This is a genomic window from Streptomyces sp. NBC_00631, from assembly GCF_045206895.1.
In the GTDB taxonomy this organism is placed as follows: domain Bacteria; phylum Actinomycetota; class Actinomycetes; order Streptomycetales; family Streptomycetaceae; genus Streptomyces.
The window spans coordinates 6218846-6276516 of record NZ_CP107734.1 but is presented as its reverse complement, the minus strand read 5'-3'; the positions used below and the strand labels follow the sequence as shown (position 1 = coordinate 6276516).

Annotated in this window: 42 protein-coding genes, 1 tRNA gene and 2 pseudogenes (2 of these 45 running past the window's edge); 16 read left to right on the top strand and 29 right to left on the bottom strand. The window is 71.8% G+C overall.

The features are described 5' to 3' along the window. Positions 1–1121 carry the 5' portion of a DUF2786 domain-containing protein gene (locus OHB00_RS28790; protein WP_406438899.1) on the bottom strand. It extends 16 nt beyond the left edge of the window, so 1121 of the gene's 1137 nt are visible here — the first part of the coding sequence; it begins with the start codon at positions 1119–1121; the stop codon falls past the left edge of the window. Positions 1122–1254: 133 nt separating this feature from the next. Here OHB00_RS28790 and OHB00_RS28785 point away from each other — a divergent pair, with 133 nt between their 5' ends. After that, positions 1255–2037: a Clp protease N-terminal domain-containing protein gene (locus tag OHB00_RS28785; protein WP_406438897.1), complete on the top strand. Its 783-nt coding sequence runs from the start codon at positions 1255–1257 to the stop codon at positions 2035–2037. Between the two features lie 67 nt (positions 2038–2104). Further along, positions 2105–3793 carry a bifunctional 3'-5' exonuclease/DNA polymerase gene (locus tag OHB00_RS28780; protein ID WP_406438895.1) on the top strand — a complete coding sequence of 563 codons (1689 nt, stop codon included), beginning with the start codon at positions 2105–2107 and terminating at the stop codon, positions 3791–3793. Here the strand turns inward: OHB00_RS28780 and OHB00_RS28775 are convergent, their stop codons facing one another. From OHB00_RS28775 to OHB00_RS28765, 3 genes are all read right to left on the bottom strand, one after another. Further along, positions 3794–7330 carry a BTAD domain-containing putative transcriptional regulator gene (locus OHB00_RS28775; protein ID WP_406438893.1) on the bottom strand — a complete coding sequence of 1179 codons (3537 nt, stop codon included), beginning with the start codon at positions 7328–7330 and terminating at the stop codon, positions 3794–3796. Positions 7331–7755: 425 nt separating this feature from the next. Then, entirely contained in the window at positions 7756–8649 is an 894-nt protein-coding gene (locus OHB00_RS28770; protein WP_406438892.1) for a glycosyltransferase family 2 protein, read from the bottom strand. A 728-nt stretch (positions 8650–9377) separates the two neighbouring features. Further along, a complete protein-coding gene (locus OHB00_RS28765; protein WP_406438890.1) occupies positions 9378–11159 on the bottom strand; it encodes a glycoside hydrolase family 15 protein in 1782 nt (593 codons plus the stop codon). A 662-nt stretch (positions 11160–11821) separates the two neighbouring features. Between OHB00_RS28765 and OHB00_RS28760 the strand changes: the two genes are divergently transcribed. The 3 genes from OHB00_RS28760 (at position 11822) to OHB00_RS28750 (ending at position 13568) form a co-directional block, all read left to right on the top strand. Beyond that, entirely contained in the window at positions 11822–12052 is a 231-nt protein-coding gene (locus OHB00_RS28760) for a FitA-like ribbon-helix-helix domain-containing protein (RefSeq protein WP_406438889.1), read from the top strand. Beyond that, on the top strand, positions 12049–12471 hold the full coding sequence (locus OHB00_RS28755; protein ID WP_406438888.1) for a type II toxin-antitoxin system VapC family toxin: 423 nt from the start codon (positions 12049–12051) through the stop codon (positions 12469–12471). Before OHB00_RS28760 ends, OHB00_RS28755 begins: the two co-directional genes overlap by 4 nt. A gap of 203 nt (positions 12472–12674) precedes the next feature. Next, the gene (locus OHB00_RS28750; RefSeq protein ID WP_406438887.1) at positions 12675–13568 is read left to right on the top strand and encodes an alpha/beta hydrolase; all 894 of its coding nucleotides are present in this window, start codon (positions 12675–12677) and stop codon (positions 13566–13568) included. A 754-nt stretch (positions 13569–14322) separates the two neighbouring features. On the opposite strand, the gene OHB00_RS28745 is transcribed toward OHB00_RS28750, so the two are convergent. The 3 genes and pseudogenes from OHB00_RS28745 to OHB00_RS28735 form a co-directional block, all read right to left on the bottom strand. Next, entirely contained in the window at positions 14323–14985 is a 663-nt protein-coding gene (locus tag OHB00_RS28745) for a class I SAM-dependent methyltransferase (protein ID WP_406438885.1), read from the bottom strand. Positions 14986–15053: 68 nt separating this feature from the next. Continuing rightward, on the bottom strand, positions 15054–15302 hold the full coding sequence (locus OHB00_RS28740) for a hypothetical protein (RefSeq protein ID WP_406446380.1): 249 nt from the start codon (positions 15300–15302) through the stop codon (positions 15054–15056). A gap of 79 nt (positions 15303–15381) precedes the next feature. Next, a pseudogene (locus tag OHB00_RS28735) lies at positions 15382–15717 on the bottom strand (class I SAM-dependent methyltransferase); the annotation flags it as partial. Positions 15718–15894: 177 nt separating this feature from the next. On the opposite strand from OHB00_RS28735, the gene OHB00_RS28730 reads away from it, so the two are divergent. Both OHB00_RS28730 and OHB00_RS28725 read left to right on the top strand, forming a co-directional pair. Then, complete coding sequence (locus OHB00_RS28730; RefSeq protein WP_406438884.1) at positions 15895–16716, top strand: SDR family oxidoreductase; 822 nt, start codon at positions 15895–15897, stop codon at positions 16714–16716. 70 nt (positions 16717–16786) lie between these two features. Beyond that, on the top strand, positions 16787–17491 hold the full coding sequence (locus OHB00_RS28725; RefSeq protein ID WP_406438882.1) for an HAD family hydrolase: 705 nt from the start codon (positions 16787–16789) through the stop codon (positions 17489–17491). 401 nt (positions 17492–17892) lie between these two features. On the opposite strand, the gene OHB00_RS28720 is transcribed toward OHB00_RS28725, so the two are convergent. From OHB00_RS28720 to bldG, 11 genes are all read right to left on the bottom strand, one after another. Continuing rightward, positions 17893–17969: transfer RNA gene (locus OHB00_RS28720), tRNA-Thr, on the bottom strand. A gap of 106 nt (positions 17970–18075) precedes the next feature. Continuing rightward, entirely contained in the window at positions 18076–19692 is a 1617-nt protein-coding gene (locus OHB00_RS28715) for an alpha/beta hydrolase (RefSeq protein ID WP_406438881.1), read from the bottom strand. Positions 19693–19804: 112 nt separating this feature from the next. After that, the gene (locus tag OHB00_RS28710) at positions 19805–21010 is read right to left on the bottom strand and encodes a DNA polymerase III subunit delta' (protein ID WP_406438880.1); all 1206 of its coding nucleotides are present in this window, start codon (positions 21008–21010) and stop codon (positions 19805–19807) included. A gap of 271 nt (positions 21011–21281) precedes the next feature. Beyond that, entirely contained in the window at positions 21282–24551 is a 3270-nt protein-coding gene (gene tmk, locus OHB00_RS28705) for a dTMP kinase (RefSeq protein WP_406438878.1), read from the bottom strand. Between the two features lie 164 nt (positions 24552–24715). Continuing rightward, a complete protein-coding gene (topA, locus tag OHB00_RS28700) occupies positions 24716–27550 on the bottom strand; it encodes a type I DNA topoisomerase (RefSeq protein ID WP_406438877.1) in 2835 nt (944 codons plus the stop codon). A gap of 255 nt (positions 27551–27805) precedes the next feature. Further along, a complete protein-coding gene (locus tag OHB00_RS28695) occupies positions 27806–28003 on the bottom strand; it encodes a hypothetical protein (protein ID WP_406438876.1) in 198 nt (65 codons plus the stop codon). A 396-nt stretch (positions 28004–28399) separates the two neighbouring features. Next, positions 28400–29929, bottom strand: coding sequence for a methyltransferase (locus OHB00_RS28690; RefSeq protein ID WP_406438875.1), 1530 nt, complete (start codon positions 29927–29929; stop codon positions 28400–28402). Positions 29930–30063: 134 nt separating this feature from the next. Beyond that, positions 30064–30732 carry a small secreted protein gene (locus tag OHB00_RS28685; RefSeq protein WP_406438873.1) on the bottom strand — a complete coding sequence of 223 codons (669 nt, stop codon included), beginning with the start codon at positions 30730–30732 and terminating at the stop codon, positions 30064–30066. Positions 30733–31032: 300 nt separating this feature from the next. After that, positions 31033–33441 (bottom strand): sodium-translocating pyrophosphatase, encoded by a 2409-nt coding sequence (locus tag OHB00_RS28680; protein ID WP_406438872.1) that lies wholly within the window; start codon positions 33439–33441, stop codon positions 31033–31035. 333 nt (positions 33442–33774) lie between these two features. Then, entirely contained in the window at positions 33775–34209 is a 435-nt protein-coding gene (locus OHB00_RS28675) for an ATP-binding protein (protein WP_406438870.1), read from the bottom strand. A gap of 237 nt (positions 34210–34446) precedes the next feature. Beyond that, positions 34447–34788 carry an anti-sigma factor antagonist BldG gene (gene bldG / locus OHB00_RS28670; RefSeq protein ID WP_010986038.1) on the bottom strand — a complete coding sequence of 114 codons (342 nt, stop codon included), beginning with the start codon at positions 34786–34788 and terminating at the stop codon, positions 34447–34449. Between the two features lie 79 nt (positions 34789–34867). Here bldG and OHB00_RS28665 point away from each other — a divergent pair, with 79 nt between their 5' ends. Further along, positions 34868–37318 carry a DEAD/DEAH box helicase gene (locus OHB00_RS28665; RefSeq protein ID WP_406438868.1) on the top strand — a complete coding sequence of 817 codons (2451 nt, stop codon included), beginning with the start codon at positions 34868–34870 and terminating at the stop codon, positions 37316–37318. Positions 37319–37393: 75 nt separating this feature from the next. Here the strand turns inward: OHB00_RS28665 and OHB00_RS28660 are convergent, their stop codons facing one another. From OHB00_RS28660 to ssd, 7 genes are all read right to left on the bottom strand, one after another. Then, the gene (locus tag OHB00_RS28660) at positions 37394–37684 is read right to left on the bottom strand and encodes an Rv3654c family TadE-like protein (protein WP_406446018.1); all 291 of its coding nucleotides are present in this window, start codon (positions 37682–37684) and stop codon (positions 37394–37396) included. A 152-nt stretch (positions 37685–37836) separates the two neighbouring features. Next, the gene (locus OHB00_RS28655) at positions 37837–38166 is read right to left on the bottom strand and encodes a TadE family type IV pilus minor pilin (RefSeq protein WP_406438866.1); all 330 of its coding nucleotides are present in this window, start codon (positions 38164–38166) and stop codon (positions 37837–37839) included. Between the two features lie 28 nt (positions 38167–38194). Further along, positions 38195–38374 (bottom strand): DUF4244 domain-containing protein, encoded by a 180-nt coding sequence (locus OHB00_RS28650; RefSeq protein ID WP_406438865.1) that lies wholly within the window; start codon positions 38372–38374, stop codon positions 38195–38197. A gap of 94 nt (positions 38375–38468) precedes the next feature. Continuing rightward, a complete protein-coding gene (locus tag OHB00_RS28645) occupies positions 38469–39257 on the bottom strand; it encodes a type II secretion system F family protein (RefSeq protein ID WP_406438863.1) in 789 nt (262 codons plus the stop codon). After that, on the bottom strand, positions 39254–40123 hold the full coding sequence (locus tag OHB00_RS28640; RefSeq protein ID WP_406438861.1) for a type II secretion system F family protein: 870 nt from the start codon (positions 40121–40123) through the stop codon (positions 39254–39256). The genes OHB00_RS28645 and OHB00_RS28640 overlap by 4 nt, the downstream gene beginning before the upstream one ends. 134 nt (positions 40124–40257) lie before the next feature. Then, the gene (locus OHB00_RS28635; protein WP_406438859.1) at positions 40258–41439 is read right to left on the bottom strand and encodes a TadA family conjugal transfer-associated ATPase; all 1182 of its coding nucleotides are present in this window, start codon (positions 41437–41439) and stop codon (positions 40258–40260) included. Then, positions 41436–42536: a septum site-determining protein Ssd gene (gene ssd / locus OHB00_RS28630; RefSeq protein WP_406438857.1), complete on the bottom strand. Its 1101-nt coding sequence runs from the start codon at positions 42534–42536 to the stop codon at positions 41436–41438. The genes OHB00_RS28635 and ssd overlap by 4 nt, the downstream gene beginning before the upstream one ends. Positions 42537–43117: 581 nt before the next feature. Between ssd and OHB00_RS28625 the strand changes: the two genes are divergently transcribed. Next, on the top strand, positions 43118–43942 hold the full coding sequence (locus OHB00_RS28625) for an HAD family hydrolase (protein WP_406438855.1): 825 nt from the start codon (positions 43118–43120) through the stop codon (positions 43940–43942). 391 nt (positions 43943–44333) lie between these two features. Here the strand turns inward: OHB00_RS28625 and OHB00_RS28620 are convergent, their stop codons facing one another. Continuing rightward, entirely contained in the window at positions 44334–45158 is an 825-nt protein-coding gene (locus tag OHB00_RS28620; protein WP_406438854.1) for an oxidoreductase, read from the bottom strand. A 100-nt stretch (positions 45159–45258) separates the two neighbouring features. Between OHB00_RS28620 and OHB00_RS28615 the strand changes: the two genes are divergently transcribed. Next, positions 45259–46239 carry an ATP-binding protein gene (locus tag OHB00_RS28615; RefSeq protein ID WP_406438852.1) on the top strand — a complete coding sequence of 327 codons (981 nt, stop codon included), beginning with the start codon at positions 45259–45261 and terminating at the stop codon, positions 46237–46239. A gap of 24 nt (positions 46240–46263) precedes the next feature. On the opposite strand, the gene OHB00_RS28610 is transcribed toward OHB00_RS28615, so the two are convergent. Then, the gene (locus OHB00_RS28610; RefSeq protein WP_406438851.1) at positions 46264–47526 is read right to left on the bottom strand and encodes a hypothetical protein; all 1263 of its coding nucleotides are present in this window, start codon (positions 47524–47526) and stop codon (positions 46264–46266) included. 281 nt (positions 47527–47807) lie between these two features. Between OHB00_RS28610 and OHB00_RS28605 the strand changes: the two genes are divergently transcribed. The 6 genes and pseudogenes from OHB00_RS28605 to OHB00_RS28580 all read left to right on the top strand — a co-directional run bounded on the left by OHB00_RS28605 (position 47808) and on the right by OHB00_RS28580 (position 55887). Then, positions 47808–50237: a SulP family inorganic anion transporter gene (locus OHB00_RS28605; protein ID WP_406438849.1), complete on the top strand. Its 2430-nt coding sequence runs from the start codon at positions 47808–47810 to the stop codon at positions 50235–50237. 238 nt (positions 50238–50475) lie between these two features. Beyond that, the gene (acs, locus tag OHB00_RS28600) at positions 50476–52434 is read left to right on the top strand and encodes an acetate--CoA ligase (protein WP_406438847.1); all 1959 of its coding nucleotides are present in this window, start codon (positions 50476–50478) and stop codon (positions 52432–52434) included. A gap of 212 nt (positions 52435–52646) precedes the next feature. Next, positions 52647–54097 (top strand): annotated as a pseudogene (nhaA, locus tag OHB00_RS28595) (Na+/H+ antiporter NhaA). A gap of 80 nt (positions 54098–54177) precedes the next feature. Beyond that, entirely contained in the window at positions 54178–54663 is a 486-nt protein-coding gene (locus OHB00_RS28590) for a phage holin family protein (RefSeq protein WP_406438845.1), read from the top strand. After that, the gene (locus OHB00_RS28585) at positions 54660–55580 is read left to right on the top strand and encodes an alpha/beta fold hydrolase (RefSeq protein ID WP_406438844.1); all 921 of its coding nucleotides are present in this window, start codon (positions 54660–54662) and stop codon (positions 55578–55580) included. The genes OHB00_RS28590 and OHB00_RS28585 overlap by 4 nt, the downstream gene beginning before the upstream one ends. A gap of 127 nt (positions 55581–55707) precedes the next feature. After that, entirely contained in the window at positions 55708–55887 is a 180-nt protein-coding gene (locus tag OHB00_RS28580; RefSeq protein WP_406438843.1) for a hypothetical protein, read from the top strand. Between the two features lie 24 nt (positions 55888–55911). Here OHB00_RS28580 and OHB00_RS28575 read toward each other — a convergent pair whose 3' ends face one another. Next, a complete protein-coding gene (locus OHB00_RS28575; protein WP_406438841.1) occupies positions 55912–57111 on the bottom strand; it encodes a MarP family serine protease in 1200 nt (399 codons plus the stop codon). A gap of 13 nt (positions 57112–57124) precedes the next feature. Next, positions 57125–57671, bottom strand: partial view of an NUDIX hydrolase gene (locus tag OHB00_RS28570; protein WP_406438839.1) — the 3' portion only. 167 nt of this gene lie beyond the right edge of the window; only the last 547 of its 714 coding nucleotides appear in the window; the start codon falls outside the window, past its right edge; the stop codon is at positions 57125–57127.

Sequence of the window (57671 nt, the reverse complement as noted above, 5' to 3'; positions counted from 1 at the left end):
TGGGCGTGGACCTGGGCCCGGTCTGCCGCTCTTGTGCCCTCTGTCCAGCCCGCTTCGTCGGTGGTTCCGCGCAGGCGGGTCGTGGTGGTGGCGGGGAACATCTGGTTCAGCCGGTCGGTCACGGCTATCTCCCGCGTGGCCAGGACCGGGAGCAGGGCCTGAGGTGCCTCGGTCTCGGCCACCGCCGACTGCGCGGCTGCTCTGAGGCGGTCGCCGACCCGGTGGGCGTAGGCCGCCAGGAAGGACTGGCGGAAGGTCTTCGTGCGCTTGCGGCCGCCCGCCCGCTGCGCCGCCTCCGCCTTCGTCATCGCGTGTGTGGCCTGCACCAGCAGCGAGGTGTGGAGCAGCTCGACCGCCTCCAGGTCCGCCTCGAAACCGACGACCGTGGAGAAGGCCAGCGGCTCGTTCCACACCGCGCGGCAGTGGTTGGCCGTGGCGACCGCGTCCAGCAGCACCGCCTTGGCCTGCTCGTACGGCGGCTCGACCCCGATCCGGCAGGCACCGGGGGTGTCCGGCGCGGGCGCCCCGGCGGCGAGCAGCGCCTCGTCGACGCTGTGCCGGGCCATCAGTTCCTGCGCCTTGGCGCTGAGCGCCTCCGCCTCCTCCGGGTAACCCGTCGCCTCGGCCTTGGCGAGCAGCGCGCGGATCCGGGTGAGCATGCGGGACGCGGGCCGGTGCGCGGCGGCGCCGGGGCCGGGTTCGTCGAGGGGCTCCAGGGCGGGCAGCCGCAGCAGCAGCCGGTACAGCTCCAGGACGGCGGTGGCGTGCGAGAAACGGTCGCCCACGCGCGCGTCGCCGTCCCCCTCGGGCAGCGCGTCGAGCTGCGCCTGCCAGCGGGGGCCGCGCGGCCGGTCGTCCGGCACCTGCGCGCGGATCAGCCCGGCGGCCAGCCGGACGTGCGCGCCGTCCAGTTCGCGCCGCACCAGTCGTACGACGTCGGCGGGCTGCCAGCCGCGCCGCCAGGCGGCCGCGACGAACTCCCGGCCACGCTGTGCGAGTTCCACGTCCGCGCCGGAGTCGGCCGCGAGGAGGGACGCGCCCGTGTCGAGGCCGGAGTCGGTGTCGCCGTACAGGGCGCTCTGGAAGGCTCGGTGGACGGTGCTGGGTCGGCTGCTGGTCACGTGTCGATCGTGCCACGCGGCGCCGACAACGGGCTGCGGCCGTCCACACCCTGTGGACAACTGTCCGAGACGGCGAGGGTTCGAGTGTCAACCGAGGGTTGACAGCGAAGGGGCGTCAACCTAGGGTTGACACATGGCTACCAACCCGAACATCACGGCATCCGTACGCCTCGACGACCTCATCGCCTCGATCAAGAAGGTGCACCCCGAACCCCTCGACCAGCTCCAGGACGCGGTGATCGCCGCCGACCACCTGGGCGACGTGGCCGACCACCTGATCGGCCACTTCGTCGACCAGGCCCGGCGCTCGGGCGCGTCCTGGACCGAGATCGGCAAGAGCATGGGGGTGACCCGGCAGGCGGCGCAGAAACGCTTCGTGCCGAAGGAGTCCGCCGCCCTCGATCCCGGCCAGGGCTTCGACCGCTACACCCCGCGCGCGAGGAACGTGGTGATGGCGGCCCACAACGAAGCGCTCGCGGCCCGCAACCCCGAGGGCCGCCCCGAGCACCTGGTCCTCGGCCTGCTGGCCGAGCCGGACGGCATCGCGGCCAAGGCGATCCTCGCGCAGGGCGTCCCGCTGGACACCGTGCGCCAGGCGGCCACGGCCGCGCTCCCGCCGGCCGCCGACGACGTCCCCGACCTCGTCCCCTACGGCCCGGAGGCCAAGAAGGCCCTCGAACTCACCTTCCGGGAGGCCCTGCGCCTCGGCCACAACTACATCGGCACCGAACACCTGCTGCTGGCCCTCCTGGAGCACGAGAACGGCGACGGCGTCCTCAGCGGGCTGGGCATCACCAAGCCGGCGACCGAGGAGTACATGATCAAGGTGCTGTCGCTGCTGCTGGAACAGAAGAACGCGGCGGCCGAGGCAGCGGGCGCGGCGGAGGCGGCGAGCGACTCGGAGGAGGGCGACTGAAGAACCCGGTGGCGGGCTGAACTCCCAGGTCAGGGCGATTGTCAGTGGCGGGTGCCAGACTCGCGGCATGACCGACCGGTGGGCTCTCGCTCCGGCCGAGGACGGTGGCGTGGACGTCGCCCCCCTCGGCCCGGACGGGCTGCTCGCCGGGCCGGTGCGGCGGGAGCCCGATCTCGCCGGGGCGGTCAGGGGCCGCCCGGAGGTGACACGCTGGGTGTGGCGGTCGACCACCGAGGTCTACCCGCGCCTGCTCGCCACGGGGGTGCGAGTGGAGCGGTGCTACGACATCGAGGACGCCGAGACACTTCTGCTGGGCCACGAGGGGCGGTCCGGCGAGCCGCGTTCGGCCGCCGCCGCCCTGGCCCGCCTCCGCGGCGGCCCCGTACCGCCCGACCCGCCGCAGCGCGCGGCCGAGCCGGGCGCGCAGTCCCCGCTGTTCGAGCCGGAGGGCACCGGCCGCCTGACGCTCGACGAGCTGCTCGCCGTCTACGCCGAGCAGCAGCGCCGGCACGACCGGGCCGAGCACCCGGACCGGATGCGGCTGCTGACCGCCGCCGAGTCGGCGGGGATGCTGATCGCCGCCGAGATGAACCGCGCGGGCGTGCCCTGGAGCGCCGACGTCCACCGCGAGGTGCTGCGCGAACTGCTCGGCGAGCGGTACGCCGGCGGCGGCGAGCCGCGCCGCCTGGCCGAGCTGGCCGACGAGGTCTCGGCCGCGTTCGGCAGGCGGGTGCGGCCGGATCTGCCGGCCGACGTGATCAAGGCCTTCGCCCAGGCCGGGATCAAGGTGAAGTCCACCCGCCGCTGGGAGCTCTCGTCCGTGGACCACCCGGCGGTGAAACCGCTCCTGGAGTACAAGAAGCTGTACCGGATCTGGGTGGCGCACGGCTGGACCTGGCTCCAGGACTGGGTGCGCGACGGCCGGTTCCGGCCCGAGTTCCACGCGGGCGGCACGGTCACCGGGCGCTGGGTGACCAACGGCGGGGGCGCGCTGCAGATCCCCAAGGTGATCCGGCGGGCCGCGGTCGCCGACCCCGGCTGGCGGCTGGTCGTGGCCGATGCCGACCAGATGGAACCGCGCGTGCTGGCGGCGATCTCCCGCGACCCCGGGCTGATGGAGGTCGCCGGGCGGGAGAGCGACCTCTACCAGTCCGTCTCCGACCGTGCCTTCTCCGGCGACCGCCAGCAGGCCAAGATCGCCGTCCTCGGCGCGGTCTACGGCCAGACCTCGGGAGACGGCCTGAAGAACCTGGCCGCGCTCCGCCGCCGGTTCCCCAAGGCGGTGGCCTACGTCGACGAGGCGGCGCGGGCGGGCGAGGAGGGCCGGCTGGTGCGCACCTGGCTGGGCCGCACCTGCCCGCCGGCGACCGGCGCCGGCGAGGGCACGGAGGAGGCGGGGATGCCCCAGGAGGAGCCGGAGGAGCAGACGGCCGAGGGCTGGGTGCCGGGTTATGCCTCCACCAACTCCCGTGCCAGAGGCCGCTTCGCGCGCAACTTCGTGGTGCAGGGCAGCGCCGCCGACTGGGCCCTGCTGATGCTCGCGGCGCTCCGCCGCACCTGCGCCGACCTGGCGGCCGAGCTGGTCTTCTTCCAGCACGACGAGGTGATCGTGCACTGCCCGAAGGAGGAGACCGAGGTGGTCGTGACGGCGATACGGGACGCGGCGGACCTGGCCGGGCGGCTGACGTTCGGGCAGACACCGGTGCGTTTCCCGTTCACGACGGCGGTGGTGGAGTGCTATGCCGACGCGAAGTGATCAGCCACCGGATCCCAGCAGGCCGCGCAGCTCCGCGAGGACGTCCGGCTCGTCCGTGCCGTCCAGGGCCGCGAGAGCCTCGCGCAGGACGCCGTACGCCTCGCCGGTACGCCCCTGCTCACGCAGGAGCAGACCGAGTTGGTGGCGGGCCAGACCGCCGCTGTAGCGGTCGGCACGGGCGTCGGCGCGGCGCAGGAGTTCGGCGCACTCGCGGTGGGCGCGGTCGGTGCGGCCGAGGGCGCGCAGTGCGCGGACCAGGCCGAGGCGGGTCTGGGACTCGCCGTGCCAGTCGCCGTGGCCGCCGAGGATGCGCAGGCTCTCCTCGAAGTGCGCGGCGGCGGCCGTCGGTTCGCCCAGACTGAGATGGGCGTACCCGATGTTGCAGTGCGCCGAGTGCTGGACGATGACGGCGCCGATCGCGTCCCCGATCGCCAGTGAGCGCCGGTGCTGCTCGATGGCGGCGCGCGGGTCGGTGTGCTCGTAGAGGTTGCCGAGATGGCTGTGGGTGACGGCCTCGCCGTAGGGGTCGTTCAGCTGCCGGGAGTAGTCCAGGCTCTGCCGCAGCGCCTCGCCCGACTCGTCGTACCGGCCGAGCCCCTCCAGCAGCAAGCCCCGGTTGTTCAGGCCGCGCCGGATCCGGGACACCGCGCCCAGCCGCCGCCAGAGGGCCAGCGCGCCGTCGGTCAGGGCGAGGGCCTCCCGCTGACGGCCGGTGAGGAAGCGCAGCCCGGCGAGGTCGCCCAGGGCGTAGGCCTCGGCGGGCTCGTCACCGAGGCGGCGGGCGGCGGCCAGGGCGGCGGTGCCGAGCACCTCCATCTCGGCGACCCGGCCGCTGCGCAGGACGTAGGGGTAGAGGAGCCGGACGAGTGTGGAGAGGTAGGCACTGATCCGGGTGTCGGCGGTGTCGGCGTACCGCTCCACCAGGGCGACGATGTTCTCCAGCTCCATGTCGCCCCAGGCGAAGGCGTGTTCGGCGCACTCGAAGCGGGGCAGGGCATCTGCGTACGGCTGGTGTTCGAGGGGCTGGGCGGTGGTGGGCCGGCGGCGGTCGCCCTGGTCGAGGCCGGGTTCGAGGATCGCGACGAGGGCGCGTTCGGCGACGGCGGCGAACCAGCGCAGGGCGGTGAGCGCGGCCTCCGTGCGATCGGGGCGGTCGGGGCCGCCGGCCGCCCCGGCCAGCTCGCGGGCGAAGTCGCGCACCAGGTCGTGCGGGGTGTAGCGGCCGTAGGCGGTCTCCTCCAGGAGGGCCACGTCGACCAGCCGGTCCAGGGCGGCCTCGGCACGGCGCTCGTCGGTGCCGGAGAGCCGGGCGATCAGGGGGGCGCCGTAGGTGGGCAGGTCGAGCGCGCCGATGTGGCGCAGGGCGCGGGCGGCGTCGCGGTCCGTGGCGCGGTCGGCGGCGGCGAGGGCGTCATGGGCGACGGCGAGGGAGCGCCGGACACTCAGGTCGTCGTATTCGAGATGCCGCAACCTGCCCTGGGCAGCGGCCAGTTGACCGGCCAGCACGTCGGGGGTGAGCGCGCGGCGGGCGGCGAGGCGGGCGGCCACGACGCGCAGCGCGAGCGGGAGCCGGCCGGTGAGGCCGACGAGCGGGTGGGAGTCGTCGATCTCCGCACGCCCGCTGACCGCGCGCAGCAGGGCCGCACTGTCCTCGCCGGTGAGCGGGCCGAGTGGGAAGCGGCGGGCGCCGTCGAGCGCGGTGAGCGGGGAACGGCTGGTGACGATCACCGCGCAGCCGGGGCCGCCGGGGAGCAACGGCCGCACCTGGGCGGCGTTCGCGGCGTCGTCGAGCAGCAGCAGGGTGCGGGTCGGCGCCAGCAGGGAGCGCAGCAGCGCGGCGGCGGCGTCCGGGTGTTCGGGGATGTGCCGGGGGTCGGCGCCGAGGTCTCTCAGCAGCGCGGCGAGGGCCTGGCCGGGGGTGAGCGGGGGCACGCCCGGGGTGGCGCCGTGCAGGTTGACGTAGAGCTGACCGTCGGGGAAACGATCCCGCACCTGATGCGCCACGTGCAGCGCGAGGGCGCTCTTGCCGATGCCGGCCATACCGGTGATCACGGCGACGGGCGCGGGCGTGGGCGCAGCCGCGAGGGCGGGGGCCGGGGCCGGGGCCGGGGCCGGGGCCGGGGCCGGGGCCGGGGCCGGGGCCGGGGCCGGGGCCGGGGCCGGGGCCGGGGCCGGGGCCGGGGCCGGGGCCGGGGCCGGGGCCGGGGCCGGGGCCGGGGCCTCGGCTTCGGCGGGAGTGTTCCCACCCGCACCACTCGTGACGGTTTCGTCGTCGGGTGCGGGTGGCCCCTGTGGGGCGAGATCGCCGTCGGCGGCTGCGGAGGCGGGCGGTGGCGGGGTGAGGGTGTGGGTCAGTTGTTCTCGGGTGGTGGTGCGGCCGGTGAAGTGGGCGGGGGGCGGGGGGAGTTGCGCGGGCCGGGGGAACGGGAAATCGTCGCGCGTAGAACCAGGGGCGACTGGTCCGGCCACGGGCTGGTCGGGCTCCGCTCGTTCGTCGGCGCCTTCGGCTTCCGGCTGACGGCCCGTCGACGCACCCCTCAGGGCCGGGGGGAACTGCGCGACCGGCCACAACGCGCCCGCACCCGCACCACCCTCGTCACCCACCCCGTCACCGGCGACGGCCGCGCCCGGCATGCCCTCGTCCGACGCACCCTGGTGCCGAATGCCCCCGCCGGACGCACCCTCGTACCGCACGCCCCCGTCCGACGCGCCCTCGTGCCGCACAACCCCGCCGGACGCGCCCTCGTGCCGTGTCCCCTCCCCCACCATGCCGCCGCTTCCCCGCAGTACCTCCAGATGGGTACGGCGTACCGCTGGGCCCGGTTCGATGCCGAGTTCGTCTCGGAGGCGGTTGCGCAGGTCGCGGTGGACGGCGAGGGCCTCGGCCTGGCGGCCGGTGTGGTGGAGGGCGAGCATGAGCTGACGGTGATAGGCCTCGCGGAACGGGTGCTCCGCGACGAGTGCCGCCAATTCCGGTACGAGACCGCTCAGTCGGGGTCCGCCGAGGGCGAGCTCCGCGTCGTAGCGCCACTCCAGCACGAGCAGCCGGGCCTCCTCCAGGCGCTGCACGAAGGCGAAGCCGCCCAGTTCGGCGGGGAGGCCGCCGAGCGGGCTGCCCCGCCAGAGCGCGAGGGCGTCGGCGCAGGCGCGCAGCACCGGCGCCCACTCCCGCCGCCCGTGCGCCGCGCGTGCCTGGGCCACCAGGGCGTCGAACACGTCGACGTCCAGTTCACCGTCGTCGACACGCAGCAGGTACCCGGGCGGTACGGCCCGCAGCCGCTCCGGGTCGTCCAGGAGCCGGCGCAGCCGGGCGACGTGGTTGTGCAGCGAGGCGCGCGCCGACACCGGGGGCGCCCCGCCCCACAGCGCCTCCCTGAGCGACTCGACGGAGACGACCCGCCCGGCCTCAAGCAGTAGCGCGGCGAGCAGCGTGCGCACCTTGGGGCTGCCGATGGAGCGTACGTCGGCCGCGTCGTAGAGGACCGGCGGTCCCAGCAGTCCGAACCGCAGCTCGTACCGCCGCATCACTCCGCCCATCGCCTTCCCGCACGGCGGACGTGCCCGCCGGTCCTGGATCCTGGCGGAATTCCATCCCGTAGGGGACGAGTTCCGGCCACCTTCTCTGTGCCGGTCGGAGCAGGAAACGCTGGGTTTCCGGCCCACTCCCGGAGTCGTACGACAGCTTCGCGCCAACCGGTTGGCGACCGCCGGGAGAACCACTGGCCACATGTTAGCGATTCGTTGGCGAGCCCTGATGTGATCTTCGCATCGGACCGGGTTCGACGGCGCACGCGTAGATCGCGTAACTCGGGGGAGTGTCGCCGCAGGCCCGGCTCCGGGGACGCGAGAGGGTTCCGGTCGGCGGAGGTGAACGACCGGGGCCCTCGTCCCGTCTCCGGAACGGATTCCCCCATCCCCCGCTTCCCCCTTTGCCGGATTGCCGGATTGCCGGGTTTTCGTGGTCAGATGACTGGTGGGCGGCCCAGTCGCGTGAGCTGCCAGACCGTGCGCCAGCGCATGGGCCGGCGCTCCCCGGCCGGTTCGCGCAGCCCCTCGGCGAAGCCCGCGAACCAGGCCCGCAGCCCGCCCGTCGAACGGGTGCGCAAAAGCGTGATCAGTATCCAGACGCCCAGGTGGACCGGGATCAGCGGCAGGGGCAGCCGACGGCGGGTCAGCCAGACGCGGTTGCGGGCGGTGACCCGGTAGTAGACGGCGTGCCGGGCGGGTGAGGTCCGGGGATGCTGGAGGAGCAGCTCGGGCGCGTAGAGGATCTTCCAGCCGGTGTCGGCGGCCCGCCAGGCGAGGTCGGTCTCCTCGTGCGCGAAGAAGAACTCGGCGGGCCAGTCACCGGTTTCGGCGAGCATGTCCATGCGCAGGGCGTGCCCGCCACCGAGGAACCCGGTGACGTAACCGCCGCGCATCGGGTCGGCGTTGCCGACGCGGGGCACGTGTCGTCGCTGTGTCACGCCGTCCTCGTCCGCGATCCGGAAGCCGACGATGCCGAGCCGGGAGTCGGCGGCGAACAGATCCCGGACCTGCCGGAACACCTCGACGTCGACGAGCAGGCCGTCGTCGTCCAGTTCGACGACGACGTCCACGTCACCGAACGCGCGCAGGGCGGCGAGGGCGACGTTGCGGCCGCCGGGGCAGCCGAGGTTGTCCTCGACGTCGACGGTGGTGACCTCGCCGGGCAGGTCGAGGCGGCGGGCGAACTCGGGCAGCCGGCAGCCGTTGCCGACGATCACGATGCGGCCGGGAGCCAGGTCCTGCTTGGCAACGGACCTGAGCAGGGCGTCGACTTCGTCGGGCCGGTTCCCCATGGTCACCACGGCAACTCCCAGCCTCGGCTCCGCCATGCCCTTCACCTCATCCGGCCGACGACGGTGCCGGCGCCCTGACCGCGCGACACTCACCGTTAACCACGATGTTGCCCCAGGTGCGGTGGTAGTCCTGACTTCGGTTTTGTTTGCGGCCCTTTTACGGTGATTTTTATTGGGCAGGACGAACCTCTGCCCCGGCCGCGCGTTGCGACACCCTGCCTGCCGGGCCGACGCCCGGCATCAGGTCCGGCTCGCGGCTTCTGGAACGGAACCAGGCGAGGAGCGCACCACCGCCTCCTCGACGGCGCCCCGCCTGGCCGGACTGCCCGAAGTGGCGTCGGTGCGCAGGGAGTCGAGGGCAGGGGCGATGGTGCGGCCCTGCTCGAAGTGTTCGATGACGCGCGGGTTGATGTACGAGGCGCGGCAGACGGCCGGGGTCTTGCCGAGGTGGTAGGCCCCTCCCGAACTGCCCGCAGCGAGGCCCGCTTTCGGGCGGTCACGGCCTTTTCGGCCGCCGGGGCCGAGACGGCGAGGGCGACGGCCGCGAGGACGGTGGCATGCCAGGTGCAAAAGTCCTTCTCGGTCTGTGTCCGGCGGGGGCGGGTCGCCGGTTCTCAGGTGCGTGGTCCGCCCCGGCCGAAGGCTCCACGGTCCCGGCTCGCGCGGCACAGCAGCCGTGCGCCCGGGTGGTCGCGCGGGAGTGACTCCAGGGCGGGGAGCCGGCCGGCCAGGCCCTTCGGGGCGAGCCGGCCTTCGGCCCCCCTTCACAGCGGGAGCGTCGAGGCGTCGTTGAGACGGACCGCGCACTCCAGCAGCAGGGCGTGGACGAACGCCTGGGGAAGGTTGCCGCGCAGCTGGCGCTGACGCACGTCGTACTCCTCCGCGAACAGCCCGGTCGGTCCGCACGCGGCCCGGGACCGTTCGAACCAGCGCAGCGCGCTGGCCCGGTCGCCGAGGTGGTCGGTGGCCAGCGCCATGGTGAACCCGCAGAGCAGGAACGCCCCCTCCGCTTCCCCCAGGGGAGCGTCCGAGGGGACGAAGCGGTAGAGGTAGCCGTCCTCGGCCAGCTGCTCCTCGATGAACCGCCGAGTGAGCGCGTTGCTGGGATCGTCGGCGGGCAGGCAACCGCGGGCCAGCGGGGTGAGCAGGGCGGCTTCCGGGCCGTCGTCGTCCGGGGCCCTGCGCCACCGCCCGTCGGGGCGCAGACAGCGGCGCCGGGTCTCGGCGAGGATCACCTCGGCGGTCGCCGCACAGCGTCGCGCCGTCGGGCCGCCCGGCAGCGCCGCGGCCAGGCGCCGCAGCCCGCACACGACGCTCAGCCGTGACTGGGTCCACCAGCGGTCGTCCAGCTCCCACAGCCCGGCGTCCGGGCGTGTCCAGTTCCGCTCCACGGCGTCGAGCGCGACGGCGGCCGCTCGCTCCGCCTCGGGTGTCAGCACGCCGTGGTGAGCGGCCGCGGCGAACAGCTGGAGCGCTTCCCCGAACACGTCGAGCTGGAACTGCCTGCCGGCCTTGTTCCCGATGCGGTCGCTGCCGCCGGGATAGCCGGTGAGCGGCAGTCGGCGCTCCTGCGGCACCGGGCCGCCGTCGACGGTGTACGCCGGGTGCAGACCCTCGCCGTCGGCGAGCATCCGTTCCGCGGTGAACCGTACGGCGGTGTCGAGCAGTTCGTGCGGGCCGTGGGCGGCGACGGCGAGGCCCGCGTAGCACTGGTCGCGCAACCACGCGAACCGGTAGTCGTAACTGCGTCCGCTGTTGGCGCGTTCCGGCAGCGACGTGGTGGCGGCGGCGACCATGCCTCCGGCGGAGCTGGTCAGGCCGCGCAGGACCGCGTAGGCGTGCCGGGCGTCACGCGGTGCCGCGAGCCCGGAGCAGTCGGGGACGGCTTGCCGCCATGCCTCCTCCGTCCGGGCCCACAGCCGGTGCGGGTCCGGCGCGGGCCCCCCGTCGCCGGACGACAGCTCCAGGACGACGTCGTGCTGCTCGCCCTCGCGCAGCCGGAACCGGCCGCTCAGACCGGGCCCCGGATCCCAGGCGGCCGTCGGGGCACCGGTCAGCCGCATGTGCAGGTCGCCGGCCTTCGCGGTCCACAGCTCCCCCTCCAGCCGGGGGTTCGACACGCGGTCGGCACCGAATCCGGGACGCGGGTCGAGCGTGAGCGCGAAGCGTGCCTCGCCGCGCTCCACGCGCATGCGGCGCAGCAGCACGAGCCGATCGGTGGACGCGGGCATCGCCAGGGCGTCGCGGCACTCGATCACGGCGTCGGCGGTCAGCCAGCGGCTCACATGGATGAGGGTGCCGTCCTCGTAGTAGCCGCCCCACACGTGCCAAGGGTCTTCGGGCTGGATCCCGAAGTGGCCACCGCCGCCGATGAGCGCGGAGAACACCGCGTCACTGTGCCACCGGGGCGCGCACAGCCAGACGACGCGCCCCTCCGGATCCACCAGGGCTCCCCGTTCCCCGTCGGCGAGGACCGCGTAGCCGCGCAGCACCCACGGCGGACAGCCACCGTCAGCCGTCTTTGCCTGCTTGCCTGTTCTCTCCATGGCACCCAGAGTTTCCCGATGCCGCGCGTCCTCACAGCCTGGTTTCCCAGGCTGGTGAGCGGCGGCGACAGTGTCCTGATCGTGGCGTCGGCCCGGCGCCCCTGGGCCGGCGCCTGAGGACGGCAGGCGGGGCCGGGGCCGGGCAGGGTCGGTGTCGTTGACGGCTTGTGCGGCAGGAGCAGGCCGATGAGCCGGCTGCCGCCGGGGGGCTCTCGTCCAGCTGGGGGTCAGCCGGTCCTTGGCGGCCGTGGTTGACCCGGTCATGTTGCGTGGTGCCTCGTCATGCTGTCCGGTGACGTTTTTCCTGATCAGAGGACGTACGGCAGGTTGACCTGCGCCGCCCCGTGCTGCACGGTCCGAAGGCGTCTGTCCACGTGCTGTCCACCGAACGGTGCAGCCGGAAGTGGGTCGGTGGCTGGCATTGCGAGGCTGCAACATAGCCCCTGACTAGGCCAGGCGATGCATGAGAGCGCTTGGCCGACCCCGACCAAACCACCTTCGTCGCTGTCGGCCTGATGACGACTAGCGCCTATGGGGGGCCGCCTACGTAGCGGCCGGCGCTCTCGGCCGTGTCGCACGCCGCACGGTGGGGGCGGCACCAGTGTGCAGCACGACCAGCAGCGGCCCATGCATATTGCCTGCGCCGCTGCTAAAGTGAAGGCATGACCGCGATCACGATCCGGGATGTCCCGGAGGACACAGTCAACGCCCTGAAGGTACGCGCCGCACAGGCGGGCAAGTCGCTCCAGGCGTACGCCCTCGACGTTCTCTCTCGGGAAGCCGCCAAGCCCACCCTCGCCGAGATGGCCACCCGCCTGGAGCGCGAAACCCGCACCGAGCTCAGCACGAACGACATCCTCGACGCCATCGAGGACGGGCGGAACCGACGTTGATCGTCGTTGACTGCTCCAGCCTCGTCCACTTCCTCCTCGATCACGGCAAGACCGGCAGCGCGATCCGTGAGCGGGTGGGCCGCGCCGAGAGCCTCGCGGCGCCAGGACTGCTGGACTACGAGATCACCTCGGCCGTCTTCGGGCTGGCCCGCGGCCGTCGAGGGGACGAACCGAAGATCACGGGAAAGGAAGCACAGAAGGCGATCACCGACTACCAGGCTCTCGCCCTCGACCTGCACCCCACGCTGGTCCTGTGGCAGCGCGTACGCGAACTGTCGAACAACCTCTCCGTCTACGACGCGCACTACGTGGCCCTCGCCGAAAGCCTTGGTGTCCCGCTGATCACCAGTGACGCCAGAATCGAGCGCAGCGGCACTGCGCGCTGCAGGATCGAGACCTTCGAGGCGTCCAGGACCTGACCGTCGACACCAACGCGCAGGGTTCCACAATCCGTGAACGGCCTGTGGCTGCTCGAGGCGCTCGCCGAGCGGCACAGGCGAGGCGCTACATCTGGAGCGTCCATCCACTCGCAGCCTCCTCACGGTTCCCCCTTGTGTGATCAGCGACGATCCTCCATCATCAGGAATCCTGATACTTTAAATTTGCAGCAATGGGACGGGTCATGTCGTTCAAGCCCAGAATCAAGGCCAGAGGTGTCCAGCTGTTGCTCGGCGGAGTGATGAGCCGCGTGCACAAGGATCTGCGCTTCACCGACATCCCAAGGCGCACGGAATCCATCCAGGTGGAGACCGGCGCCGGACCGGTGACCTGTACCGTCTACCGCCCGCCGGCCGCCACCCCAGCCCCTGCCCCCGTGTACGTCAACTTCCACGGCGGCGGGTTCGTGATCGCCCGCCCCCAGCAGGACGACCACATCTGTCGCTACATAGCCGCCACGGCCGGCTGCGTCGTGATCAACGTGGACTACGCCGTCGCCCCGCAGCGGCCGTACCCCGTACCCGTCACCCAGGCGTACGACGTCACCGCCTGGGTGGCCGAGAACGGTACCGCCAACAACTGGGACGGCTCGCGACTCGCCGTGGGCGGACACAGCGCCGGGGCCAACCTGACCGCCGCGGTCTGCCGCACCGCTCGGGACCGCGGCACCTCCACGCCCCGCCTCCAGATCATCGACTCGGCACCGCTCGACCAGCTCGCCGACCCGGCCACCAAGCGGTCACCCATCGCCAAACCCCTGCTCACCCCTCAGCTCATGCGGGTCTTCACCGCCGCCTACGTCCCTGATCCCGCCGACCTTGCCCATCCGCTGGTGTCGCCCGGACTGGCCGACGACCTCGCCGGACTGCCGCCCGCCCTGGTCATCACCGCGGAGAACGACCGCCTGCGCGACGAGGGCGACGCCTACGCCAAAGCCTTGGAGGCCGCTGGCGTTCCGGTCATCCACCATTGCTTCGAGGGTGTCGACCATTACTTCACCCACACCGGCCCGGTACCGGCCGGGAAGGAAGCCATCGATCTGATGGCCACCACCCTGCGCACGGCACTCTCCGCCTGACCGCTGGCAGAGGCCGACAGCCCTTGTGACAACACGCTGCCCATGTGACACCTGCCGTGCTTCGACTCAGCCGTACGCGGCTTGCGACTGGGGCCGGTCTCGCGGCCGGGGTCACACGAACGTACCTGCCAAGCCGGGTTCAGCGCCTTCGACAAGTACCGGTTCGAGGGCGACCCGGTACCGGTACTGCTGGACGAGATCGCCCGGCGGATGGTCCCGCTGTTGCCCTCAGGCACCGAGGTGCTGTCCGGCCTGGAGATGGGCGGGATCCCGGTGGTGACCGCGCTCGGCCGACACACGGGTCGCCCTGCGCGTCCGTGCGCAAGCAGGCCAAGCCGTATGGCACTTGTCGTCTCGCCGAGGGGCGCCGAGGTCGCGGGCCGACGGGTGCTGGTGGTTGGGGATGCGGTCACCAGTGGTGGACAGATCGTCCTGTCCACTGCGGACTTGCGGGGCATGGGGGCTCCAGGAGGCCCTGTGCGTGATTGACCGTGAGCAAGGCGGCGCCGGTGCCCTCGCGGCCGAGGGCATCGCGCTGTTGTCGCTGCTGACGGCCGGGGATCTGCGGGCCGCCACCGCTTGATCGACGGCGGGGTTGGAGGTCGCTCGGTCGCGTGTGTCTCGGCGATGGCGCCGCGGGTGGAGGACTCGTCGGCGATGCTCTTCTCCGGTGAATGCGGCGATGGGCGCCGGCTGACGATGTTGGCGAGGGCAACTGCGGCTGGTGAGATGGATCAGCTCGCCTCGGCCGGGGTCAGAGGGATTGTGCCGCCGCGCTCTGGCGCAGCACGTCGTAGCCGACGAACTCGAACATGCGGGTGCCGACGCGCAGGGGCCCAGGCGCGTCGGCGAACCGGTGCACGCCAACGCCGAAGCCTGCGTCCGGTTCGGACAACCACTGCAGTTCAAACCCCTGCCCGTCGAACCATTCGCAGATCAGCGGCACTCGGTCGGGCTCAGCACGGTGCCGAGTCCAGATGACGGTGCCGCCGGTCTTGCACAGTTGCGCGCAGGCCTTGATGGTGCGCTCGATGTCGGCGTCGGAGATGTTCCCGAAAACTCCGCAGACCAGCACGAGATCTGCGGGCGCCAGGTCCTGGTACTGGTCGATGAGTGACGCGTCGCCCGGCACCACCTCGACATGATCCAGGCGGGCCCCGCGAGCCGTCGCCGAGGCCGCGACGGTGTTGCGGCGGTCCAGTTCGACAAGCCTCGCTCGCACATCGTGGCGCCTGGGGTGATCGGCAAGGACGTGGAGGAGGTCCCTGCCGTCTCCGGCGCACAAGCTGATCGCCTTCAGCGGTCCGGCCGGGGCATCGTTCAGGGCAAGGCGGATTTGCTCCTGAACGGTCCGCAGCCGCCGTGCCATCCAGGAGTCGGCCAGGGCGTACTTGTCGTGCCAGGCATTCCAATCCATCGCCGCACCCTACGGTCGCCCACCTGCCACAGACGATTCAATCTCAGCTTGATCTTTGTGGTCTGGCCTCACCTGTCCTGTTTCCGTGCCGTCAGTTGGAAGAGTCGAGCCGTGTGCATGTAGGGCGGACGTGCTGTGGTGGCGAGTTCCAGTTGCTCAAGGTCGGCGTAGAACACCGGGTCGTGTTTTCGCGCGTCGTCGGTGATGTAGTCGCAGAAGCTGCGGACGCCGTAGTGGTGCACGTCCTGGCAGCCAAGGCTTCGTAGGACGGGGATGATCTCCTCGGCCGTGTGAAGGGTCAGCGCCGAATCGAACATCTGGGTCCGGGCCTGGTGAGAACAGCCCGCCGTACTTCAGTGGGGCGAGGGCCGTGGCAAGGGTGCCCGGCACATCGTCCACGTACGGGAGGAGGTTGTGGCACAGCACCACGTCGAACTCCCCATCGGCGAGATCGGCAGGCAGAGCCGTCACGTCGGCCTGCACGCAGGTGATCAACCGCGTCAGGCCGGCCGTCGAAGCCCGCTCAGTCGCGGCGGCGAGCATGGCGGGGGCGTAGTCGACGATGGTGACGTGGTGCCCGCGGGCTGCGAGGCGCACGGCGTCACCGCCGGCGAGGTCGAGTATGCGCAACGGCCCGCCGTCGCCGTCGAGATGACGGGCCAGGTTTGCCTCGGCGATCGCGTAGCGCAGACGGCCCCAGGGGGCGTCCTGCCACTCCTGCCAGGCGGTCATCGCGGTGTCGAACTTCTCTGCAGCTTCAGGCATCCGGTGACAACAGCTCGAACAACGTCCCGAACCGTGTCACTCACCTGGGAGTCAGAAGCTGTGGCTGAAGCACCCCGGTGGCAAGTTCCCCGAGACCCGGGCGACCTGCCTGGGAGGTACTGGGCTGCCCTATCGTGGGGCGCCATGAGGGTCTTGATCATCGGCGGCAGCGGGTTTCTGGGAACGGAGCTTGTGCGCCAGGCGGCTGGCGCAGGCTGGGAGACGGCGGCGACGTACTGTTCCCGCCCGGGCAGCATGCCCGGAGCCTCGTGGTACCAGCTCGACCTTCGCGCCCCCGGGCAGATCGATGAGGTACTGGCAGCGGCAGCTCCCACTGCCGTCATCAATGCGACGAGCGGAGGGAGCGACTGGACGGTCACCGCCGACGGCTCGTTCCGCGTGGCGGCAGCCGTGACGAAGCTCGGTTGCCGCCTGGTCCACGTCTCCAGCGACGCCGTGTTCTCGGGTTCCCGGATCCACTACGACGAGACCTGCCTGCCGGATCCCCTCACCCCTTACGGTGCGGCAAAAGCCACCGCCGAGACCGCTGTGCGGCTGCTCGCGCCGACCGCTGCGGTCGCACGCACCTCGTTGCTCATCGGACAGGGCGGAGTACACGAGCGCATGGTCCACGCCCTGGTTGCCGGCACCCGCGATGGCGTCCTGTTCACCGACGACATCCGCTGCCCGGTGCACGTCGAAGACCTCGCCTCCGCTTTGCGGGAACTCGCCCTGTCCGACCAGGCCGGGATGTTCCACCTTGCCGGAGCGGACGCCCTCAGCCGACACGAACTCGGCGTTCTCATCGCCCGACGCGATGGACTCGACGCAACCCGGCTGCCTGCCGGACGCCGAGCCGACACCCCCATGCCCGGGGCCCTGGACGTCCGCCTCGACAGCAGCGCCACCCAGGGACGCCTGCGCACACGGCTGCGTGGAGCGCGAGAGTTCCTCCAAGCCCGGTAAGGGAGCGGCAGACCTCGCCTACGATGCATGGATCTTGGACGTTGGGATGGTGTCCGGTGCGAGGTAGGGGATGAGTTCCCAGCTGACGGCGTATCACGCCGGGCCACGGTCGGCGTCAGTGCAGCGGTTGGTGTTCTTCGACCTGGACAACACCCTGGTGGACCGGCAGGCGGCGTTCGCGGCGTGGGTGACGGAGTTCGCAGAGGAGCGCGGGCTCGGACACGAGGCCGTGCCCTGGCTGAAGGCCGCTGACGGGCAAGGCCACGGACCTCGTGATCAGTTCTTCCGTGCGGTCCGGGAACACTTCGGGCTGGCAGAGCCCGCCGAGGAGTTGTGGGCAGGGTTCCGGGCCCGGATGCCGGAACTGGTTCGGTGCGACCCGGAGGTGCTGGAGGGCCTGTCGCAGCTCCGGGCGTCGGGCTGGCGGGTGGGCATCGTCAGCAACGGGATGGCCGACAATCAGCTGGCGAAGATCGAGCGGTCGGGTGTGGGCGAGAGAGTGGACGCCTGCTGCGTCTCCGGTGAGGTGGGCATCCGCAAGCCCGATGTCCGGATCTTCGAGCTGGCCGCCGAACGGTGCGGGACGAATCTGGCTGCCGGCGGATGGATGATCGGCGACAGTCCCGAGCACGACGTCGCGGGTGGACGGGCGGCTGGGCTGCGGACGATGTGGATCGGCAGGCAACAGGCTTGGCCGACCGGCGAGCCGCATGCCGACCGGACGGTTCCGGATGCCCTGGCCGCGATCAGTCTTCTGCTGGACGCGTCCAGGTAGACCTGCCAACCACGATCGCGGCTGCAACAGACGACGCTCCGAACAATCCAGCCCGCGCTGATGTCGACGTCTGTCACAAAGCTACAACCAGGACGACGCCCGTCCTCCTCCCCGGCCGCGGAAGCTCCCGGCGCAGTCCGAAAGTCAGTGATGCTCTCCTGACGGAGCATCAAGCACGCTCGTCCACCGACCGTCCACCGGAACCACCGCCACGGAGACCCTTCCGAGGGAGCAGTACACTAAAACCGCAGGTCAACGCCTTATGATTGGCCACTGGCGACATCTCGTGGAACCGCAACCTACGCATTGCGACGCGTAGACCACGAGTGTCCGATTAGCCGGATTCCAAGGTCAATGAAACAAAGAAACCCCAGGTCAGAGGCCTGACCTGGGGTTCACCATGGAGCCGCTTTCGGGATTCGAACCCGAGACCTACGCATTACGAGTGCGTTGCTCTGGCCATCTGAGCTAAAGCGGCGCGTCGCCCGCACTATGGTGCGATCAGCGACGTCGGTAAGTCTACACAGTTTCCGGGGTGCTCCGTACACGCCCCGGAGCGGGGGGCGCCGGGGCCCGTAGCAGGGCTATGAGCAGCGCTTTCCCGCTGTCGGAGGGGTGCCGTTGAGGAGGTAGGTGTCGATCGCGGAGTCGATGCAGGCGCTGCCCCGGCCGTAGGCGGTGTGGCCGTCGCCGACGTAGGTGAGGAGGCGGCCCGAGGAGAGCTGGCGGGCCAGGGACTGGGCCCACGGGTAGGGGGTCGCCGGGTCGCGGGTGGTGCCGACCACGACGATGGGGGCGGCGCCCTTCGCCTCGATCCGATGCGGCTCCCCCGTGGCCCGCACCGGCCAGTACGCGCAGTTCAGCGACGCCCACGCCAGGTTCGGGCCGAACACCGGGGATGCCTTCTCGAACTCGGGCAGAGCTTTCTCGACCTGCTCGGGGCCGGTGAAGGCCGGCGGCAGGTCCAGGCAGTTCACCGCGGCGTTGGCGGACATCAGGTTCGAGTAGCGGCCGTCGGCGTCCCGCTCGTAGTAGCTGTCGGAGAGCGCGAGCAGACCCGCGCCGTCGTTGTCCTTCATCGCCGTGTGCAGGGCGTCGCGCAGTTGCTCCCACTCCGTCTGGTCGTACATCGCCGCGATCACGCCGGTCGTCGCGAGGGACTCGGTCAGCTTGCGGCCGTCCGGGTCGCCGGTCGGGATGGGGTGCGCGTCCAGCTTCTGGAAGAACGCCCTGAGGTCGTCCGCGATCTGCGCCGGCGTGCTGCCCTTGGCACCGAGCGGGCAGTCGGCGCGCTTCGCGCAGTCCCTGGCGAAGGACTGGAACGCCGTCTCGAACCCCGCCGTCTGCTCCAGGTTCAGCCGGCGCGCGGACAGTGACGGGTCCATCGCGCCGTCCAGGACCATCCGGCCGACACGTTCCGGGAACAGGCCCGCATAGGTCGCGCCGAGGAAGGTGCCGTACGACGCCCCCAGGTAGTTCAGCTTCGGGTCGCCGAGCACCGCCCGCAGGATGTCCATGTCCCGGGCCGAGTCGACGGTGGAGACATGGCGCAGCAGCTGTGCCGAATGCGTCCCGCAGGCTTCCGCGAAGGTCTTGTACTCCCCGACCAGCCGGTCCGCCTCCTTCTGGTCGTCGGGGGTCATGTCGGTCTCGGTGAACGCGTCCATCTGCCGCCCGTTCAGGCACTGGACGGGCTCACTGCGGGCGACTCCGCGCGGGTCCACGGCGACCATGTCGTAGCGCGCCCGCACCTCGGCCGGGTAGCCGATGCCCGCGTACTGCTGGAGGTAGTCCACCGCCGAGCCGCCCGGCCCGCCCGGGTTGACCAGCAGCGAACCGAGCGGCTTCGTCTTGCCGGTCGCCTGCTTCCGGGCGACCGCCAGCCGGACGTCGCCCGCGCCGGGCCTGGCGTAGTCCAGCGGGGCCCTCATCGTCGCGCACTGGAATCCGGGGACGCCGCACTCGCGCCAGGTGAGCTTCTGGTCGTAGTACGGCGCCAGCGCGGACGGTGTCGAACGGGGCAGCGCGGCCAGCTCGGCGGTGCCGGCCGACGTGGACGCCGATGTCGACGTCGACGCGCTTCCCACGGAGGAACAGGCGGAGGCGAGCAGGGCGGTGGCCGAGAGCAGGGCGGCCGCCATGGCCCGGGTGCGGGCCATGGGTCGAATTGTGGTCCGGCGGGGGATTCGCCTGATGTGCATCAATCGAGCGTAACGCCGAGAAATGATCTCCGCGCCGTGCGTGCGGACTGTGGCTCGTACGGGTGACGCCGGTCAACGCCGTGCATCCGCCCGCGGCCCTGGAGTGGCGCCGTCAGCCCGCTCTGAGCGCCATCGTCATCGCCTCCACCGCCAGCAGCGGCGCCACATTGCGGTCGAGAGCCTCCCGGCAGGCGGCGATCGCCTCGATCCGGCGCAGCGTGGCCTCGGGCGATCCGGCGCGGGCCAGCCGCTCCAGGGCGTCCTCGGCGTCCTCGTTGGCGATCGCGACTCTGGACCCCAGCTGGAGGGCGAGGACGTCGCGGTAGAAGCCGGTGAGGTCGGTGAGGGCCACATCGAGGCTGTCCCGCTGGGTCCTGGTGCGGCGGCGCTTCTGCATGTCCTCCAGGTCCTTCATCACGCCCGCGGTGCCGCGCGGCAGCCGCCCGCCCTGGGCCGCGCCGAGCGCCGTCTTCAGCTCCTCGGTCTCCTTGCCGTCCATCTCCTCGGCGAGCTGCTTGGCGTCCTCCGCCGCGGCGTCCACCAGCTCCTGGGCCGCCTTCAGGCACGACCCGATCTCGTCCAGCCGCAGTGGCAGCTTCAGCACGGCCGCGCGGCGCTCGCGGGCGGCCGGGTCGGTGGCCAGCCGGCGGGCCCGGTCGACGTGGCCCTGGGTGGCGCGGGCGGCGGCCGCGGCCACCTGGGGCTCGATGCCGTCACGCCGGACGAGCATGTCGGCGACCGCCTCCACCGAGGGCGTGCGCAGGTTCAGGTGGCGGCAGCGGGAGCGGATCGTGGGCAGCACGTCCTCCACGGAGGGGGCGCAGAGAAGCCAGACCGTGCGGGGGGCGGGCTCCTCGACGGCCTTGAGGACGGCGTTGGCCGACTTCTCGTTCAGCCGCTCGGCGTCCTCGACCAGGATGATCTGCCAACGGCCGGTCGCCGGGGCCGTGTACGACTTGCGGACCGTGTCGCGCATGTCCTTGACCAGGATCTCGGCGCCGACGGCGGCGACCGTGGTGACATCGGCGTGGGTGCCGACCAGGGCGGTGTGGCAGCCGTCGCAGAAACCGCAGCCGGGGACGCCGCCCAGCGCGCGGTCGGGGCTCACGCACTGGAGAGCGGCGGCGAAGGCCCGCGCCACCTGGTTGCGGCCGGCGCCGGGCGGGCCGGTGAACAGCCAGGCATGGGTCATCTTCGACGACTCCGGCAGCGGCTGCCCGGTGGCGGCGGCGGTGACGAGGGCGTCGGCGTCCCGGGCGGCGGCGGTGAGCACCTCACTCACCCGCTCCTGCCCGACGAGGTCGTCCCACACGGTCATGGGTCACGCCGCCCTTTCGTCATACGTACCGGTCCGGACACCGCCGGTCTGATGGTCCGTCCACCACCGGCTCCGGACTCGACCGGCTCCGGATTCCAACGCTTCGGATTCCAGCGGCTCCGAACTCCACCGGCTCAGTGGCCCGGAGCCCACTCGCTCCGCGGCCCGGAGCCCGCCGGTTCGTGGGCCGGACTCCATTGTGCGGGTGCCCACTGACAACGGGGGCGGCACCGGCCGGTACCCAGGCCCGCGCCGCCCCCGTACAGGGCTCTCAGCCGCGTCGACCGCGACCCCGGCGGCCCCGCTCGTCGTCGTGCTCCGGCTCCTCGTACGAACCCAGCAGTTCGTCCGCCAGCGACGGCAGGTCGTCCAGCGGGGTCTCCTCGGCCCAGTCGGGCCGGGGGCGCCGGCGCGGAGCCTGGCCGTCGGCGTCGACCTGCGGCAGCTCGCGGGTGCGGTCATCGGAGCCGTCGGGGTTCCCGCCGGCCCGCTCGTCCCGGAAGAACCCGGGCGGCATCCGCTCCGCCGGGGTGTCGGCGGGAGCGCCGGCATCGTCGCGCACGTGAGGCAGTACGGCGGTCTCGTCGGCCGCCCCCGCAGGCTGCACCGGCGGCAGCACGGCCGTCTCATCGGCCGCCCCCACGGCAGGCAGCACCGCCGTCTCGTCCGCCGCGCCCGGCGTCACCGGCGGCAGCACCGCCGTCTCGTCGGCCGCCCCCGCGGGCTGCACCGGCGGCTGCGGCAGCTGGGCCGTCACCTCGGAGTCGGACTCCCGGGCCGCGGGCCGCTGCTCGTCCCGCACCGGGCGCAGCACCTTCGTCTCGTCGTCCCGGGCCTGTGGCCGCACCACCGGCGTCGGCATGGTCGTCGCCTCCGGTGTGACACCCGGAGCCGTCGGCTTCGGTGCGGCGGACTGCTGGGCGGCTGCGTCGGCCGCCGCCGCCGCCTCCGCCGCGGCACGCCGCGCCTGCTCGGCCTTGACCAGGGCCTCCTCGGCCTTGCGCTGCTTCTCCAGGCGCCGTTCCTCGGCCTCGGCGCGCAGCCGGGCCTCTTCCTCGGCCTGCTGGCGGCGCCGATCCTCCTCGGCCTTGCGGCGGGCCTCGGCCTCCGCGCGGGCCTTCTCCTCGGCGAGCAGCCGGGCCTGCTCCTCCTCGGCCCGCTTACGCGCCTCCTCGGCCCGCAGCCGGGCCTCCTCCGCCTGCCGTTCGGCCTCGCGGCGCTGCGCCTCCTCCAGCTCGCGGCGCTTGCGCTCCTCCTCCTCGGCGCGCAGCTTGGCGAGCTGTTCCTGGCGCTCGCGCTCCAGGCGCTCCTCCTCGGCCTTGCGGGCGGCCTCTTCCTCGGCCTTGCGGCGGGCCTCTTCCTCGGCCTTCTTGCGCGCCTCCTCGGCGGCCTTGATCTCGGCCTCGGACAGCGGCAGAACGGTGTCGAGCCGGGCCCGGATGACGGTGGTGACCGACTCGGGCTCCTGGCCGGCGTCGACCACCAGGTAACGGCCGGGGTCGGAGGCGGCCAGCGTCAGGAAACCGGCCCGTACGCGCGCGTGGAACTCGGCGGGCTCGGACTCCAGCCGGTCGGGCGCCTCGGTGAACCGCTCGCGGGCGGTCTCCGGCTCCACGTCCAGCAGGACGGTCAGATGCGGGACGAGCCCGGCGGTCGCCCAGCGGTTGATGCGGGCGACCTCGGTCGGGGACAGGTCGCGGCCCGCGCCCTGGTAGGCGACGGAGGAGTCGATGTACCGGTCGGAGATGACGACCGCGCCCCGCTCCAGGGCGGGCCGGACCACGGTGTCGACGTGCTCCGCGCGGTCGGCGGCGTACAGCAGCGCCTCCGCGCGGTGCGACAGACCGGCGGACGAGACGTCGAGCAGGATGGAGCGCAGCCGCTTGCCGACCGGGGTGGCGCCCGGCTCGCGGGTGAGGACGACCTCGTGGCCCTTGGCGCGGATCCACTCGGCGAGGGCCTCGGCCTGGGTGGACTTCCCGGCGCCGTCGCCGCCCTCCAGGGCGATGAAGAAGCCGTTGGCCGTGGGTGCCTGCGCCGGGTCGTCGCCGCCGAGCAGCGCGTCCCGCAGGTCGTGACGGAGCGGTACGCCCGCGCGGTCGTCGACCTTGGCGAGCACCAGTGCGGCCACCGGCAGCAGCAGCGCGCCGACCAGCATCAGGGTGAACGCGGCGCCGCCGTGCGCGAACACGAACTTGCCGTTCTCCAGCCGGTGCGGTCCGATCAGCGCGGCGACCAGGGGGGCGATCAGCGCGCCGAGCGCTATGGCGACCCGGACCACCGCGTGCAGGTGCTCGGTCGTCCGCGCCCGGCGGAAGTCCTCGGTCTCCTGGTCGAGCAGGGTGTGGCCGGTGTTGGCGGCCACACCCGCGCCGATGCCGGCCAGCGCGACGATCAGCAGCACGGTGGTGACATCCGGGACCAGGCCCGCGGCCAGCAGCGCGATGCCGGTGAAGGCGATCGCCAGCGACAGCAGCCGGCGGCGCGAGAGGGTCGGCAGCAGCGAGGGAGCCGTACGGATGCCGACGGCGACCCCGCCGGTCAGGGCGAGCACCAGCAGGCCGTACAGCACCGGGCCGCCGCCCAGGTCCCTGGCGTGCAGCACGGAGACGGCGACGGCGGCGGAGATCGCCCCGGCGACGGCGGCACAGGCCAGCACCAGGAGCGGGATGGCGCCGGTGCGGCCCGTGTCGGCGCCCGCGGCGGTCTTGGGGCGGCGCAGGCCCTCCAGCGGCGACCGCGCGCGGGGGGTGCGGGTGCCGGGCACCTCCAGGTAGACCAGCACCGAGAGGGAGGCGGCGAACAGGCCCGCCGCCACGTACGACCCGAGGGCCGCCTGGTGCTGGGCGAACCAGGCGATGCCGGTGCCCAGCAGGTTGTTGATCAGAGACGCGACGACCAGGGCGGCGGCCGCGAGCGGGATCGCCACGAACGTCGTCCGCAGCGACAGACGGCGCAGGGCGTCCAGGTGGTCGGGCAGCGGTCGTACCGTCGCGCCCTCCGGGGGCGGGGCGGGCAGCAGCGCGGGGGCCGCGCCCTCCCGGCAGACGGTCCACAGGCGCTCGGCGGCTCCGGTGGCGAAGGCCGTCACCAGGAGGAGCGTCAGGGCGTTCGCCGGCGTCCAGTCGATCCACAGGGGCGCGATGATCAGCAGGACGGTCCGCAGGCCGTCGGCGCCGACCATGGTCCAGCGGCGGTCGAGCGGACCGTCCTGCGCGGTCAGCGCGGTGAGCGGGCCCAGCAGGACGGCGCCGAAGAGCAGAGTGGCGAGAATGCGCACCCCGAAGACGATCGTCACCGCGAGCGCCGCGCCGCGGTAACCGCCGCCGAACGAGCCCTGGGCGACGGCCGCCTGGAGCGTGAGCACGACAAGCACCAGCAGTGCCAGGCTGTCGCCGATCCCGCTCACGAGCTGGGCGCTCCACAACCGCCTCAGCTCTGGTCGGCGCAGCAGCGAGCGGACGGCGCGCTCGCGGGAATCCGCTACCAGCGCGTCGTCCGGATCTGTCTGGGGGGCCGTTGGCTGCTCGGCTCGCGTCATGCTTTCAGCCTATCGGCAGCCACCGACACCCTGACGCGACCGTCCACAGGTACACACGCCCCGACACCAAGTTGATGCCGGGGCGTGCACAATGCGAAGCCGATGTGAGGACCTGAGGGCGTCTCGGCCCTCCGTGGTCGGCACTCCGCGTCCGTCCTGTGCGGTCAGTCCTCCGCGGTCGCCGTCCGGGAGGCCGTCGCCTTCTTGGCCGCCGTCTTCGCCGTGGTCGTCGTCTTCTTCGCGGCGGTCTTCTTGGCCGCCGCCTTCTTCGCCGGCGCGGCCTTCTTGGCGGCCGCCGTCTTCTTCGCGGGCGCCTTCTTCGCCGTCTTCTTGGCAGGCGCCTTGGCCCGCTTCTCGGCGAGCAGCTCGTAGCCGCGCTCCGGGGTGATGGTCTCGACGCTGTCGCCGGAGCGCAGGGTCGCGTTGGTCTCCCCGTCGGTGACGTACGGCCCGAAGCGGCCGTCCTTGACCACGACCGGCTTCTCGCTGACCGGGTCGGTGCCCAGCTCCTTCAGCGGCGGCTTGGCGGCGGCCCGGCCGCGCTGCTTGGGCTGGGAGTAGATCTGCAGCGCCTCTTCGAGGGTGATCGTGAAGAGCTGGTCCTCGGAGGTGAGCGAGCGCGAGTCCGTGCCCTTCTTCAGGTACGGCCCGTAGCGCCCGTTCTGCGCGGTGATCTCCTGGCCCTCGGCGTCGGTGCCGACGACTCGCGGCAGCGACATCAGCTTCAGCGCGTCCGCAAGCGTGACCGTGTCCAGGGACATGGTCTTGAAGAGCGAGGCCGTGCGCGGCTTGACCGCGTTCTTGCCGGTCTTCGGGGTGCCCTCGGGGAGCACCTCGGTGACGTAGGGGCCGTAGCGGCCGTCACGGGCGATGATCTGGTGGCCCGTCTCCGGGTCGGCGCCCAGCTCGAAGTCGCCGCTCGGCTTGGCGAGCAGTTCCTCCGCGAGCTCGACGGAGAGCTCGTCGGGGGCCAGGTCCTCCGGGACGTCCGCCCGCTGGTGGCCCTCGGAGTCCTTCTCGCCGCGCTCGACGTACGGGCCGTAGCGGCCGACCCGCAGCACGATGCCGTTGCCCACCGGGAACGACGACACCTCGCGCGCGTCGATCGCGCCCAGGTCGGTCACCAGTTCCTTGAGGCCGCCGAGGTGGTCCCCGTCGCCGTTGCCGGCGTCGGCCGCGCCACCGGGGGCCGTGCCCTCGCCGCCCTCGCCGAAGTAGAAGCGCTTCAGCCACGGCACCGCCTGGGCCTGACCGGCGGCGATGCGGTCGAGGTCGTCCTCCATCCTGGCGGTGAAGTCGTAGTCGACCAGCCGGCCGAAGTGCTTCTCCAGGAGGTTGACCACGGCGAAGCTCAGGAAGGAGGGCACCAGGGCCGTCCCCTTCTTGAACACGTATCCCCGGTCGAGGATCGTGCCGATGATCGACGCGTACGTCGACGGGCGGCCGATCTCGCGCTCTTCCAGCTCCTTGACCAGCGAGGCCTCGGTGTAGCGGGCCGGGGGCTTGGTGGCGTGCCCGTCGACCGTGATCTCCTCGGCGCTGAGCGCGTCGCCCTCGCCGACCTGGGGCAGCCGGCGCTCGCGGTCGTCCAGCTCGGCGTTCGGGTCGTCGGCGCCCTCGACATAGGCCTTGAGGAAGCCGTGGAAGGTGATCGTCTTGCCGGAGGCGCTGAACTCGACGTCCCGGCCGTCGGCGGCGGTGCCACCGATCTTGACGGTCACGCTGTTGCCGGTGGCGTCCTTCATCTGGGAGGCGACGGTCCGCTTCCAGATCAGCTCGTAGAGCTTGAACTGGTCGCCGGTCAGGCCGGTCTCGGCGGGCGTGCGGAAACGATCACCCGAGGGGCGGATCGCCTCGTGCGCCTCCTGCGCGTTCTTGACCTTCGCGGCGTACGTCCGCGGGGCCGAGGGCAGGTAGTCGGCGCCGTACAGCTGGGTGACCTGGGCGCGGGCGGCCGCGATCGCGGTGTCGCTCAGCGTCGTGGAGTCCGTACGCATGTACGTGATGTAGCCGTTCTCGTACAGCTTCTGGGCCACCTGCATGGTGGCCTTCGCGCCGAAGCCGAGCTTGCGCGAGGCCTCCTGCTGGAGGGTCGTCGTACGGAACGGGGCGTACGGCGAGCGGCGGTACGGCTTGGACTCGACCGAGCGGACCGAGAACCGGGTGTTCTCCAGGGCGGCGGCGAGGGCGCGGGCGTTCGCCTCGTCGAGGTGCAGGGTGTTCGCGGTCTTGAGCCGGCCGAGCGAGTCGAAGTCACGGCCCTGGGCGACGCGCCTGCCGTCGACGGCCTGCAGGCGGGCCACCAGCGACGACGGGTCCGACGGATCGCCCGCGCGGCCGGTCGCGAAGGTGCCCGTCAGGTCCCAGTACTCCGCGGAACGGAACGCGATGCGCTCGCGTTCCCGCTCCACCACGAGGCGGGTCGCCACGGACTGGACACGGCCGGCCGACAGGCGCGGCATGACCTTCTTCCACAGGACCGGCGAGACCTCGTAGCCGTAGAGGCGGTCGAGGATGCGGCGGGTCTCCTGGGCGTCGACGAGCTTCTGGTTGAGCTGGCGCGGGTTGGCCACGGCGGCCTGGATCGCGGACTTGGTGATCTCGTGGAAGACCATCCGCTTGACCGGGACCTTGGGCTTGAGCACCTCCTGGAGGTGCCAGGCGATCGCCTCGCCCTCGCGGTCCTCATCGGTGGCGAGGTAGAGCTCGTCGGAGTCCTTCAGCAGCTCCTTGAGCTTCTTGACCTGGGCCCGCTTGTCGGCGTTGACCACATAGATCGGCTCGAAGTCGTGCTCGACGTCCACGCCGAGGCGGCGGACCTCGCCGGTGTACTTCTCGGGCACCTCCGCGGCGCCGTTGGGGAGGTCACGGATGTGCCCGACGCTCGCTTCGACGACGTATCCGGGGCCCAGATAGCCCTTGATCGTCTTCGCCTTGGCAGGCGACTCGACGATGACGAGTCGGCGGCCGCCCTGTGCGGTCTCGCTGGTCGGGGACAACTTCGCTCTTCTCTCCGGTCGACGCTGGGGCCTCCCCAGGCCTTGCTCCCGGGGTCGTGGCACGGGCAGTGGCGCCCGCTCACTTGGTGACGCTGCGGAGTGTGACGGTACATCCCGCCCCCGTGTCAAACGGGAAAAGCTCACAACGGCCACTCGAACGGTAACCCGACTACCGCCATTCCTGCCGCCCGGAGTCCCCGGTAGCCCTTCCGGCCCTGCCCGGAGCGTGATGCTCCGATTACCGGCGGAGCACCTTCAGAGGCGGGTCAGGCAGTACGCCCCAAGGCCCAGCGAGATCACCGCGGCGAGGCTCGCGAGGGTCGCGGATGCGATCTGACTCACACCCTGGGCGACCGGTTCGCCACGCCGGAGCCGGGTGCCGGTCCACACCAGCAGCGCGCCTCCGAACAGGGCGAACGCCACCCCCGCGAAGATCGCCGGTCCGCTCTCCATGGCCCGCGCACCCCTTCCCTGCCGCCCGCGACTGCCCAGCGCCCGGAGACTGGCACGTACGGGCGGCGGGTGGGCGGACGACGGGCGAAATCGAGGTGAACGAGCGGCCGCGAGCATCTCGAACATCCGGTCGACGGACTAGCGACACAGCGGCCGCGGGCCGGTGGCAAGCAGCGAGGGGCCGGTGCGGACGGGCGACGGACCACGGGGGCGAACGTTCCAGCCAGATTTTCCGGCCTCTTTTCTCCCGGCGTGTCCCGGAGATTCCTCCGGCCGCTCACGCGGCGCGTCCCGGCGGGTCCTCCCCCGGCGTGCCGGCCCTTCCGGCGAAGCCGACCAGCTTTCCCACCGGTACTCCCGCGGTCGCCCGGGCCGCCGGGCGCGCCTGCCGGACCGTCAGACCGCGGGTTCCAGGAACCCCTGCTCCACCAGCAGCCGGATCTGCGCCGGTGTGCGGTCGCGCAGCAAGACGGGGTCCTCGCCCATCAGTTGCGCGATGGCGTCGAGAATCCGCCCCGCGCTCAGCGTGCCGTCGCACACCCCTGCGAACCCGGCGCCCACCGTGTCCACCTTGGTGGCGCGACGCATCCCGCGGTGCTGGCGCAGCACCACGTGCTCCGGGTCCTCGGCGCCGGGCAGTCCGACCTGCTCCTGGACCACCTCGACGGCGAGCCTGAAGCGGCCTTCGAGGAGATCCGCGTCGTCATGGTCACGGAGGTAGTCGAGACGGTCGAAGTGCGCGCGGATCGCCTCACCGAGCGGCTGTTCGATCGGATGCGGCCACTCCTCCACGGTGACCGAGGGCACGGCGGCGCCCGTCCTCCGCAGCGTGATCCAGCCGAATCCCACCCCCTTCACCTTGCGCGCCTCGAACTCGTCGAGCCACGCGTCGTACCGCGCCTGGTACTCCGCCGGGTCCCCGCGGTGGTCGCCGGAGTCCCGGAGCCACAGCTCGGCGTACTGGTTGACGTCCTGCACCTCGCGCTGCACGATCCACGCGTCGCAGCCGCGCGGCACCCACGACCTGACCCTGTCCTGCCAGTCCTCCCCCGCGACGTGCTGCCAGTTGGCGAGGAACTGCGCGAACCCGCCCTCGGTCAGCCGCTCCCCGGCCTGTTGAACGAGCGAGCGGCACAGATCGTCCCCGCTCATCCCGCCGTCCCGGTACGTCAGCCGGGCGCCCGGCGAGATCACGAACGGCGGGTTGGACACGATCAGGTCGAACGTCTCACCGTCCTTGACCGGCTCGAACAGCGAGCCCTCGCGCAGTTCGGCCGCCGGCGCGCCGGAGAGTGCCAGCGTGAGCGCCGTGATGTGCAGCGCGCGGGGGTTGAGGTCGGTCGCGGTCACACGCGTGGCGTGCTGGGCGGCGTGCAGTGCCTGGATCCCGGAACCGGTGCCGAGGTCGAGGGCGGCGGTGACGGGCGTACGGACGGTGATTCCGGCGAGGGTCGTGGACGCGCCGCCGACCCCGAGGACGACTCCCTCGTGCCGCTGGCCGATGCCACCGGCGCCGCCGACGGCACACCCGAGGTCGGACACGATGAACCAGTCCTCGCCGTCCGGCCCGCCGTACGGCCGTACGTCCACGGTGGCCGCGACCTCGTCGCCGCCCACGCGGGTCAGCCAGCCGCTGTCCAGGAGGTCGTCGACGGGCAGGAAGTCGGCCACGCGCGCGTGCGGCACGGGCTGCTGGAGCAGGAACAGCCGGACGAGCGTCTCCAGGGGCGTGTCCCCGCGGGTGGCCCGGAGCGCCGGCACCGTCTCGCTGCGGGCCAGCGCCGCGTACGCGGGGGCGCCGAGCAGGTCGAGCAGGCCGTCGGCGGTGAAGGAGGCGCCCAACAGGGCGGTGCGCAGCCGGGCGGCGACGTCGGGGCGGTCGGAGGCGGGCAGGGTGGTGAGGCCGGAGTCAGTCACGCCCTCCATTGTGGCCCGCGCTCCCGCCCGCCCGCGGGCTCAGCACACAGCCGCGGACCGCCGAACTCCGCTCAGCCCACGGCCTCGGCCTCTGCCACCGGGACTCAGCACACCGCCCCGGCCCGCGGCACTCGGCCCCCGCCTCAGCCCGCGGTCGACGACGTCGCGGACGACGACGCTGACGAAGTCGGCGTCGACGCCGGAGAAGACTCTGCGGTCGACGTGGTCGCGGAGACCTTCTTGCAGCTGGCCTGTTCGGCGATCGCGTCCTTGACCTCGCCCTGCTCCAGGGCGTTCAGCGCCGCGGTGCCGCTCTTGCTCTGGGTCTCCAGCTGCGTCGTCTGGGAGGCGATGTCCTGCAGACCGGAGGCGAACTTCGCCTGGTCCTTGGTGTCGAGCGCGTCGACCTTCTTCTTCAGGTCGGCGTAGGACGCGGAGAGGCTGTTGAGGGTCGTGACGACGTTCTGCTGGCGCTTGGCGCCCTCGTCGACCCCGGGGGGCGCGCCGGCGCCACTGATGGCGGAGGCGAGCGCCTTGTAGGCGTCGGACATGTCCTGGAAGGCCTTGGAGTCGGTCCTCTGGATGTTCACGGGCGAGCTCGTGGTGTCCGAGACCGCCGTGGAGATCGCCTCGTTCGCCGCCTTGATCTTCGCGTCCTGTGCCGGCACCGCGTCACACACGGTCTTGGCCCAGGCGATCAACTTCGGGTCGGTGCCCTTGTTGCTGCTGCACCCGGACAGCGCCACTACCAGTACCGCACCGCCGGACAGTGCGGCCGCGAGCTTCTTGTTCACCGGATCGGTCCCTTCCATGGCTCTCGGCCCCCGGAATCTACACGGCGGACGGACAGCACCCCCATGGAGAGCACCCACTAAGTATGCTTTTAGGTGAATTTGCACCAGAGAGAGAAGGCTCACGACGAGACGACGCGCACACCCCGCCCCGGGACCCCTCCGGCACCCGAAGCGCGGCGAGCGCCGTGTCGTGCGAAGGGGGGCGCCCGCAGCATGCGAGAGCACGCGAAACGGGCGGACGGCGTGTCAGCACACGCCATCCGCCCGCTCGTTGACCGGTTCCCCCGGTGAGGGCCCCGGTGGGCGCCGTAAGACCGCCTACGAAACCACCGCGGGATCCGCCGGCTTGGCCACCCGTTCGGCACTGCCCTCGTCGTCGCCGACGGCGATTCCGCGCCGCTTGGAGACGTACACCGCGCCGACGATCACGACCAGCGCGAGGACCGCGATCAGGATCCGGATGCCGATGCTCTTGTCATGGCCGTAGGAGAACTTGATCACCGCGGGGGCGATGAGCAGGGAGACCAGGTTCATGACCTTGAGCAGCGGGTTGATCGCGGGGCCCGCGGTGTCCTTGAAGGGGTCGCCGACCGTGTCGCCGATGACCGTGGCGGCGTGGGCCTCGCTGCCCTTGCCGCCGTGGTGGCCGTCCTCGACGAGTTTCTTGGCGTTGTCCCAGGCACCACCGGAGTTGGCCAGGAAGACGGCCATCAGGGTGCCCGCGCCGATCGCGCCCGCGAGGTAGGAGCCGAGGGCACCGACCCCGAGCGTGAACCCGATGAAGATGGGCGCCATCACGGCGAGCAGTCCCGGCGTGGCCAGCTCCCGCAGGGCGTCCTTGGTGCAGATGTCGACGACCTTGCCGTACTCGGGCGTCTCCGTGTAGTCCATGATCCCGGGGTGCTCGCGGAACTGCCGCCGCACCTCGAAGACCACCGCGCCCGCCGACCGCGACACTGCGTTGATGGCCAGTCCGGAGAAGAGGAAGACGACCGCCGCGCCGGCGATGAGGCCGACGAGGTTGTTGGGCTGCGAGATGTCCATGGACAGGGTCAACGGCGAGCCCGGGCCGGACAGTTTCGCCCCCACGTCCTGCACGTTCGTGGTGATCGCGTCCCGGTACGACCCGAAGAGCGCCGACGCCGCGAGGACGGCGGTGGCGATGGCGATGCCCTTGGTGATGGCCTTGGTCGTGTTGCCGACGGCGTCCAGGTTGGTGAGCACCTGAGCGCCCGCGCCCTCGACGTCGCCGGACATCTCGGCGATGCCCTGGGCGTTGTCGGAGACCGGCCCGAAGGTGTCCATGGCGACGATGACGCCGACCGTGGTGAGCAGGCCGGTGCCGGCCAGCGCCACCGCGAACAGCGCGAGCATGATCGACGTGCCGCCGAGCAGGAACGCCCCGTAGACACTCAGGCCGATCAGCAGGGCGGTGTAGACGGCCGATTCGAGGCCGACCGAGATACCGGCGAGGACGACGGTGGCCGGGCCGGTGAGCGAGGTCTTGCCGATGTCCATGACCGGACGCCGGTTGGTCTCGGTGAAGTAGCCGGTCAGCTGCTGGATGACCGCCGCGAGCAGGATGCCGATCGCCACCGCGACGAGCGCGAGGATCCGCGGGTCGCCGTCCTTGGCCCGGATGGCCGCGTCGGTGATGCCGTCGAGGTCGGAGTACTTCCCCGGCAGATAGACGAAGACCGCGATCGCGACCAGCACCAGCGAGATCACCGCGGAGATGAAGAACCCGCGGTTGATGGCGCTCATGCCGCTGCGGTCGCTGCGGCGCGGGGCGACCGCGAAGATGCCGATCATCGCGGTGAGCACACCGATGGCCGGTACCAGGAGCGGGAAGGCCAGTCCGGAGTCGCCGAAGGCCGCCTTGCCGAGGATCAGCGCGGCCACCAGGGTCACGGCGTACGACTCGAAGAGGTCGGCCGCCATGCCCGCGCAGTCGCCGACGTTGTCGCCCACGTTGTCGGCGATGGTCGCGGCATTGCGCGGGTCGTCCTCCGGAATGCCCTGTTCGACCTTGCCGACCAGGTCGGCGCCGACGTCGGCGGCCTTGGTGAAGATGCCGCCGCCGACACGCATGAACATGGCGATCAGTGCGGCGCCGAGGCCGAAGCCTTCGAGCACCTTCGGTGCGTCGGCCGCGTAGACCAGCACCACACAGGAGGCGCCGAGCAGGCCGAGCCCCACCGTGAACATGCCGACCACGCCGCCCGTGCGGAAAGCGATCTTCATGGCTTTGTGCGAGACGGCGGTGAGATCCTTTTCCGGCTCACCTTCCGCCGGAGTGGCTTCGCGGGCCGCCGCGGCGACGCGCACATTGCTGCGTACGGCGAGCCACATGCCGATATAACCGGTGGTCGCCGAGAAGACCGCGCCGATCAGGAAGAAGATCGATCGGCCGGCGCGCTGATTCCAGTCGTCCGCGGGCAGCAGCAGGAGCAGGAAGAACACCACGACGGCGAATACGCCGAGCGTGCGCAACTGCCGGCCCAGATAGGCGTTCGCGCCTTCCTGGACCGCCGCCGCGATCTTCTTCATGCTGTCGGTGCCCTCGCCCGCCGCGAGCACCTGGCGCACCAGGATCCACGCGACCACGAGCGCGGCCAGCGCCACGGCGGCGATGACCGCCACCAGGACCCGGTTGTCGTCGGTCAGGACTGCGGCCGCGATGGTTGTGGGGTGGCCAAACTGATGAGGGGTAGAAAGCCCCGCCATTCGTCCTCCTTGACGCTTGGACTGAGCTCAAGATGTGGACGGATTCTAGGTACCCGCGAGTGATCTAAACAGGGGACGGTAAACGGAATTAGCCTTCTCGTGCTCTTCAGCAAATGATCGAGGTCACGCCGGTGAACCCGAAAGCGGTAATGCCCCAAAAGCATTGACGGCGGCGTTTACTTGATCGAATTATCGCCTGATTGATCGTGAATGAATTCACTTGATCCATCGCACGAGATCACTGTACGACCGGCCACAGGTGACGCGCACATGCCGAAGGGCCCTACGAGTAGGGCCCTTCGGTACACAGAGAGGGTGGTGACAGGGTGACGCTCAGGTGAGCGCGACTCCGGGCGGGGTCGTCGGCCAGGTCATGCGGATCAGCCCGCCGTGCTCCCCGGCGGTGACCTCCACGTCGTCGACGAGGCCGCTGATGACCGCGAGGCCCATCTCGTCCTCCTCGGCCTCCACATCGGCGTCCGCCGCGCCGCCGGGCGCCCGGTCACCGGGAACGGAACGGGGTGCCTCGTCGCCGACCTCGATGGAGAACTGTTTCTCCTCTTCGATCAGCGCCACCCGGACCGGTTCGGCGATGCCGGCGGTCTGGTGCAGACCCACGGCACGGGAACAGGCCTCGCCGACGGCCAGCCGGACCTCGTCCAGGACGGCCTCGTCCACTCCGGCCCTGCGAGCCACCGCCGCCGCCACCAGTCGGGCGGTGCGGACGTGCTCGGGCAGCGCGCTGAAGCGGAGTTCAACGGTGGCCATACGTCCCCCTCGGAACTACGGGCGTGCGGTAGGGGTCCGGGCCGCCGAAGAACCCGGGCCCCCGATGAATTGCCTCCGCCACGGGCACTGCGGCCCGTGAACGGCTGCCGGCACGGACCCGCGGGCCCGGACGGGCGGGGCGGCACGGACGCGCGTACGGCGCGCACGAGCCCGTGCCGAGGGCCGGCCGGACGGCACGAACCGACGGGCGGTCCGGGAACGTCGGCCGGCCCGGGGTCAGTCGGTGGCCGCCACCGCTTCCTCGACCGAGGTGTGGATCGGGAACACCTTGGTGAGGCCGGTGATACGGAAGATCTTCAGAATGCGCTCCTGGTTGCAGACCAGGCGCAGCGAGCCCTCATGGGCACGCACCCGCTTCAGGCCGCCGACCAGTACGCCGAGACCGGTGGAGTCGAGGAAGTCCACGCCCTCCATGTCGACGACGAGGTGGAAATTCCCGTCGTTCACCAGCTCGACCAGCTGCTCGCGCAACTTGGGCGCGGTATATACGTCGATTTCGCCACCGACCTCGACGACCGTACGATCGCCGACTGTACGGGTCGACAGGGACAGGTCCACGGATCCTCCAGCACCTTGCTATCGAGCGGTCGCCCCTTGGGACTCGACTTGCGGCCCCCGGGACGGTTCGCCAGCCGCGATGGCATTCAATCACTTACCGGCAGGCGTGCACGACGCCTTGGCCCCATTGTCCGTCATGCCAGTGACACACTCGGTCCCGATGGCCATAAATCACCGATCCGATCGACCGCCGGTTCCGGACGCGTCCGGGTTCTCTCCGGGCACGGTCCTGGACCGGCTCGCCTCCGGGCCGAGCCGGGCTTCGCGCATCACTCATACGGAGCACTTGCCCCCGCGTGCGGGTCGGCATGCCGTCTGGCCTGACCGGATTCGTTCGGAGGTCGTGGCGGCCGTGCGGGACTGCGGCATCGAGCATCCCTGGGAACACCAGGCGCTGGCCGCCGAGCACGCCCTGGACGGCGACTCCGTGGTGGTCGCCACCGGCACCGCCTCCGGCAAGTCCCTGGCGTATCTCGTACCGGTCCTGTCCACCCTCCTGGACGGCTCCGAGGCCGCCAACGGCCGCGGCGCCACCGCCCTCTATCTCGCGCCCACCAAAGCGCTGGCGGCGGACCAGTGCCGTTCCGTGAAGGAACTTTCACAACCGCTGGGCACGGCCGTGCGTCCCGCGGTGTACGACGGCGACACCCCGTACGAGGAACGCGAGTGGGTCCGCCAGTACGCCAACTACGTGCTCACCAACCCGGACATGCTGCACCGCGGCATCCTGCCCGGGCACCCCCGCTGGTCCTCCTTCCTGAAGTCGCTGAAGTACGTCGTCGTCGACGAGTGCCACACCTACCGGGGTGTCTTCGGCTCGCACGTCGCCCAGGTGCTGCGCCGGCTGCGCCGCCTGTGCGCCCGCTACGGCGCCTCCCCGGTCTTCCTGCTGGCGTCGGCCACCGCCGCCGAGCCGGCCGTGGCCGCCGGCCGCCTCACCGGCCTGCCGGTCGTGGAGATCGCCGACGACGCCTCCCCGCGCGGCGAGCTGGTCTTCGCCCTGTGGGAGCCGCCGCTGACCGAGCTGCACGGCGAGAAGGGCGCCCCCGTCCGCCGTACCGCCACCGCCGAGACCGCCGACCTGCTGACCGATCTCGCCGTGCAGGGCGTGCGCTCGGTCGCCTTCGTGCGCTCCAGACGGGGCGCGGAGCTGATCTCCGTGATCACCCAGGAACGGCTGGCCGAGGTGGACCGTTCCCTCGCCCGGCGTGTCGCGGCCTATCGCGGCGGCTACCTCCCCGAGGAGCGGCGCGCCCTGGAACGCGCGCTGCACTCCGGGGAACTCCTCGGGCTTGCCGCCACAACGGCCCTGGAGCTGGGTGTGGACGTCTCCGGGCTCGACGCCGTACTGATCGCCGGGTACCCGGGTACGAGGGCCTCTGTGTGGCAGCAGGCGGGCCGGGCGGGCCGCGCCGGGCAGGGCGCCCTGGCCGTCCTGGTCGCCCGCGACGATCCGCTGGACACCTTCCTCGTCCACCATCCCGAGGCCCTGTTCGACCAACCGGTGGAATCCACCGTCCTCGACCCCGACAACCCGTACGTCCTCGCCCCGCACCTGTGCGCCGCCGCGGCCGAGATCCCCCTCACCGAGGAAGACCTCGATCTCTTCGGCCCCGCCTGCAAGGAGCTGCTGCCGCAGCTGGAGGCCGCGAAGCTGCTGCGCCGCCGGACCAAGGCCTGGCACTGGACCCGCCGGGAGCGGGCCGCCGACCTGACCGACATCCGCGGCGAGGGCGGGCGGCCGGTGCAGGTCGTCGAGGCGGGCACGGGGCGCCTGCTCGGCACGGTGGACGCGAGCGCCGCGCACTCCACGGTCCACGAGGGCGCGGTCCACCTCCACCAGGGCCGCACCTACCTCGTGCGCTCCCTCGACCTGGAGGACTCCGTGGCTCTCGTCGAACAGGCCGAGCCGCCGTACTCCACGGTCGCCCGCGACACCACGGCCATCTCCGTCCTGGAGACGGACATCGAGGTCCCCTGGGGGGACGGCCGCCTCTGCTACGGCTCCGTCGAGGTCACCAACCAGGTGGTCTCCTTCCTGCGCCGCCGGCTCATCACCGGCGAGGTCCTGGGCGAGACGAAACTCGACCTCCCTCCTCGTACGCTGCGCACCCGTGCGGTGTGGTGGACCGTCACCGAGGACCAGCTCGACGAGGCCCGGATCAACCCCGAGATCCTCGGGGGTGCCCTGCACGCCGCCGAGCACGCCTCCATCGGCCTGCTCCCGCTCTTCGCGACCTGCGACCGCTGGGACATCGGCGGCGTGTCGATCCCGCTGCACCCCGACACGCTCCTGCCGACGGTCTTCGTCTACGACGGCCACCCCGGCGGCGCCGGCTTCGCGGAACGCGCCTTCCACACGGCCCGCACCTGGCTGACGGCCACCCGGGAGGCGATCGCCGCGTGCGAGTGCGACGCCGGGTGCCCGTCCTGCATCCAGTCCCCCAAGTGCGGCAACGGGAACGAGCCGTTGCACAAGCGGGGGGCCGTGCGGCTCCTCACGGTGCTGCTGAAGGGGGCGCCGGGGTAGTCGTTCGGCTGCGGGTGCGTGGGGGCTGGTCGCGGCCACGCGGCGGAGTCGCGGATGTCTCAGCCCCGCGCCCCTTCAGGGCGTCGCGGCGGGGCCGGCTCTGGCCCGGACCTCTGCTGTGAACGGCCCACCGCCTGATGCCGCCGACACATCCGAGACGTCCCCGACGATCACGCACCGCGTCAGCCGCGCACCCTGTGCTCGTGCCACCCGGTCGGCCTGGGCGCAGGCCGCCGTTGTGCCTTCAGCCCAGTGGTCCGCCGCCGCGAGGGCGGCCATGTCGGCGCCACCGGCCGCGCGATGCCGGACCACGACGACATGCCCAAGGCCGAGCACCACCCCGAACACCACGCACAGCACAGCAATCGCCCCGACGCTCCAGACAGTGGCAGAGCCTTGATCACGCGCCCCGCTGCAACGTGCCCCAAAGGGGCGCGGGGCTGTGACATCTGCGGCTCCGCCGCGTGGGCGCGACCAGCCCCCACCGGCCCGCAGCCACCCGACCGCCGCACGCCCCCTCACGGCCCCGCCCCCGTCGGCCCCTCCGCCCAAGCGACCGCCGACTCCCGCACCTCGAACGGCAGCGCGCCCAGCACCGGCGGCCTCGCCACCACCGTGACCCGTACCTCGTCACCCTCCCGGCCGACGGCCACCGTCGCCCCGTCCGGCGCCGCCTCCTTCGTCACCGCGATCACCGCCTCCTCGGCGTCCTGCCGCGCCGCGGCCCGCGCCCCGGTGCGGGCGGCGTCCACGCAGCGGATCTGGGCGGCCACCACGAGCAGCCCCCAGACCAGCGCCATCGTGAACGCCACCAGCACCGGCAGCACGACGGCCGCCTCCGCGGTCACGAACCCCCGGTCCGCCCCGCGCCCTCGCTCACATCCGCGCACTGAGGGCTCGCTTCACGATGTCCTGGAGCTCCGCACTGACCTCCCCGCTCGTCACGACCGCGTAGAGGACCGCCGCGAACCCGACGGCGGCGATGATCCCCATCGCGTACTCGGACGTGACCATTCCCGCGTCCCGGCGCAACAACATCCGCATCTTCCGGTACATCTCGACTCCCTTGAACCCGCATGGCTCACATGTCTCGCATGAACTTGCTTGAAATCGACGTCAGTTCCTGTCGACGGCTCCGCTATCGCGTCCTTCATCCACCTCCCCCTCGCAGCACCCCGCCCGCGAGTCCGATCACCACGGGGAGCACGCCCATCGCGATGAACGCGGGCAGAAAGCACAGCCCGACCGGCGCCGAGATCAGCACGGCCGCCCGTCGCGCCCGCTCGGTCGCGCTTCTCGCCCACTCGGCGCGGGCGTCCGAGGCGAGCCGGGCGACGGGCACGGCCGCCGGCAGTCCGGACTCGTCGGCACGCTCCAGCAGCCGGGCCAGGGCGGCGGCGCCCGGCAGCCCGGCCAACCGCCGCCAGGCAGCCGCCGGCTCACCGCCGAGCCGTACCTCCGCCGCGCCCCGCGCCAGCCCCTCCCCGACGGGTCCACCGAGGGCGTCCCCGACGGCCAGGGCGGCGTCCACCGGACCGGCCCCGGCGGCGATACAGGCCGCCAGGAGGTCGGCGGCGAGCGGAAGTTGGCGCGCGGCCTCGGCCGCCTCCGCCTCGGCCGCCCGGTCCGCGTCGCCGGTCCGGCTCCGCCACCGCCACAGCACCACGGCGACGCCCAGCCCCAGCAGTGCGCCGGCCACCCCGCCGACCAGCACCCAGCCGCCGCACAGCGCACCGACGACCGGCAGCCACCTGCGGACGGCATCGCTGACGCCGGAGCGGCTCTCCGCCCGCGCCAGCCTCCGCGAACCGAGCAGTTCGGCCGCCTTCCGCCGGGCGCGGCGGCCGCGCCTGGCCCGCTCCAGCCGCCATGCCGACCAGCCCAGGGACACCAGCACCGCAGCCGTCACCCCCAGCCTGTGGACAACCTCCGCGCTCACGCCGCCTCAGCTCCCCGCACGATCCGGCCCGCCCACCACATTCCGGCACCCTCGAACACGGCGCCGACGACCAGGCAGCCCAGGCCGGCCCCGGTGTGCAGCAGTACCCGCAGCGGGTCGGCGCCCATGGCCGAGCCGAGCAGCAGGCCGAGGGCGGGCAGGGCGGCGAGCAGCACCGCCGTGGCCCGCGCGCCCGACAACTGGGCGCGCAGATCAGCGCGTTGGTCCCGTTCCGCACGCAGGGCGGCGTCCAGGCGGTCGAGGCCGGCCGCGAGACCGGCGCCCTGGTCGACGGCCACCCGCCAGCAGGCCGCGAGCCCCAGCAGGCCGTCGGCGCCGGGCTGCCGCGCCGCCACCGCCAGGGCGCCCGGCACGTCTCCGCCGAAGCGTGCCGCCGCGACCACTGTCGGCCGGGCCTCGCCGAGACCACCGGAGTCCCGCGCGGCCCGCAAGAGGGCTTCACCCGGCTGCCGTCCGGCGCGCACCTCGCCGGCGAGCGCCCCGCACAGCGCGATCACCGCGTCGGCGCGCGTCTGCCGCGTCCGCCGCGCCTGCCGGGCCAGTCGCATCCGGCGCAGTACCGGCACCCCGGCCGCCCCCGCGAGGACCGGAAGGACCGAGGCGGTGAGGAGCGCGAGCGTGACACCGGCGGCCAGGGCCCACCACTCACCCCGCCAACGGCCGTGCAGCCGCCGTAGTTCCGCGAGCGCCCGCTCCCAGGAGGGCGGCCCGGTGGCCACCACTCCGCCACCGGCGAGCAGCAGCCGCGTCCGCCGTACCTCGCGCTGCCGCTCGGCCAGGAGCCAGGCCATGACCCCACCGCACACCAGGGCCGCACCGGCCGTCGTCTCACCCATCACACACATCCCTTTCAAGTCATGGATCACTGAGGTCACTTCGGGCCGGATCCAGAAGTCGCTTCGGACCTGAGCCAGAAGTCACTTCAGACCGGAACCAGCCAGCCGCTTCGAACTCGCAGGCCGCTTGGGTCGCTTCGAGCTCACAGCTCACCCACGTCGCCGCCGAGCAGCCCCCGCAGCCGCTCCCACCCCCGCTCGCGCGCGAACGCCTCCGCTTCCCAGCGCAGTGCCGGTACCGTCCGCACCAGCCCGGAGGGGTCCCGCTCCAGGACATGCACCTCGGCGATCCGCCGCCGGCCCGCGTGGTCCCGTACGAGGTGCAGCACCACCGACAGCGCGGCCGCCAGCTGGCTGTGCAGGGCGGCCCGGTCGAGCCCGGCCGCCGTGCCGAGCGCCTCCAGGCGGGCCGGTACGTCCGCGGCCGCGTTGGCGTGCACGGTGCCGCAGCCGCCCTCGTGGCCGGTGTTGAGCGCGGCCAGCAGGTGGACCACCTCGGGCCCGCGGACCTCGCCGACGACGAGCCGGTCGGGCCGCATCCGCAGGGCCTGCCGGACCAGGTCCTCCAGGGTGACGAGGCCCGCGCCCTCCTGGTTGGCGGGTCTGGTCTCCAGCCGTACGACATGCGGGTGTTCGGGCCTGAGTTCCGCCGAATCCTCGGCGAGCACGATCCGCTCCCCCGGTCCGACCAGGCCGAGCAAGGCGCTCAGCAGGGTCGTCTTGCCGGTGCCCGTGCCGCCGCTGACGAGGAAGGAGAGCCGGGCGGCGATGAGCGCCCGCAGGATCCGGTCGCCGCCCGGCGGCACGGTCGCGGCCGCGACGAGTTCGTCGAGCGTGAACGCGCGGGGCCGGACCACCCGCAGGGACAGGCAGGTGCAGCCGACGGCCACCGGGGGCAGGACCGCGTGCAGGCGGGTGCCGTCGGGCAGCCGGGCGTCCGCCCAGGGACGCGCGTCGTCCAGGCGCCGGCCGGCCACCGCGGCCAGCCGCTGCGCGAGGCGTCGTACCGCCGCCGCGTCCGGGAAGGCGACCGGGGTGAGTTCCAGGCCGCCGCCGCGGTCCACCCAGACCCGGTCCGGGGCGGTCACCAGGACGTCGGTGACCGTGGGGTCGGCGAGCAGAGGCTCCAGCGGGCCGCTGCCGACCAGTTCGGAGCGCAGCCGCTCGGCCGCGCCGAGGACTTCGGCGTCGCCGAGGACCCGCCCCTGGGCGCGCAGCGCCTGCGCCACCCGCGCGGGCGTCGGTTCGGCACCGCTCTCGGCGAGCCAGCGCCGTACGCCGTCGAGCAGGGCCGGACCGTCACCGGCCGTGGCATCCGTCCTCATGCGACACCACCGGCCTCGACGAGCGTGCGCTCCCAGAAGCCCTTGCAGAAGCGGGCCAGCGGTCCGCGCGCGGCCGATCCCGGCGGTTTCCGGTTCGGACGGGTGAGCCCGGGTTCGTCGGGTACCTCGCCGGCCAGCGGCAGGCCGAGCAGCCGGGCCACCTCTCGGTCGTCCAGCCCCGGCGCGTACGGCCCCCGTACCGCCACCCTGAGATCGCGCACGACCATGCCGACGGTGGCCGCCACCCGTCCGGCCGCCGCGATCGCGCGGAGTTCGGCGGGGACCACCAGGACGGCGAGGTCGAGCTGGGTGAGGACCTCGGCGACCTCGTCGTCCAGGCGGCGCGGCAGGTCGACGACGACCGTGCCGCCGCGCCGCCGGGCGGCCGCGAGCACCGCGCGGACGGCGGGCGGCGGGATCGCCACGCAGTCACCGCGGTCCCAGCTGAGGATCCGCAGCGAGTGCAGCTCGGGCAGCGACTCCTCCAGGGCGCCGCTGCCCAGCCGGCCGCGGGAGGCGGCGAAGGCGGGCCAGCGCAGGCCCTCGGCCGTCTCGCCGCCGAGGAGTACGTCGATTCCGCCGCCCAGCGGATCCGCGTCCACCAGCAGGGTGCGCAGTCCCTCCCGCGCGGAGGTGACGGCGAGCGCGCAGGCCAGCGTGGAGGCGCCGGCCCCGCCCCGGCCGCCGATGACGCCGACGGTGAGGGCCGGGCGGCCGACGCCCTCGACGACGTCGGCGATCCGGTCCACGAGCCACTGCTCGCCGTCGGGCAGCATCAGGACGTGGTCCGCGCCGATCTCCACGGCCCGTTTCCACACATCGGGGTCGTCCTGGTCGAGGCCGACCAGCACCACCCCGCGCCGGCGCGCCGCGCCGCGCACCCGTCGTGCGGCGTCGTCTCCGACCAGGACGAGCGGGGCGGACTCCCAGCCGCCGCCGCGTTCCGGCGGGCGGTGGTGGACCTCCGGTTTGGCACCGGCCGCCGCGCACAGGCGCAGCAGGTCGTCGAGGAGTTCGGCGTCCTCGGTGACGATCATCGGGCGTCCGGGCCGTCCCGAGGCGGCGGACGGCGGGTCCTGGGTGACGGTTTTGGCCACGTGAGCTTCCCCCTTGGCTGCTTCCCCCGCGTGGCCCCTGCGGCCACGCGATTCCCAAACGTGCGGAGCACCGGCAAGCGGCTCCATATGCACGGCCGACAGAAACCGGCCATTGGCGCCCGACAAACGGAACCGGCCATGAACTCGCCGCCGCCGGAGCGCGCTGGAATCACGGTGCAGCGAACCCGGAAATCGTGTGGATCTTGGTCCAAAACTGTGGACAACCCAGTGGTTGTGAATATCGCCGTCACCCATACCGGTGAGGCCCGTTCTGGGGTCTGTGCGACTTCCACAGCGCAGCGCCACGACTACACAGCGTGATGAATCATGGGTGTGCGAGAAGGGCGACCAAAGCCGCCCGGCCCAGGCCTCACGGCCCGCGAGAGAGGAGGAAAACGCACCCGGACATGCGACGACCCCCACCGGGGGGGAGAGTGGGGGTCGTCTCCACGGCCGACTCGGGGGGGGAGGAGTCGGGCCGGGTTAGCACGGTCGCGAACGATCCGTGACTTCCATGGTGTACCCGAGAGCCCTCTCAGGCAAACCCACGCGCCCCACCTTACGCCGAATGGTGGGCGCCTATGCTCGGGGTCGTGGAAAACCACTCCTTGCCCCGCACAGCGGCCTTCTTTGACCTGGACAAGACGGTCATTGCGAAGTCGAGCACGCTCACCTTCAGCAAGTCGTTCTACCAAGGCGGCCTGATGAACCGCAGGGCGGCACTGCGCAGCGCGTACTCCCAGTTCGTGTTCCTGGTCGGCGGTATGGACCACGACCAGATGGAGCGCACGCGCGCGTACCTGTCCGGCCTCGTCCGTGGCTGGAACGTCCAGCAGGTCAAGGAGATCGTCGCCGAGACCCTGCACGACCTGATCGACCCGATCATCTACGACGAGGCCGCCTCCCTCATCGAGGAGCACCACCAGGCCGGCCGGGACGTCGTCATCGTCTCCACGTCGGGCGCCGAGGTGGTCGAGCCGATCGGCGAGCTCCTGGGCGCCGACCGGGTGGTGGCCACCCGCATGGTCGTCGGCGACGACGGCTGCTACACCGGCGAGGTGGAGTACTACGCGTACGGCCCCACCAAGGCCGACGCCATCCGGGAGCTGGCCGCCTCCGAGGGGTACGACCTCGACCGCTGCTACGCCTACAGCGACTCGGCGACCGACGTGCCGATGCTCCGGGCAGTCGGGCATCCCCACGCCGTGAACCCGGACCGCGCGCTGCGCCGCGAGGCCCTCGCCCGCGGCTGGCCGATCCTGGACTTCCACCGGCCGGTACGGCTCAAGCAGCGGATCTCCGCGCCCCCACGCCCGGCCCTGGTCGCCGCGGCGGCCATAGGAGCGGCGGCCGCGACCGCCGGCCTGGTCTGGTACGCGAGCCGGCGCCGGAGCACGGTCGCCTGAACCGGCCCACCCGCGAGCCCATTCACCCGTTCGGCGCACTGCCGCCCCTTTAGAGCGTCTTTGAACCTAAAAGTAAAGAACTGTAGGCAGGACTTCCGCTTGCTCCGGGCTTGCAGTACAAAGGGGTTAGCGGCCCGCGAGACCGAAGGACATCCGAGAGGATCACCTTTAAAACGCATTTGGCCCCACGGACCGAGCATGAACACTGGGCACCCACGCGACGTCGACCCGTCGATTACGGGCCAGCCGCACCAGGTGACGGGCAAAGCACCCGACCTGATGGGCGACATATCGAGGACGCCTGGTAACCCGGTGAGCATGCCAGCGGCGGTACGAGTCCTCGTACCGCCGCAACCCTTTTCCGGGCCTTGCGCCGCCTTACGGACGGGACCTACGCCGCCCCGCGCTGCAGCGCCTCGCACACCGCCGTCGACTCGCGCACGCCCAGTTCCACCGCGCGCCCGCAATGGGCGATCCAGGCCGCCATCCCTTCCGGGGTGCCGGAGACGTAGCCGTCCAGGGCCGCCAGGTAGGAGGCGCGGCCCAGTTCCGCGTGGCCGACCTCGGCGGGGCAGATCGCCTTGGGGTCGAGGCCGCTGCCGATCAGCACGATCCGCTCGGCCGCGCGCGCGACCAGCCCGTTGCACGAGGTGAAGGGCCGCAGCGCGAGCAGTTCGCCGTGCACCACGGCGGCGGTCACCAGCGCGGGCGCCTCGCTCCCCGCGACGATCAGCTCGGCAAGCCCGTCCAGACGCCCGGACACCTCGTCGGATTCCGGCAGCGGCAGTTCCACCAGCGGCTCGTGGACACTCTCGCCGGCCCGGCGCGGCCGACCGACCTCGTCGTCACCCGTCGCGGCCGCCACCAGGTGCAGCCGGGCCAGCACCCGCAGCGGCGACTGCCGCCAGATGGAGAGCAGTTGGCCCGCCTCCGCGGTCAGCCGAAGGGCGGCGCCCACCACGCGCGCGTCGTCGTCCACACCGAAGTCGGAGCGCCGCCGCACCTCCTCCAGCGCCCAGTCGGCACCGGACAGCGCGGCGCTGCCCCGGGCGGCGCGCAGCGCGGCCTCCGAGGTGACGGCGTTGCTGCGGCGCCGCATGATCCGGTGCCCGTAGACCCGGTCCACGGCCTTGCGCACGGACTCCACGGACTCGGGTACCCCGGGCAGCGCGCCCAGGGCCGCGAGCGGGTCGGCGGTCGCACCTGTCGTACTCATGAGTACGACAGTACGCACCCCGCCCCGGGACTCCACGAAGGAGTGGTCTTCTTCACTTCGCGTGACACGTACAGCTATCGCGCGACTACCCTTCGTGAACATGAAAATTGCTTTCGTCGGAAAGGGCGGCAGCGGCAAGACCACGCTCTCCTCCCTGTTCATCCGCCATCTCGCGGCCGCCGGCGCACCGGTCGTCGCCGTCGACGCCGATATCAACCAGCACCTGGGCCCCGCGCTCGGCCTCGACGAGACGGAGGCGGAGGCGCTGCCCGCGATGGGCGAGCGACTCTCCCTGATCAAGGACTACCTGCGCGGCCACAACCCGCGCATCGCCTCCGCCGCGACGATGATCAAGACCACCCCGCCCGGCGAGGGCTCGCGGCTGGTCCGGGTGCGGGAACCCAACCCGGTGTACGACGCCTGTGCGCGGCCGGTGGAACTCGACGGCGGTGCCGTCCGTTTGATGGTCACCGGGTCCTTCACGGAAGCGGACCTCGGGGTCTCCTGCTACCACTCCAAGACGGGAGCGGTGGAGCTGTTCCTGAACCACCTCGTCGACGGTGCCGACGAGTACGTCGTGGTCGACATGACGGCGGGTTCGGACTCCTTCGCCTCCGGCATGTTCACCCGCTTCGACATCACGTTCCTCGTCGCCGAGCCGACCCGGAAGGGGGTCTCCGTCTACCGCCAGTACAGGGAGTACGCCCGGGACTTCGGCGTCGCCCTGAAGGTCGTCGGCAACAAGGTGCAGGGGCAGGAGGACATCGACTTCCTGCGCTCGGAGGTCGGGGACGACCTGCTGGTCACGGTCGGGCACTCGGACTGGGTGCGTGCCATGGAGAAGGGCCGCCCACCCCGGTTCGACCTCCTGGAGGGCCCCAACTCCCGTGCCCTGCAGACCCTCAAGGTTGCCACCGACGCGACGTACGAGCTGCGGGACTGGGAGCGCTACACCCGGCAGATGGTCCACTTCCACCTGAAGAACGCCCTGTCGTGGGGCAACGAGCGCACCGGGGCCGACCTGGCCGCGCAGATCGACCCCGGTTTCGTGCTCGGCGAAGGGGTGGCCGCCTCCGTATGAGGGGCAGCCACCCCGGACCTGCCCCTACTGCCTGACCGCCGGCGCCCCGGGCACCCCCTTCGGTGCCGGGGCGGAACGCCCGGACAGGAAGGTCTCCCAGCCCTGCCGCGGGGCCTCGCCCACGTTCAGGGTGCGCAGCCTCGCCAGGACCTGCGGGTCCTGGGCGTCCAGCCAGTCGGCCAGCTGACGGAAGGAGACACAGCGCACCTCGGGCTTGTTGCAGACGTTCGCGACGACGTCGTCGAGGGCGCGCATGTAGGTGCCGCCGTTCCAGGACTCGAAGTGGTTGCCGATGACGAGCGGTGCCCGGTTGCCGTTGTAGGCGCGGTTGAAGCCCTGGAGCAGCCCGTCGCGCATCTGGTCGCCCCAGTATTCGTACTTGTCGGGGTCGCCCTGGGTCGACGTGCCGGACTGGTTGACCATGAAGTTGTAGTCCATGGTCAACTGCTCGTAGGAGTGGCCCGGGAAGGGAACGAGCTGCATCGACAGATCCCACAGCCCTTCCCTCTTCTTGGGCCAGACCTGGTTGTTGACACCACTGGTGTCGTAGCGGAAGCCCAGCTGGCTCGCCGCCTTGACGAAGTTCTTCTGCCCCTCCAGGCAGGGGGTGCGGGCGCCGATGAGCTCCTTGTCGTAGTCGAAGGGCAGCGGCGCGGCGTCCTTCATGCCGGTGTTGGTCTTCCAGGTCTTCACGAACTGCTTGGCCTGGGCGATCTCGCTCTTCCACTCGGCCACCGACCACTCGCCGACCCCGCCGTCGGGGCCGCAGAAGTGCCCGTTGAAGTGGGTGCCGATCTCGTTGCCCTCCAGCCAGGCCAGCCGTAGCTGCTTGACGGTGTCGGCGATGCCCTGCTCGTCGTTGAAGCCGATCTCGGAGCTGCCGGGCGAGTGCTGCGGGGGCCGGTAGAGGTCACGCTTCTCCTCGGGCAGCATGTAGACACCGCTGAGGAAGAACGTCATGTTCGCGTGGTTCTCCTTGGAGACCTTGCGGAAGTGCGAGAACAGCTTCTGACTGTCCTCGCCCGCACCGTCCCAGGAGAACACCACGAACTGCGGCGGTTTCTCACCGGCCTTGAGCCGCTCGGGCCGGGGCAGATGCGGCTGCGCCCCGGTGTACGCGGTGGACCCGTCGCCGATCAGACGGATCACGCTCTGGGGCGCCGGTGCTCCCTTCTGCGGCCCGGACGCCCCTTGCTCGGAGTTGGTACCGGTCGCACAACCGGCGACCGACGCGGCACAGGCCGCGGCGGCCACGGCGCCGACCGCAATCCTCTGGGTGGCGGCCAATTCCGCTCACCTTCTTCCTTCTCTCGGCGAACGCCGGTGACGGCGTTTTATGGCGATGTGCCGGGTATCTGCCGACAGCGCGGCCAAGGTCGCATAGGACCGAGAGAGGGATTAATACGACAAGCCGATGAACTGCTCACTTCACCCATGGAGGTGAGGGGGTGCCCCATTTGCGCATAAAATCCATGCCTGGTCTTTACTCTGCATTACGATTCGTTTACCGAGTGTTGATTCATCCCGCCACGATCCGCGACCGCGCTGCCCCGGAGGAGACGGGAAACATGTCATCAGCCCGCGTACCCACGCACTCCGAAGGCCTCGGCCTCGCCCGAGCCACAACTCCCAAGTCCGGCACCGGCGCTGACCGGCCACAGCATCCGGCCGTGCCCCCGCGCCGCCGCTCCCCCGTCACGGGGGCCGACCTGTCCGCGTCCGTCGCGGTGTTCCTGATCGCTCTGCCGCTGTCCCTCGGCATCGCCCTCGCCACCGGCGCCCCGCTCCAGGCCGGCCTGGTGGCGGCGGCCGTGGGCGGACTGGTCGCCGGGCGGCTCGGCGGCTGCCCGCTCCAGGTCAGCGGCCCCGCCGCCGGACTCACCGTGGTGACCGCCGACCTGATCCACCGGTACGGCTGGCGGGCCACCTGCGGCATCACCGTCCTCGCCGGGCTGGCCCAGCTGGGCCTGGGCTGCCTGCGCGTGGCCCGGACCGCGCTCGCCGTCAGCCCGGCCGTCGTGCACGGCATGCTCGCCGGCATCGGCGTCACCATCGCCGTCGCCCAGCTGCACATCGTGCTCGGCGGCACCCCGCAGAGCTCGGTCCTCGCCAACGTCAAGGCGCTGCCCGCCCAGTTGGCGAACCTGCACCCGGCCGCCGTGGCGATGAGCGCGCTGACTCTGGCGCTGCTGTTCGGCTGGCCCCGGGTCCCGGGCAGAGCAGGCCGTCCGCTGCGTACGGTCCCGGCCGCCCTGGCCGCCGTCGCCGGTGCCACCGCGACCGCCTCGCTCACCGGGCTCACCCTCCCCCGGGTCGACCTGCCCTCCTGGAGCAGCCATGCCCTGGCGGGGCTGCCCGATGGGCCGGTGCTCGGCCTTGTCGCCGCCGTGCTCACCACCACGCTGGTGTGCAGCGTGCAGTCGCTGCTGGGCGCGGTCGCCGTGGACAAGCTGGTGGCCGGCCGCACCGGGCCCCAGTCCCGCCTAGGCCGCTCCGACCTGGACCGGGAGCTCCTCGGTCAGGGCGCTGCCAACATCGTGTCGGGGGCGCTCGGCGGCCTGCCGGTCGCGGGGGTCGCGGTGCGCAGTTCGGCGAATGTGCGATCCGGTGCCGTGAGCCGGAACTCCACGATGCTGCACGGCGTTTTCGTAGTAGTCGCCGCGCTACTGATGGTCCCGGTCCTGGATCTCATCCCGCTCGCCTCGCTCGCCGCCCTGGTGATGGCAGTCGGCATCCAGATGGTGTCTCTGCACCACATCCGCACGGTGACCCGCCACCGCGAAGTGCCGGTGTACGCCGTCACCACACTCGGGGTGGTCCTCCTCGGGGTCCTGGAGGGCGTGCTCCTCGGGGTCGCCGTGGCCGTCGCCGTCGCCCTGCACCGCCTCGCCCGCACCCGCATCACCCACGAAGAGAAGGAAGGAGTCCATCACGTACACGTAAGAGGACAGCTGACGTTCCTCGCGGTGCCCCGGCTCAGCAGAGTCCTGCATCTCGTACCCCGGGGCGTCCACGCCGTGGTGCAGCTGCACGGTTCGTTCATGGACCACGCGGCGTACGAGTCCCTGCGGGACTGGCGCAGCGCCCACACCGCGCAGGGCGGCTCCGCCGAACTGACCGGCTGCCGCGCGGGCGTCCGCTCACCGGAGCAAGGCCACGGACCGGAGCACGGGCACGGCCCCGGACCGCACATGGGCCACCGCCCCGGGGCGCACGCGGGTCAGGGTCTCGGACCGCACGTGGCTCACGGTCCCGGCCCCCACGAAGGTCTCGGTCATGGTCCCGGCCGCCGGCTCGGGAGATCTGCCGGGGCAGGGCATGAACTCGCCCGCGGAATCAGCGCGTTCCAGCGTGACACAGCGCCCCTGGTGCGGGAGGAACTGGCCCGGCTGGCGCGCGAGGGGCAGCGGCCGTCGCAGCTCTTCCTGACCTGCGCCGACTCCCGGCTCGTCCCCTCGATGATCACGTCCAGTGGCCCGGGTGATCTGTTCGTGGTCCGCAACGTGGGCAACCTGGTCCCTCTTCCGGGTGAGGAGAACGGGGACGACTCGGTGGCGGCCGCGATCGAGTACGCGGTGGACATGCTGAGGGTGCGGTCCATCACCGTGTGCGGGCACTCCGGGTGCGGGGCGATGCAGGCGCTGCTCGGCTCCGGGACCGGGGGCGCGGCGACCCCGCTCGGGCGGTGGCTGCGGCACGGGCTGCCGAGTCTGGCGCTGCTGGCCGACGAGGGCCGTACGGGAGCCCGGCTGGCCGGACAGCCGCCGGCGGACACGGTGGAGCGGCTGTGCCTGACCAACGTGGTCCAGCAGCTGGAGCACCTGCGGGCGCACGACCCGGTGGCGCGGGCGCTTGCGGCGGGCGAGCTTGAGCTGCACGGGATGTACTTCCACGTGGGCGAGGCGCAGGCGTATCTACTGAGCCGGGGCATCGCGGACACGGAGGGAGGGGTGTTCCAGGGAGTACCCGGTACGGAGGAGCTGCCCAGCCCGGTGTGAGCCACGGGCGCTCGGGGCCGTCTGCACCGCACGGGACGGCGACGGCGGGTCCGGCGTGCCACGGCACACCCGGAACTGGCAGGCTCGGCCACGCCCGGCCGCGGCACCCCTCACCGCACCGCGCCCCACCGCACCTGATAGGTCTAAACCAATTATTCGGCGGCCCTTGTCACCGGGGCCTCAGGTCTGATGAGCTGTGGCCTGGGACACAACGGACACCCTTCGAAAGGGAGATGTCGTGAGCAACGAAAGCCTGGCCAACCTCTTGAGGGAGGAGCGACGCTTCGCGCCGCCCGCTGACCTGGCCGAGAACGCCAATGTCACGGCCGAGGCGTACGAACAGGCCAAGGCTGACAGGCTCGGCTTCTGGGCCGAGCAGGCCCGCCGGCTGACCTGGGCCAAGGAGCCGACCGAGACGCTGGACTGGTCGAACCCGCCGTTCGCCAAGTGGTTCAAGGACGGCGAGCTCAACGTCGCGTACAACTGCGTGGACCGGCATGTGGAGGCCGGCAACGGCGACCGGGTCGCCATCCACTTCGAGGGTGAGCCCGGCGACGGCCGCGCGATCACCTACGCCGAGCTGAAGGACGAGGTCTCCAGGGCGGCCAACGCCCTGCTGGAGCTGGGAGTTCAGAAGGGTGACCGGGTCGCGGTCTACATGCCGATGATCCCGGAGACGGCGATCGCGATGCTCGCCTGTGCCCGGATCGGCGCCGCGCACTCCGTGGTCTTCGGCGGCTTCTCGGCGGACGCCCTGGCCACCCGTATCCAGGACGCGGACGCCAGGGTCGTCATCACCTCCGACGGCGGCTACCGGCGTGGCAAGCCGTCCGCGCTCAAGCCGGCCGTGGACGAGGCGGTCGGCAAGGCGGGCAACGTCGAGCACGTGCTGGTCGTGCGCCGCACCGGGCAGGAAGTGGCCTGGGACGACACGCGGGACGTGTGGTGGCACGAGATCGTCGAGCGGCAGTCGGCCGAGCACACACCGGAGCCCTTCGACGCCGAACACCCGCTCTTCATCCTCTACACGTCCGGTACGACGGGTAAGCCGAAGGGCATCCTGCACACCTCGGGCGGCTACCTCACCCAGACGTCGTACACGCACTGGGCGGTCTTCGACCTCAAGCCGGAGACCGACGTGTACTGGTGCACGGCCGACGTCGGCTGGGTGACCGGCCACTCGTACATCGTGTACGGCCCGCTGGCCAACGGCGCGACGCAGGTGATGTACGAGGGCACCCCGGACACCCCGCACCAGGGCCGGTTCTGGGAGATCGTGCAGAAGTACGGGGTGACGATCCTGTACACGGCGCCGACGGCGATCCGCACGTTCATGAAGTGGGGCGACGACATCCCCGCGAAGTTCGACCTGAGCAGCCTGCGGGTGCTCGGTTCGGTCGGTGAGCCGATCAACCCCGAGGCGTGGATCTGGTACCGCAAGCACATCGGCGCCGACCGCACTCCCGTCGTGGACACCTGGTGGCAGACCGAGACCGGCGCGATGATGATCAGCCCGCTGCCGGGTGTCACCGCGGCCAAGCCCGGCTCCGCGCAGACCCCGCTGCCCGGCATCTCGGCCACCGTCGTCGACGACGAGGCGAACGAGGTCCCCGACGGCGGCGGCGGCTACCTGGTGCTGACCGAGCCCTGGCCGTCGATGCTGCGCACGATCTGGGGCGACGACCAGCGGTTCCTGGACACGTACTGGTCGCGGTTCGAGGGCAGGTACTTCGCCGGTGACGGCGCGAAGAAGGACCACGACGGCGACATCTGGCTGCTCGGCCGGGTGGACGACGTCATGCTCGTCTCCGGGCACAACATCTCGACGACCGAGGTGGAGTCGGCGCTGGTGTCCCACCCGTCGGTCGCCGAGGCGGCCGTCGTCGGCGCCGCGGACGAGACGACCGGGCAGGCGATCGTCGCCTTCGTGATCCTGCGCGGCACGGCGAACGCGGAGGACGAGGGGCTGGTCAACGAGTTGCGCAACCACGTCGGCGCCACGCTCGGCCCGATCGCGAAGCCGAAGCGGATCCTGCCGGTGGCGGAGCTGCCGAAGACCCGCTCCGGCAAGATCATGCGCCGGCTGCTGCGCGATGTCGCCGAGAACCGGCAGCTCGGTGACGTGACGACGCTGACCGACTCCACGGTCATGGACCTCATCCAGGCGAAGCTGCCCGCGTCGCCCAGCGAGGACTGACCCCGGTCGGCACAGCCATGACCGGCACGGCCCAAGAGGGCGCCCCCGGCGCGAAACGCGCCGGGGGCGCCCTCTTTGCACCTACCGTGAACCCCACCTGGCAACCTCCACCACACCTTAGGTAAACTAAGCAAAGAGAGTGTGATCCCAAAGGTGTGCCGGGAAGTCTGGTCGGCAAGTAGTCCCGTCCTGCCCACCGACCGGAGGTCCCCGTGTCCGCGCCCCGCACCACCCCCGTCCGGAAGGTCCTCGGCCGGCTCTCGCTGCCCGAGCGGACCATCGTGGCGGACGCGCTGCGGACCGAGACCGTCGGCGGTGTGCTGCTGCTCGTCGCCGCGACAGCCGCGCTGCTCTGGGCGAACATCCCCGCACTCCACCACAGCTACGAGAGCGTCGCCGACTTCCACTTCGGCCCCGGGGCCCTCGGCCTGAACCTCTCCGTCGCCCACTGGGCCGCCGACGGCCTGCTCGCGGTCTTCTTCTTCGTCGCCGGCATCGAGCTCAAGCGCGAGCTGGTGGCCGGGGACCTGCGCGACCCGAAGGCGGCCGTCCTCCCGGTGGTCGCCGCGCTGTGCGGAATGGCCGTACCAGCGCTCGTCTACACCCTCACCAACCTCACCGGCGGCGGTTCCACACACGGCTGGGCGGTGCCCACGGCCACCGACATCGCCTTCGCGCTGGCCGTGCTGGCGGTGATCGGCACCTCGCTGCCGAGCGCCCTGCGTGCCTTCCTGCTCACCCTCGCGGTCGTCGACGACCTGTTCGCCATCCTGATCATCGCGATCTTCTTCACCGAGCGGATCGACTTCGCCGCGCTCGGCGGCGCGGTCCTCGGCCTCGCCGTCTTCTGGCTGCTGCTGCGCAGGGGCGTCCGCGGCTGGTACGTGTATGTGCCGCTCGCGGTCGTGATCTGGGCGCTGATGTACAACAGCGGCGTGCACGCGACCATCGCCGGTGTCGCCATGGGCCTGATGCTGCGCTGCACCACCCGAAAGGGTGAGGAGCACTCTCCCGGCGAGCACGTCGAGCATCTCGTGCGGCCGTTGTCGGCGGGGCTGGCCGTGCCCCTGTTCGCGCTCTTCAGCGCCGGCGTGACGGTGTCCGGAGGGACGCTCGGCGACGTCTTCACCAAGCCGGAGACGCTGGGAGTCGTCCTCGGCCTGGTCGTCGGCAAGGCGGCCGGGATCTTCGGCGGGACCTGGCTGACCGCCCGCTTCACCCGGGCCTCGCTCAGCGAGGACCTCGAATGGGCCGACCTCTTCGCGGTGGCCTCGCTGGCCGGCATCGGCTTCACCGTGTCGCTGCTCATCGGCGAACTCGCCTTCGCCGGCGACGCCGTGCTCACGGACGAGGTCAAGGCCGCCGTGCTCACCGGCTCGCTCATCGCGGCCCTGTGCGCCACGGTGCTGCTGAAGATACGGAACAACCGCTACCGCGGGCTGGTCGAGGCCGAGGAGCGGGACGAGGACCTCGACGGGATCCCGGACGTCTACGAGGAGGACAACCCGGCCTACCACCTGCGGATGGCGGAGATCTACGAGCGGAAGGCCGCCGAACACCGCAGGATCGCCGCGGAGAAGGCCGCCTCGTAGGGGCCCGCGGGCGGGACGCGCTTGCCGAAGTGCCGGGCGGGGCAGGCGAGCAGGGCGAGCGTCCGGCATGATCTGACGAGACGGTACAAAAAAGACCGGTGTTCAAGGCCGGTGTGAGAAGACGACGACGAAGACGCAGAGGGAGACCGCGATGAGCGCACCCGACGGCAGCCCGGTCGGTGCCGAACGCAGCATCGGCCAGCTGTTCGCCTCGGCCACGGCCGAGATGTCGGCGCTGGTGCACGACGAGATCGCGCTGGCCAAGGCCCAGCTGAAGCAGGACGTCAAGAAGGGCGCGACGAGCGGCGGTGCCTTCTCGGCGGCCGGGGTGCTGCTGCTGTTCTCCCTGCCCATGCTCAACTTCGCGCTGGCGTACGGCATTCGGACCTGGAGCCACTGGAATCTAGCGATCTGCTTCCTGCTCTCCTTCGCGGCGAACGTCCTGGTGGCCGTCGTCCTCGCACTGGTCGGCGTGGTGTTCGCGAAGAAGGCCAAGAAGGGCCAGGGCCCGCAGAAGGTGGCCGCGTCGATGAAGGAGACGGCGGGCGTACTGCAGAACGCCAAGCCGCATCCGCGCCCGGAACTCCCCCGGGACGAGGTGCCGGCCATCGAGGCTGTGGCACGCTCGACCTCATGACGGACCCCGCTCCCTCGGCCGTACGGCCGGAGGGCCCCTGGACGCACCGGGACGTCGCCGCGAACGGCGCCCGCTTCCACATCGCCGAGCTCGGCGACGGACCGCTGGTCATGCTGGTGCACGGCTTCCCCCAGTTCTGGTGGACCTGGCGGCACCAGCTGGTCGCGCTCGCCGACGCGGGCTTCCGGGCCGTCGCCATGGACCTGCGCGGCGTCGGCGGCAGCGACCGCACCCCGCGCGGTTACGACCCGGCGAACCTCGCGCTCGACATCACCGGTGTGATCCGTTCCCTGGGCGAGCCGGACGCGGCGCTGGTCGGTCACGACCTGGGCGCCTACCTGGCGTGGACCGCGGCCGCGATGCGCCCGAAGCTGGTACGACGGCTCGCGGTGGTGTCCATGCCGCACCCGCGGCGCTGGCGCTCGGCGATGCTCCGGGACCGCCGGCAGACCGCCGCCGCCTCCTACATCTGGGGCTTCCAGCGGCCCTGGATCCCCGAGCGGCAGCTCACCGCCGACGACGGCGCGCTGGTCGGACGGCTGATCCGGGACTGGTCCGGGCCGCGGCTGCCCGACGACAAGGCGGTGGAGACGTACCAGCAGGCCATGTGCATCCCCTCCACCGCGCACTGCGCCATCGAGCCGTACCGCTGGATGGTGCGCTCGCTCGCGCGGCCGGACGGCATCCAGTTCAACCGCCGGATGAAACGCCCGGTCCGCGTCCCGACCCTCCATCTGCACGGCTCCCTGGACCCGGTCACCCGCACCCGCAGCGCGGCCGGCTCCGGCGAGTACGTCGAAGCCCCGTACCGCTGGCGGCTGTTCGACGGCCTCGGCCACTTCCCGCACGAGGAGGACCCGGTGGGCTTCTCCACCGAGCTGGTCAACTGGCTGAAAGACCCCGAACCCGATCGGTGACCGCGCCGATGCGCCCGGTATCCGGATCTGGACACCTGTTCTACGAACGGCCACATGCCCGGCGCATAGGCCGATTGAGGGGCGTGCGGGAGGTTATCGACCTTGGGGCAGGGGCAGACGTCGGGGTATGGGCTGGACGCACGACTACAGTGACGCACCCCGCAGCCGCCGTACGACAGGCGGCCCGAACACCCATCGAGGAGCGGCCCCGCAACTGCCGGGCTCGGACCTCAGGGTGGGGATTCCGCACATCCTGCGCCGTCGGGCCCGCTGGGTCTCGGTACGTCTGCGCCACACCCGCGGCTGATCCCTCCGAGGGCCCCCAGGGGCTCTAGAGAGCGCAGCTGTCGGTGCCCACCTGCCCGCTCGCGGTACGGCCCCTGGCGATGTCCGGCTGGATCTCGTCGGCCGTGAGGGCGTACCCGGTGTCGGCGTCGTCCAGCGACTTCGCGAAGACGACCCCGTACACCCTGCCCTCGGGGGTGAGCAGCGGGCCGCCGGAGTTGCCCTGGCGGACGGTCGCGTACAGCGAGTAGACGTCACGGCGGACGGTGCCGCGGTGGTAGATGTCCGGGCCGTTGGCGGTGATACGGCCGCGCACCCGGGCGGGCCGGACGTCGTACGACCCGTTCTCCGGGAACCCGGCGACGATCGCGCTGTCGGTGGTCGCCGCGTCCTTGGCGGAGAACTTCAGCGACTTGGCCCGCAGGTCCGGCACGTCCAGTACGGCGATGTCGCGCTGCCAGTCGTAGAGGACGACCTTGGCGTCGTACTTGCGGCCCTCGCCGCCGATCTGGACGGTGGGTTCGTCGACGCCGCCGACCACGTGGGCGTTGGTCATCACGCGGCGGTCGGAGAAGACGAAGCCGGTGCCCTCAAGGATCTTGCCGCAGCTCTGGGCGGTGCCCGTCACCTTGACGATGGACTGCTGGGCGCTGGTGGCCACCGAGCTGTTCGCGAGGGCCGGGTCGGGCGGCGAGACGTCGGTGATCGGCTCGTTGGCGAAGGGGCTGAAGACCTGCGGGAAGCCGTTCTGCGCGAGGACCGCGGAGAAGTCCGCGAACCAGGTGTCGGCCTGGTTGGGCAGGGCTCTGGACACCCCGAGCAGCACCTTGGAGTTGCGCACCTCCTTGCCCAGCGTCGGCAGGGTGGTGCCGGCCAGGGCGGAGCCGATCAGCCAGGCGACCAGCAGCATCGCGACCACGTTGACCAGCGCGCCGCCGGTGGCGTCCAGGGCGCGGGCCGGGGACCAGGTGATGTACCGGCGCAGCTTGTTGCCCAGGTGAGTGGTCAGGGCCTGGCCGACGGAGGCGCAGACGATGACGACGACCACGGCGACGACCGCGGCGGTGGTGCCCACCTCGGCGTTGTCGGTCACCGCGTCCCAGATCACCGGCAGGACGTAGACGGCGACAAGTCCGCCGCCCAGGAAGCCGATCACCGACAGGATGCCGACCACGAACCCCTGGCGGTAGCCGACGATCGCGAACCACACGGCGGCGACCAGCAACAGGATGTCCAGCACATTCACGAACGACACCCTGTCATGACCGCCAGTCGAGCGGGACCAGCTTCTCGCGGTCCCAGGAGCGCTCCCATCCCGCGTAGTGCAGCAGGCGGTCGATCACCCCGGCCGTGAACCCCCACACCAGGGTTGATTCGACCAAAAATGCCGGACCTCGGTGGCCGCTGGGGTGCACGGTGGTGGCCCGGTTGGCCGGATTCGTGAGATCCGCCACGGGAACCGTGAACACCCGCGCCGTCTCGTTCGGATCGACCACCCCCACCGGGCTCGGCTCGCGCCACCAGCCCACCACCGGGGTGACCACGAACTCGCTCACCGGGATGTACAGCCTGGGCAGCACCCCGAACAGCTGGACACCGGCCGGATCGAGCCCGGTCTCCTCCTCGGCCTCGCGGAGAGCGGCCCGCAGCGGCCCGTCGGCCTTCGGGTCGCCGTCCTCGGGGTCGAGGGAGCCGCCGGGGAAGGAGATCTGCCCGGCGTGCGAGCGCAGCGAACCGGCCCGCTCCATCAGCAGCAGCTCGGGCCCCTGCCCGCGCTCCCCCTCACCGAACAGGATCAGCACGGCC

Coding starts and splice junctions, on each gene's coding strand:
- OHB00_RS28785 (WP_406438897.1), top strand. CDS start 1,255: ATGGCTACCAACCCGAACATCACGGCATCCGTACGCCTCGACGACCTC.
- OHB00_RS28780 (WP_406438895.1), top strand. CDS start 2,105: ATGACCGACCGGTGGGCTCTCGCTCCGGCCGAGGACGGTGGCGTGGAC.
- OHB00_RS28775 (WP_406438893.1), bottom strand. CDS start 7,330: ATGGGCGGAGTGATGCGGCGGTACGAGCTGCGGTTCGGACTGCTGGGA.
- OHB00_RS28770 (WP_406438892.1), bottom strand. CDS start 8,649: ATGGCGGAGCCGAGGCTGGGAGTTGCCGTGGTGACCATGGGGAACCGG.
- OHB00_RS28765 (WP_406438890.1), bottom strand. CDS start 11,159: ATGGAGAGAACAGGCAAGCAGGCAAAGACGGCTGACGGTGGCTGTCCG.
- OHB00_RS28760 (WP_406438889.1), top strand. CDS start 11,822: ATGACCGCGATCACGATCCGGGATGTCCCGGAGGACACAGTCAACGCC.
- OHB00_RS28750 (WP_406438887.1), top strand. CDS start 12,675: ATGTCGTTCAAGCCCAGAATCAAGGCCAGAGGTGTCCAGCTGTTGCTC.
- OHB00_RS28745 (WP_406438885.1), bottom strand. CDS start 14,985: ATGGATTGGAATGCCTGGCACGACAAGTACGCCCTGGCCGACTCCTGG.
- OHB00_RS28740 (WP_406446380.1), bottom strand. CDS start 15,302: ATGTTCGATTCGGCGCTGACCCTTCACACGGCCGAGGAGATCATCCCC.
- OHB00_RS28730 (WP_406438884.1), top strand. CDS start 15,895: ATGAGGGTCTTGATCATCGGCGGCAGCGGGTTTCTGGGAACGGAGCTT.
- OHB00_RS28725 (WP_406438882.1), top strand. CDS start 16,787: ATGAGTTCCCAGCTGACGGCGTATCACGCCGGGCCACGGTCGGCGTCA.
- OHB00_RS28715 (WP_406438881.1), bottom strand. CDS start 19,692: ATGCACATCAGGCGAATCCCCCGCCGGACCACAATTCGACCCATGGCC.
- OHB00_RS28710 (WP_406438880.1), bottom strand. CDS start 21,010: ATGACCGTGTGGGACGACCTCGTCGGGCAGGAGCGGGTGAGTGAGGTG.
- tmk (WP_406438878.1), bottom strand. CDS start 24,551: ATGACGCGAGCCGAGCAGCCAACGGCCCCCCAGACAGATCCGGACGAC.
- OHB00_RS28695 (WP_406438876.1), bottom strand. CDS start 28,003: ATGGAGAGCGGACCGGCGATCTTCGCGGGGGTGGCGTTCGCCCTGTTC.
- OHB00_RS28690 (WP_406438875.1), bottom strand. CDS start 29,929: ATGGAGGGCGTGACTGACTCCGGCCTCACCACCCTGCCCGCCTCCGAC.
- OHB00_RS28685 (WP_406438873.1), bottom strand. CDS start 30,732: ATGGAAGGGACCGATCCGGTGAACAAGAAGCTCGCGGCCGCACTGTCC.
- OHB00_RS28680 (WP_406438872.1), bottom strand. CDS start 33,441: ATGGCGGGGCTTTCTACCCCTCATCAGTTTGGCCACCCCACAACCATC.
- OHB00_RS28675 (WP_406438870.1), bottom strand. CDS start 34,209: ATGGCCACCGTTGAACTCCGCTTCAGCGCGCTGCCCGAGCACGTCCGC.
- OHB00_RS28665 (WP_406438868.1), top strand. CDS start 34,868: ATGGCATTCAATCACTTACCGGCAGGCGTGCACGACGCCTTGGCCCCA.
- OHB00_RS28650 (WP_406438865.1), bottom strand. CDS start 38,374: ATGTACCGGAAGATGCGGATGTTGTTGCGCCGGGACGCGGGAATGGTC.
- OHB00_RS28640 (WP_406438861.1), bottom strand. CDS start 40,123: ATGTGTGTGATGGGTGAGACGACGGCCGGTGCGGCCCTGGTGTGCGGT.
- OHB00_RS28635 (WP_406438859.1), bottom strand. CDS start 41,439: ATGAGGACGGATGCCACGGCCGGTGACGGTCCGGCCCTGCTCGACGGC.
- OHB00_RS28625 (WP_406438855.1), top strand. CDS start 43,118: ATGCTCGGGGTCGTGGAAAACCACTCCTTGCCCCGCACAGCGGCCTTC.
- OHB00_RS28620 (WP_406438854.1), bottom strand. CDS start 45,158: ATGAGTACGACAGGTGCGACCGCCGACCCGCTCGCGGCCCTGGGCGCG.
- OHB00_RS28615 (WP_406438852.1), top strand. CDS start 45,259: ATGAAAATTGCTTTCGTCGGAAAGGGCGGCAGCGGCAAGACCACGCTC.
- OHB00_RS28605 (WP_406438849.1), top strand. CDS start 47,808: ATGTCATCAGCCCGCGTACCCACGCACTCCGAAGGCCTCGGCCTCGCC.
- OHB00_RS28590 (WP_406438845.1), top strand. CDS start 54,178: ATGAGCGCACCCGACGGCAGCCCGGTCGGTGCCGAACGCAGCATCGGC.
- OHB00_RS28585 (WP_406438844.1), top strand. CDS start 54,660: ATGACGGACCCCGCTCCCTCGGCCGTACGGCCGGAGGGCCCCTGGACG.
- OHB00_RS28580 (WP_406438843.1), top strand. CDS start 55,708: ATGGGCTGGACGCACGACTACAGTGACGCACCCCGCAGCCGCCGTACG.